This window comes from Arthrobacter sp. C152 (genome assembly GCF_054890965.1).
In genome coordinates this window covers 165,937-211,811 of the sequence record NZ_JBTZSU010000005.1, presented here as the reverse complement: position 1 = coordinate 211,811, position 45,875 = coordinate 165,937, and the positions used below count along the sequence as shown (strand labels likewise).

Below are 45,875 nucleotides of genomic sequence, written 5' to 3'. Positions count from 1 at the left end.
ACCCGTAGGCTGCCGTGTCTACTGACAAAACTGCCAACTCAACTGACAACGGACACCTAAAAGCCTTAACCAGCTTTCAACGAGTCGACTGAAGCGCCGATAATGGAGATTTCGTCAACCTAGGACGACGAGGTTCGGGGGAGCGTCATTCGCTCGTCCACGTCAGGCCGAGCATCTGGAAGGCGTCCTTGATGGCATCGCTGTCGTGATGAAGCTCCTCGGGCCTGGCGTGCGTTAGCTTCGGGCTGACGTGGGGGTCGCCTGGTCGTTCGAAGATTGCCCAGAGACGTAGGTCGTCGCCATGGCGGGACGCGAAGGTCACCCCGTCGAGGTCTGTTCTCTCGTAGATCCAGGCGGCGATGGCCTGGGTCAGTCGGCGTGGCCGGGCGTCTTTCAAGGCTGCGGCGTCCAGGTCCAAGAGTCCGAGGCTGAGAGCCACGCCGATGAAGTGCGGATGCAGGACAGCGATGGACCGGGAGTCCGTCACGGCGCAGTAAGCGCCGGTAAGCTCGGCTGACGTCGCTGCGCGGGCGTCAAGCCATGCCCGGGGCACCTGCCCGGATGCCAGGGTCGGGTGCAGCACCGCATCTTCGTCGTCCTCGACAATCTCGTCCAGTTCTATGGCCAGCCGGGCATCGCGTCGGAAGCCGGCGAGCACCTCGAGCAGGCACGCCCTGAGGCTTGAGCCGGCGTACACGGTCCGGAAGTTTCCGTGCAGGTCATCCCAGCGGCCGGGGAACCTGCCATCCGAGGCCCATTCCCAGCCGCTCCATGCCCACGGTTCGGGGCGGAACCCGATGCGCCATACAGTGCCGGCCGCCGGGATGATGGCCAGTTCGTTCTGCTCCATCCGTCAGCCGGCGGCCGCGAAGGCCCGGGCAGCGGCAAGGACGGCTTGTGCGGCCTCGTCGACATGACCTTCGCGAAGCAGCCTGGCCGGCGGGACATCATCCAGCTGCGGGTTCATGCCCTGGAACCAGGCCTGGACCACGGACCGGGAGTCGCGCTCGGCCAGCAGCGCGGCCACGTGGTAGGCATGCCGGAGCCGCGTCATCACCTCGGCCGACGGCTTCCGTTCACCGTCTGCCCACTGACGCACGGCCCGGGTTTCTTTCACCGAGCCGATGTAGGCGACAAGTTTCGCGCCCAGGATGTCCCGGAGATCGCGGACCAACTCGGCCTCGGGCAACCTGATCGAATCCTGATGCGCTTTCAGCCCTCCGCGGGCCCCTGCAACTGCGGTCATAACCCCATGCTGCCACGGATGACACATTGTTTCAATGGCTAAAACACAACAAGGATCACACCCGAAATCACAAAAGCCAGAACGCCATAATAGACGTACCGTAACGCTGGGGGAGGGGGCGCTGCTTCGAGCTCCCCAGGAAAGTAGGAGTGACGGCGGTACACCGTGACTGCGGTCAGTTAAGCCTGGCAGCGGAAATGGAGGCCCTCCGGAGCCATGATGACACTATGACTGATCCCCAGCGGAAGCTGTCCGCCGCAGAGCTCGCCGAAGCCGGGCTCGCCGGCTGGCATCTGACCGGCGAGGCCATCACCGCCACCTTCAGGACCCGGAACTTCTCCACCGGGCTGGAACTCGTGAACCGCATCGGTGCCTCCGCCGAGGAGGCCAACCACCACCCCGACCTCACGCTCACCTACCCCGAGGTAGGCGTCACGCTGTCGAGCCACGATGTCGGGGGGATCACCAGCCGCGACATAGACCTGGCCCGCATCATCAGCGGCCACGCCGCGGACCTTGGGATCGCCGCCGCGGAGTGAGTCCGCGCTGTCGGGCAGGGGCGAAGGATCGTCGAGGCGCTAAGCGACCTTAAAGGAATCGCGATCATCGGCCTTGGTGCTGAGAAAAGCAGGCCATATTCCCGCCTGCCACGGCGTTCCCGCAAGCGATAGGCACCGCCGCCGAATGGGCGAACGTAAGTGACGGCGCCAGCTGACGCGCTTCAGAGAGACGGTGCCTCCCCTTGACCTTCGAAGGACGTCAAACTACCTTGACGCCATGGATGCGGAGTCAGTGGAGCAGGCTCTCAACAGCGGTGATGTACACGAGCTGCTCAAAGTGTGGGAAGACTTCAACCGTGGCGAGGCATCGCCCGGCATTTCCTCCACCGACGGCGACCAGGCGCGGGAAGCTGCAGCGCATTTTCTGTCAGAGGTATCGGAAGTCGCCGCGCTTGAGGCGCTGCGGGCAAATGCCAAAGCGGTCGAGCTGCTCACAGCGAGGCGCTGGTACGTCATGAAATCTGCCCGGGAGGGCGGCGCCACGTGGGCGCAGATCGGTGAGGTTCTGGGGATCACGAGACAAGCAGCCCACGATTTTTACCGCCGCAAGATCGAAGAACAGGAAAAGTACTCGCCTGATCCCCACGACACGGCAGCCGCCCGCGCCGTTCTCGAAGAGTGACGCAACAGTCGTTACCGAACATTTCGGAGCCGAGTTGGGACCACCATCCCCTCCGTAGCACATAGAAACACTAAGCAATGTAGTAGGCCCGGCCCCGTAATCTTGATAGATGCCTCGTTTCGCATTGGACATCGAGTCCGTCCCGCGTCCCGCCCGCTCCCAGGAACTCCTGGACGCAGTGAACCACCGCGTGGTCATTGCCGACGGCGCGATGGGCACCATGCTGCAGGGCCGGGAACTGTCGCTCGAAACCGACTTCCAGAACCTGGAAGGCTGCAACGAGATCCTCAACGACACGCGCCCGGACGTCATCGCGGACATCCACGACGCCTACTTCGCCACCGGCATAGACGCCGTCGAAACCAACACCTTCGGCGCCAACTGGTCCAACCTCTCGGACTACGGCATCGATGACCGCATCGCGGAACTCGCGCTGAAGGGCGCGAGGATCGCCCGCGAACGCGCCGAAGCAGCAGAACAAGAGGACGGCCGCATGCGCTGGGTCCTCGGCTCCATGGGCCCCGGCACCAAGCTCCCCAGCCTCGGCCACACCAGCTACGACTACCTCAAGCAGACCTTCGCGCTGCAGGCCGAGGGCCTGATCGACGGCGGTGCGGACGCCTTCCTCATCGAAACCAGCCAGGACCTCCTGCAGACCAAGGCCGCCGTCAACGGCTGCAAGCAGGCCATCGTCTCCAAGGGCGTCCGCCTTCCGATCTTCGTCGAGGTGACGGTGGAGACCACCGGCACCATGCTCATGGGCTCCGAAATCGGTGCCGCGCTCACCGCCCTGGAACCGCTCGGCGTCGACGCCATCGGCCTGAACTGCGCAACCGGCCCGGACGAGATGAGCGAACACCTCCGCCACCTCTCCAAGCAGTCCTCCGTCGCCATCGCCTGCATGCCCAACGCAGGCCTTCCCATCCTCGGAGCCAACGGCGCGCACTACCCGCTCACGCCCGCCGAACTGGCCACCGCCCACGAACAGTTCGTCCGCGAATTCGGCCTGGGCCTGGTGGGCGGGTGTTGCGGTACGACGCCGGAGCACATGGCCGCCGTCGTCGAACGTCTTGCCCCCTTCCGCAACAAAGCCGTGCCCGCCACGGCAGGTAACGGCAAGACAGCACCCGCCCGCGTCCCCACCGAGCACGACCCGGGCATCGCATCCCTCTACCAGCACGTCTCCTTCGACCAGGACGCCTCCTACCTCGCCATCGGTGAGCGCACCAACGCCAACGGCTCCAAGGCGTTCCGGCAGGCGATGCTCGAAGAGCGCTGGGACGACTGCGTGGACATCGCCCGCGAGCAGATCCGGGTCGGCGCCCACCTCCTGGACGTCTGCATCGACTACGTGGGCCGCGACGGCGTGGCGGACATCAAGGAGATCGTCTCCCGGTTCGCGTCCGCCTCCACCCTCCCGCTCGTCATCGACTCCACCGAGCCTCCCGTGCTGCAGGCCGGCCTGGAACTCATCGGCGGCCGCCCCGTGGTCAACTCCGTCAACTACGAGGACGGCGACGGCCCGGACAGCCGCTTCGCCCGCATCATGCCGTTGGTGAAGGAACACGGCACCGCCGTCATCGCCCTCACCATCGATGAGCAGGGCCAGGCCCGCACCACCGAGGGCAAGGTGGCCATCGCCTCCCGCCTCGTCGACGCCCTGGTGGGCGAATGGGGCATGAAGGTCGAGGACATCATCGTCGACGCCCTGACCTTCCCCATCGCCACCGGCCAGGAGGAGACCCGCCGCGACGGCATCGAAACCATCGAGGCCATCCGCCAGATCACCGCGAGATACCCCGGCATCAACACCACGCTGGGCGTCTCCAACGTCTCCTTCGGCCTGAACCCGGCCGCGCGCATCGTCCTGAACTCCGTGTTCCTGCACGAGGCCTCGGAAGCCGGCCTGACCAGCGGCATCATCGACGCCGCCAAGATCGTCCCGCTCGCCTCCCTCCCGGAGGAACAGCGCAAAGTCGCCCTGGACCTCGTCTGGGACCGCCGCGAATACGACGCTGACGGCAACACCACCTACGACCCCCTGGCCGCCATGCTGGACATGTTCGCCGGCGTGGACACCGCGGCCCTCAAGGACCAGCGCGCCGCCGAACTCGCCGCGCTGCCCACGGGAGCGCGCCTGGAACGGCGCATCATCGACGGCGAGGGCAAGGGCCTGGAAGAGGACCTGGACCTGGCCCGCAGCGAGGGCATGACGCCGCTCGGCATCATCAACGACCACCTGCTCGAAGGAATGAAGGTCGTCGGCGAACGCTTCGGCGCCGGCGAAATGCAGCTGCCGTTCGTGCTCCAGTCCGCCGAGGTCATGAAGAACGCCGTCGCCCTGCTCGAACCGCACATGGAAAAGTCCGATTCCTCGGGCAAGGGCACCATGGTGATCGCCACCGTCCGCGGCGACGTGCACGACATCGGCAAGAACCTGGTGGACATCATCCTCACCAACAACGGCTACAAGGTCATCAACATCGGCATCAAGCAGGGAATCGCGGAGATCATCGCCGCGGCCGAGGAGCACAACGCGGACGTGATCGGCATGTCCGGGCTCCTGGTGAAGTCCACGGTGGTGATGAAGGAGAACCTCGCAGAACTGCAGTCCCGCGGCCTCGCGAAGAAGTGGCCGGTGATCCTCGGCGGCGCGGCCCTGACCCGCGCCTACGTCGAGCAGGACCTGGCGGAACAGTTTGACGGAACCGTCAGGTACGCCAAGGACGCCTTCGAAGGCCTCTCCCTCATGGAACCGCTGGTGCGCGTGGCCCGCGGCGAGTCCCCGGACGACGTCGGCCTGCCGCCTTTGAAGAAGCGCATTCACCGCGGCGGCGCGAAGTTCACCGTGACCGAGCCGGAAGCCATGCCCGGCCGGTCCGACGTTGCCGCCGACAACCCCGTCCCTGTGCCGCCGTTCTGGGGCACCCGCATCGTCCGCGGCGTCTCGCTCCACGACTACTCCGCGTTCCTCGACGAGCGCGCCACCTTCATGGGCCAGTGGGGCCTCAAGCCCGGCCGCGGCGAGGACGGCGCCTCCTACGAGGAGCTCGTGGAACGCGAGGGCCGGCCGCGCCTGCGCTACTGGCTGGACCGCATCCTGGGCGAGGGCATGCTAGATGCGTCCGTGGCCTACGGCTACTTCCCGGTGGTCTCCGAGGGCGAACAGGTGGTGGTGCTGCACCACGGCGAGGATACCGACGGCGTCCTCGGCGTCCCGGGCCTGCTCGCCCCGGACGGCGGCTCAGGCGGCCCGATCGGCACCGACCGCCTGCGCTTCGACTTCCCCCGCCAGCGCCGCGACCGGCACCTGTGCCTCGCCGACTTCGTAAAGTCCCGCGAATCCGGCCAGATCGACGTGCTGCCCGTGCAGCTGGTCACCGCCGGGTCCAAGATCGACCAGTTCACGGCCAAGATGTTCGAGGCCAACCAGTACCGCGACTACTACGAGCTCAACGGCCTGGTCATGCAGCTCACCGAGGCCCTCGCCGAGTTCTGGCACGCCCGGGTCCGCTCGGAGCTGGGCTTCGCCGCCGAGGAGCCCAAGGACAAAGCCGGGCTGTTCAAGCTCGACTACCGCGGCGCCCGCTTCTCGCTGGGCTACCCGGCGTGCCCCGACATGGAGGACCGCCGGAAGGTCGTGGAGCTGCTGAAGCCCGAGCGCATGGGCGTGGTGCTCAGCGATGAGCTGATGCTGCATCCGGAGCAGTCCACGGACGCGTTCGTGTTCCACCACCCGGAGGCCAAGTACTTCAAGGTGTGAGCCGGTGCCGGCCCCGGCTCAGGCTTCCCCTCCGCCCCAGCGTGCCAGCGCGACAATCGCCCCACGTAGGGCAAGCCCGCGATCGGTCAGGGCGTAGGCCCGGGTGTTGTGCCGGAGCGGCAGCCGGGACAGTACCCCGGCCGCTTCGAGCTCGCGCAGGCGGGTCGCGAGGATATTCGTTGGCACGCCGAGGTCGCGCTGCAGGTCGCCGTAACGCTGCGGCCCGTCAAGCAGGCGCTCCACGATGAGCAGGGACCATCGTGCGCCAACGATGTCGAGGGCGGCGGCGAGGCCGCTCACTCGCTGGGATCGGCGTCCGGCTTCATCCAAAACGGCGAGTAGTGGTAGCCGTCAGGGTCGTCGAACTGGCGCTGGTACATGAAGGGGTAGTCATCGGTATCACCAATGCGACCGCCGGCGGCCGCGGCGCGTTCGACGAGTTCATCGACCGCTTCGCGGCTGTTGAGGTCAAACGAGACGGTGACTTTTGAGGGTGTGCCGGGTCCGCCGACCAGCTCCTCGGCGCCGCCAACGCCCGCATACATCTCCCGGCTGCCGAGCATCACGTATTGCCCAGGTGCGATCGCGAAGCATGACACGTTGTGATCGGACATCCCCGGGTTGAGGGGCCAGCCCAGGGCCGTGTAGAAGGCAGTGGAGCGCTCGACGTTTTCGACCGGGCAGGTGATGAACAGGCTCATGCGACTCATACTTGCAAAATGCAAGTGCCAGGTCAAGACCCCCATGCCGCCCGGCAAACCCTAGGGCGTGAGCTGGTGCCGGGCCCCGGTGCCGGAGGGCTTTTGGGCCTGCACAGTGGGGCTGCCCGAACCGGGAACCCCGCCCGAAACAGGCTTGACCCGCCGCAATGCTGCCAGGATCGCCCGGCCCACCACGGTGACCCCGACGACCGTGGTGACCGCCCGCAGCGTGTCCCACCCCGCCGTCGAGGTCAGCAGCGAATACAGCAGGAAGCTGCCAAGGTTGGTGCCCGGCGGCGCGCCCGGCACGTACGAAATCCCGGTGCCCGCACCCACCGCGAACGGCCAGAACCACAGGTTGAGCAGCAACCCGAACACATACGACGCCACAATCCCGTACCCGCACAGCATCACCACCTCGGCCTTGCCGCGCACGCGCCGGGGGAGCAGGCCCGCCCCCGCGCCCACCCAAGCGCACGCGAAAATTTGGAACGGCGTCCACGGCCCGATGCCGCCCCACAGCGCACTGGACAACGCAATCGTGGCGGCGCCCAGCAGCAGCCCGAACCGCGGGCCGAACGCGCGGCCGGCCAGGACCAGCAGGATGAACACGGCCTCCACGCCGCCGACGCCGGTGCTCGCCACCCGTACCGCCGAACCCACCGCTGCCAGCACGCCCAGCAGTGCCACCGTGTGTGCGGAACGCACCGAGCCGTCCAGCGAAACCACGACGGCGACAGCCGCCACGGGTGCGATGGCCAGCGCCGCATACGGCAGCGCTGCGGCGGCATCCGAGGGGAGGGCCGCGGCCAGCAGGGGCCAGCAGAAGGCGCCGAGCGCCGCCAGGTTGGCAACCGCGAGGACGGCCAGTTCGACTGGCCGGGGCAGCCGGATCCGGCGGCCCGGTTTTCCGGAGGGAACGTCGGGCAGCCGGTCCAGGAACCGGGGCATGGCCAGCGGCTGCGTGGCTTCGTGGGACGGGGTGCCTGCTGGAGTTTCCTCCGGCTCAGCCACGGGTGCCACGCCGTTCCGCACCGGCAGGATCCGGGCGCCGATGCCGTGGGCGAAGGGGAGGTCGTGCGTGGCGATCATGACTGCCGTGCCGTCGCCAGCCGCGGCCCGCAGCGCACCGGCCACCGCCGCGCGGGCGGCGGGATCGAGCCCACGGGTGGGTTCGTCGATGAGGAGGACCTGGGGGCGGTCCAGGGTCTGCAGCGCAATCGCGAGGATCCGGCGCTCCCCGGCGGAAAGGTCGCGGGGGTGCTCGTGCCCGATCGGCATTCCGGCGTCCCCGCGCAGCCGGGCCAGGTGCGCCGCGGCGAAACCGTGGGCCACGGGTGCCGCATCCTTGCGGCGGGCCAGGCGGCGTTCGGCGGCGTGCAGTTCCGCCGCCACGGTGTCCCGGGTGAACAGATCGTCGGAGGCGTCCGGCACCAGGGCGACCCTTCCGCCGTCGGACGCCTTGGGGCCCGGGGCTGCCATGGCAACCGTGCCCTCGACGCCCTTGCCGCCGCCCAGGGCCAGGGCCACCAGCACGGACGATTTGCCGGCCCCGTTCGGTCCCACCAGGGCTGTCACTTCGCCGGGATCCAGGGACAGTGACGCGTCCCGCACCAGGGGTTTGCCATCGCGGTGCACCGAAAGATTTGCTGCCGTGAGCACGGGTGCCTGGGCCGGCTGGGGCGTTGAAGCGGGGCGGCCCGTGGCGGCGGGTGCGGAAGGGGCGGATGCAGAAGGGGCGGGCGCGGCACCCGGGACCAGGGCGCCGTCGTCGATGGCCCACCAGGAGTCGGCGATGGGGACCAGGGCCTCGGCCCGGTGCTCGGCCACGATGACGCAGACGCCTGCCTCGTGGGCAACGGCGCCCAGCACCGCGATGACGCGGCCGCGGGCTGCGGTGTCGAGGTCGGCCAGGGGTTCGTCCGCCAGGAGCAGCGCCGGCTGGTCCACGACGGCGGCCGCGATGGCCACGAGTGTTGCCTCGCCTGCCGAGAGGGTGCTGACGTTCCGGTCCAGCAGCGCGGACACCCCGATGCTCTCAGCGACTTCCAGCACCCGGGCCTTGGAGTCAACGGATGCCACGCCGCGCAGCTCCAGCGCGAGGCCGATCTCGTCCCGGACTTTGGTGGTGGCAAAGGCGGCCCGCGGATTCTGTAGGACCACGCCGACGCTGCGGGCGGTGTCGCGGGGCGGTGTGGCGGCCCGGTCCAGCCCGGCAACGCGGACCGTCCCGGCGACGTTGCCGCCGTCCACATGGGAGAGAAGCCCCGCGATGCCCCGGAGGATGGTGGACTTCCCGGAGCCGGTGGGGCCGGTCATCACGGACACGGTCCCGGGCCGCGGCTGGAAGTCAGCCACGCGGAGCTCAGTGCCGCCGATCCTGAACCGGGCGCCGCGCATCAGGAGCGGTGCCTGTGCCTGGCCAGCGCCGCCGTCGTCCGTCCCCTGCATGCCCCGGCTGCCGAAGCCGCGCAGCTCAAGCGCGGCGGCAACCCTCGCGGCGTGCTCCAGCGTCCGCTCAAGGACCGGAACCAGGGCGCGGGCGCCGAAGCGTTCGCCCCGCAACCGGAAGCACAGCCGGACGGAGGCCACGGCGTCGGAGAGCGCCGGGAGCGCCGCCCACGCCACCACCAGCATCCGGGCGATTCCCTGCAGGGGTCCGCTGCGGGCCAGGTAGGTGAAGCCGCGGGCCACGTCCACCCAGGCGTTGAGCAGGCCGAAAGCGAGGATGGTCGCCGCGATCGGCAGCGCGGACAGGACCGCTGCCCACAGGCCGGGCCCGGTGACCGGGCCGAGCAGGACGACATGGGCGTAGGGGGCCGGCAGCCGTACCGGGGGCATGGCGAGCAGGACGGGCGCGCCGATGCCTGCACCGTTAAAGAGGATGCGGTAGACGACCCGCGCCGCGACGAAGATGGCGGCGAGGGCCGCCCCAGCCCGTAACGGCGCGGGTCGAAAGGTCATGCCGCGGGCGCTGCCGGTTCGTTGTCCACCGTATACAGCAGTTCAAGGCTCTCGCCCGGGTTCAGCTTGAGGCTGTCCAAACCTTCTTGCGCGTAACCCCATGTGCCGCCGGCGGGCTTCACCCAGAGGGCCCAATACGAGACAGTGTTTTTGTCATCGCACGCTTCGCGGACAGTGCCGCCCTTGTGCTTGATGTCGAAGTCCGCAGCCGGCACACCGTTGACACGGCACGCGAAGCTCGTGGGGTACTTGGCGGTGCCCTCGATCTTCACGTTAGCGTCCCTCAGCACGGCCGATGCCAGGGTGGGTCCGTTCGCGTCCACGCAAGCGGAGGTGTCGGCTGCCGGCTGCTTCAACGAGGCCGAATCGACGATGACCTTAACGCCGGCGCAAGGCCCGGTCGAGGTGCTGGTCGCGGCAGCGCTGGACGAAGCCGCAGCGGTGGAGGCGGGGGCGGAGGAAGTTTGCTGGCTGGCGGCCGGCGTGGAGCAGGCGGCGAGGGCCAACAGGAGACCTGCGGCGGCGAAGGTGCTCGCGGCGGCGGTTCGAATCGTAGTCAATGTCACCTGTCAAGGGTAGGCCGTCGCTGTTCAGGAACCTGCCGCCGCCGCCTTGTATGACGCGCAGGTTTGCCTAACGCAAAGGAAGGCCGACGCCGGCACCCGGTTGGGTGCCGACGTCGGCCTGTCTTGAAAAGTGCTGCTGCAGCGGACCCTGCTGCAGCAGCAGCCCTATGGCACCTTCACGTCCACCAGGTCGCGATCCTCAGGTGCGTCGTTTGCTGTGGCAGCCCGGGATGCCGGATGGGCCGCCACGGCCGCGGCATGCTCGGCCAGCACGCCGGTCTGGTGGCGGATCTTCAGCCGGTAGAGCAGTGCACCGCCGATCACCACCGCACCCACGAACATCACCCCGCCCCACTGCAGGTACCACTCGAACGGGGGCACCGAGTTGTAGATCTCCGGCCGGGGCCAGACCAGGTTGATGGTCATGGCGGCACCCCACAGGACGGCGAGGATGTTCACCGGCAGCCCCCATTTGCCCATGCAGAACCCGGGCTCGGATCCATCGCCGATGATCGGCCACTTCCTGGCGAGCCGCTTGCGCAGCAGCGGAACCGTGACCAGGAGGTAGGACAGGTAGATCAGGACGATGCTGATGCTGGACAGGATGGTGAAGATCGCCGGCTGCATCACGTTGACCAGCAGCGGGATGACCGCCATGACGCCGATGACGATCGCCGCGACCGTGGGGGTCCGGCGGACCGGGTCCACCTTTCCCAGCTGCCGGCTGAACGGCAGGTTGTTGTCCCGGGCCATGGCGAACATCATCCGGATGGCTGCGGCGTGGACGGCCAGCGTGCAGACCACCACGGCCACCACGATGCAGGCCAGGAAGGCCTTCCCGAAAGGACCGCCCAGGACGGAGAGCACGATGTGCTGCAGCCCGCCGTCGGCAGACCCAACTGCCGGGTCTGCCAGGTCCGGTGCGGCCAGGATGCCGAAGAGCAGGATCAGCCCGCCCAGCACGAACGAGGCCGTGACGGCGCGGAGGATGGCCTTGGGCGCCGTGCGCTTGGGGTCCTTGGTCTCCTCGCCGAGGGAGCTGGCGGTGTCGAATCCGTACATGACATAGCCGGAGGCCATGGCGCCGATCAGGAAGACGCCGAAGAAGCCCAGGTCATTGCCCTCGCCGAAGCCGTTGGTTTCGAAGAAGACCTCGGGGCCGCGGACCACGTGCCAGCCCAGCGCGAGGATCAGCAGGACGGCGGCGATCAGCTCCACGAAGACGCCGATGCTGTTGATCCGGGTCATCAGCTTCACGCCGAAGGCGTTGATCAGGGTCGAGATGGTGATCATGATCGTGGCCAGCACCACGCCGTTCATGGCGAAGTCGTACGGGCCGGTGCCGTCACCGACGAACTGGAAGCCCTCCCAGAGCTGGGGGAGGGTGATCTGCAGGGCCAGCGCCACGGAGCCCAGCGCCATGATCGAGGAGAGCAGCAGCAGCCACCCTGCCAGCCAGGACGACGTCCCGGACGCGAGCCGCTTGGCCCAGTTGTAGACCGACCCGGCAACGGGGTAGCGGCCGGCCAGTTCGGCGAAGCACAGGGCCACCATCAGCTGGCCGACGAACACGATGGGCCAGGACCAGGCGTACGCCGGGCCGGCCATGGAAAAACCGAAGTAGAACAGTTGGAAAACACCGGTGAGGATGGAGATGTAGCTGACACCCGCGGCGAAGCTGGCAAATTTGCCGATGCTTCGGTCCAGTGTCTGGGTGTAGCCAAATTCGTCCATGCCGCTTGAATCAATACTCTTGCTCGGTTCCAATATGGACTCCTAAGTCAGAAAAGCACGATGGGACCGGCCGCCCTGGGGTGCGGCGGATTAACGTGTGGGGGCCGCCGCTGTTGGGGAATGCGGCCCCCGTGGTCCTGCCGCTCAGGCAAGGGATGCGGTGAGCTCCTTCTCTTCCAGGGCGTCAACGCCGGCACGGCCGGCGCGGATCAGATCGGCGCAGCGCTCGCCGATCATCATGACGGTGATGTTGGGGTTGACGGTGACGTGTTCGGGCATGACGGACGCGTCGGCGACCCGAAGGCCGGTGACGCCCTTGACCCGCAGCTCGGGGTCAAGCGGCGACATGCCGTCGTCGTCCGCTCCCATGCGCACGGTGCCCACGGGGTGGTAGACGGTGTTGTGGGTCTTGCGGATGTAGTCCTGCAGTTCCTCGTCCGTCTGCGCCCCGACGCCGGGCGAGAGTTCCCGCCCGGCCCACTCGGCCATGGCGGGCTGCGCGGCGATTTCGCGGGCCTTGCGGATGCCGGCCACCATGACGCGCATGTCGTGGCCTTCGGGGTCGGTGAAGTACCGCGGATCCACCATGGGCTTGTCGCGGAAGTCGCGGCTGCGCAGCCGCACGGTGCCCCGCGAGCGGGCGTGCGTCACGTTCGGGGTCAGGCTGAAGCCGTTCTCCGTGGTGGGGTAGCCGTGCCGCAGCGTATTCATGTCGAACGGGACGGAGCCGTAGTGCATCATCAGGTCCGGCCGGTCCAGGCCCTCCTCGGTAGGGGTGAAGATGCCGATTTCCCACCACTGCGTGGAGGTCTGCACCATGGGCTGCTTCGCCTCGAACTGCACCACGCCTTCCGGGTGGTCCTGCAGGTTTTCGCCCACACCGGGGGAGTCCACGAGCACGTCGATGCCGTGCGCTGCGAGGTGTTCGGCCGGTCCGATGCCGGAGAGCATGAGCAGCTTGGGGGTGTCGATGGCGCCGGTGGACACGATGACTTCCTGGTGCGCGGTGAGGCGGTGGGTGCGGCCGAACGCGCCGTCCACCACGTCGACGCCGGTGCAGCGCTTGTCCGCGTCGAACACCAGCTGGCGGGCGCGCAGGCCGGTCAGCAGGGTGAAGTTGGGGCGGTCGACGATCGGGTGGATGTAGGACACGGAACTGGAGGAGCGGGTGCCGTCCGCGCGCCGGTTGATCTGGAAGAAGTTGGCACCGTTGACCACGGTGGTGCCGGTGTTGAACTTCGCGCGCGGGATCCCTGCCTGCTCACAGGCGTCCAGGAGTGCGACGCCGGCAGGATCCGCCGGGGGCACGTTCATCAGGTGCACGGGGCCCGAGTCCCCGTGGTGCGGTGCGTCCGGGCCGGCGTCCTCGTTGGTTTCCAGCCGCTTGTACAGCGGCCAGGCAGCCTCGGCGTTCCAGCCGGTGGCGCCGTACTTGGACTCCCACTCGTCCAGGTCCTCGCGCGGTGCCCAGAAGGCGATGCAGGAGTTGTGGCTGGAGCAGCCGCCCATGACCTTGGCGCGGGCGTGCCGCATGAAGGAGTTGCCGTTCTCCTGCGGTTCCACCGGGTAGTCCCAGTCGTAGCCGGATTCCAGCAGTTCCATCCAGCGGTCCAGCTGCAGGATTTCGGGGAGGTTGCGGTCGTCCGGGCCCGCCTCGACGAGGGCCACGGTGACGTCCGGGTCCTCGCTCAGCCGTGCGGCCACTGCGGCGCCGGCGGACCCGCCGCCGATGACGACGTAGTCGAACCCGCGGTCGGTCACGTCCTCGATGGTGTCGTAGTGCATCTAGCTCTCCTTGCCGTGGTCAGCGAACCAGCCGGTTACCTGCGGGCTGGTGTTCTGGTAGATGTGCTTGGCTTCCTGGTACTCGGCCAGGCCCGTGGGCCCGAGCTCGCGGCCGACGCCGGACTGGCCGAAGCCGCCCCACTCGGCCTGGGGAAGATAGGGGTGGTAGTCGTTGATCCAGACGGTGCCGTGGCGGAGCCGGCCTGCCACGCGCTGCGCCTTGCCGGCGTCCTGGGTCCAGACCGCGCCGGCCAGGCCGTAGATGGTGTCGTTCGCGGTGGCCACGGCCTCGTCCTCGGTGCGGAACGTCTCAACGGTGACCACGGGGCCGAACGCCTCATCGGTGACCACGGACATTCCCCGTGTGACCTGGTCCAGGACGGTGGGCTGGTAGTAGAAGCCGGCGTCGTACTTTTCTCCCTGCGGTGCGGCGCCGCCGGTCCGCAGCCGCGCACCCTCCTGGATGCCGCGCTGGACGTACGCGTGGACCTTGTCCCGGTGCGCGGCGGAGATCAGCGGACCCGTTTCGGCGTCCTCGTCAAAGGGGCCGCCCAGGCGGATGTCCTTCGCGCGCCGGACCAGCTCGTCCACGAAGCGTTCGGCGATCGATTCCTCCACCACGAGCCGCGCCCCGGCGGAACAGACCTGGCCGGAGTGCACGAACGCGCCGTTGAGGGCGTTGTCGACGGCGGCGTCAAAGTCCGCGTCCGCGAACACCACGTTGGGGTTCTTGCCGCCGAGTTCCAGCGCCACCTTCTTGACGGTGCCGGCGGCGGCAGCGGCGATGCGCTTGCCGGTTTCCAGGCCGCCGGTAAAGGAGACGAGGTCGACGGCGGGGTGTTCCGAAAGCGGCGCGCCCGCCTGGGCCCCGGGCCCGGTGACGAGGTTGGCCACGCCGTCCGGCAGGCCGAGGTCCTGGAGCAGCTGCATGGCCAGGATGCTGGTGGACGGGGTGAGCTCGGAGGGCTTCAGGACGAAGGTGCAGCCGGCGGCCAGGGCCGGCGCAATCTTCCAGGCGGCCTGCAGGAGCGGATAGTTCCAGGGTGTGATGAGGCCGCAGACGCCGACGGGTTCGTAGACGATCCTGCTCACGACGCCGGCGTTCCCGGCGTCGACAATCCGGCCCGCCTGTTGCCCGGCGAGCCTGCCGAAGTACTCGAAGCAGGCGGCGATGTCGTCCATGTCGATGCGGCTCTCGACCATCCGCTTGCCGGTGTCCAGCGATTCTGCCCGGGCAAACTTCTCCCGGCGTTCGCGCAGTCCGGCCGCGACCTTCAGGAGGAAGGCTCCACGCTCGGGTGCCGGGACGTCCGACCAGACGCCGGAGTCGAAGGCGGCGCGGGCTGCGGCGATGGCGCGTTCGGCGTCCTCGCGGCCGGCCTCCGAGACCGTGGCGACCAGTTCGCCGTCGGCAGGGTTCCTGATTTCGCGGACGGCGCCCGACGTGGCGGCCTCCCACGAGCCGTTGATGAACAAGGTGGTTGCTGCTTCGGTTTCAGCGCTTCGGGTGACGTCCTGCGCTGGTGTGGCATAAGTCATACCGAGGACAGTAATGCACTTTGAACGAGTGTTCAATACTTTTCTTGAACACTTGTTCAATCGGTTTTATGGCGCTATCTTTGCCTTCTACCGGGTGCTGCCGGCCTTGTGGATTCCTGTTATTGCCCCGGCCCGGGCGCGAAGGCGATGTCCTCCGTGCGGGCGATGCTTCGCTCGATCGCCTTCTTATCCACCCCAAGAAGCGAGGTCAACCACATGCCGTTCTGAATCACCACGATGTCGGAGGCGCGCGCCCTGCATTGCTCCCACTGCAGGCCGGGCCGGGCTGCGGAGACCAGCGCCGCCAGCCCATCGATGTAACGGTCAAAGGCGGCTGCGTTGATCTCGGCGTATCCTTCGTCGGCCTGGGCCAGGGCCCATAGGTGCAGGCGCAGCGAGAGGTAGCGCGTGGTCAGCAGGTCCTCGCCGGCCACCCGCCGGAGGGCGCGGCGCAGCTGCTCGTCCGGCGTCAGGGAGGGGTCCGGCGCCACGAGCAAAAGGTCGTGTTCGTCCACGCGCCGCAGGGCGGCGCGGATCAGGCTGGTCTTGTCGTCGTAGTAGTAGTTGACGAGGCCAAGGGCGACGCCGGCTTCGCGTGCCACGGCGCGCATGCTCACCCCTGCAATACCGTGGCGGGACAGCAGGTCCAGGGCCGCTTCGAGGATGCGCGATTGCCTGTCGAGCTGTTCGCCGGAGTTCACGGTATTGGTCCCCATCTGGCCAGACTATTGCCAAATCCGGCCGGAGCGAATTTTCGGTCCTTGGGAGGCGGGGAGTCCGCCGGCTGGTGTTGGCTTGCTCACACAGCGGACAGCAACTGGTTGACCAATGCTAACCTTGTAGTGGCCTCGAGCAACTGTTGGGCTTCCCTCCCCGGATTTTCCCCGGCACGGTCCCCGCGGGCATCACGCTCCCGGACCTCGTCGCGGGCCACCCCATTGACGCGGCGCATCCCCCTGCGCACGCCACCCCATTTGTGAAGCTTGGAGAAAGATGGAAAGCGCAAGCCTTATTGCCCTTCTGCTTGTCAAGGGCAACGGCTCCGCCCGCAGTGCAGAGCCCAACGCTCCCCAAATCATCGCGAAGCGCGGACGCAGGGCAGCTGCCTGGGCTGCGGTCCGGAGCCGGACGGCGACCCTGCTGCACCGGCTGGCATGGGCTGTTGAGCCGGACCCGCGCTGACGCTTTCGAAAAATGACGCGCACATTCCCTGGCGCGGCGGGTATATGGCCCGCGCCAGGGAACATGCGCGTCGCGGGCGGCTATGCGCCTCGAAAACGGCAGGGCCGCTATTTCTTGGGCAGCCCCGGCGGGTTCAGTTCGGACTTCTGGACCGCCTCTGACGAGAGGCCCCAGCGGTCCAGGATCCTGCCGTAGGTGCCGTCCTCGATCAGGTGGTTCAGGGCGGCCTGCGCGGCGACGGCCAGGCCGTTGCCCTTCCTGGTGGTGAACGCGATCTCGGCCTTCAGGGGCCAGCCACCCTCCAGCGTGCCCACCTGCTTCGTCTTCCCGTCCTGCGCTGCCTTGTAGGCCGCAGCGGCGTTGGGCCCGAACGTCAGGTCCGCACGGCCCGACTGAAGGGCCAGGCTCGAGGCGGAATCGTCGTCGTAATACTGGAACTCCACCGGCGCCAACCCGTTCTTCTCGTTCTCCTCGTCCCACCGGACAAGGATGGCTTCCTGGTTGGTGCCGGAGCCCACGATGATCCGCTTGCCCGCCACATCCTTGGGTTCCTTGATCTCCCCGATGCCCGAATCGCTCTTGGCGTAGAAGCCCAGCAGGTCGTTGCGGTAGGTGGCGAAATCGAACTTCTCCTTCCGCGCCTCCGTGACGGTCACGTTGGACAGCACGGCCTCATACTTGGCCGACTCGATGCCCAGCGGCCAGTCCGCCCACGCCACGGGCAGGACTTCGACGTCCAGCCCCAGCGACTCACCCACGGCGTACGCGATGTCCACCTCACTGCCGATCAGCGTCTTGTTGTCCGTGGCAAACGTGCTGAGCGGCGCGGTGCCGCCCGTAGTCACTACGGTGAGCTTGCCGTCGGCCTTGATGGCCTCAGGCACCAGTGCCACCGCGGCGGCGTCTTCGGCAACCTTGACGCGATCCTGCTGCGGGGACAGGTTGAAGGTTTTGCCGGCGGCGTTCGTGGCGGCGGACGACGGCGGTGCTGTCGCCGCCGTTGCGCCGGGATCGGCGCAGGCCGCTAGCCCAAACAGGGCGGTTGCGGTAAGAGCGACGGCGGCAGCCGGCTTGAGTGCGAAGGCCATGGTTCCTCCTCGGAGGCAGGTAGGGATGCAACGGAATGTGCGCGTTGCAGCAACTATCCGACAGCCGCGGAAGGCGGACCAAAGGCCGCGAAACCGGGGGAGACGGGGAGTAACGGCGGTTAACCGGAGGACCGCGGCGGTCACATTCCGGCTGTGCCCAAGCCTCCTGGCGGCACGTGGCGTCTTAGGTGGCCGCCTTTCACGGACGCAGTAGAAAACGAGTACTCGCCGGCGAAAGACAGGTGGTCATTACGCGTGTTCTCCGCCCATGCCCCAACTTACGGTGAAGTACGTTGCGGCCCGGGTGGGCTGCAAGCCATGAGGGAGGCAAACATGAATCATTCGCCAGGTGGGACAACGACTGCTGGGGGGACGGGCCTGCTCAGGCGAACCAGCACCAAAACAGCGGCAGCGGTGGCTGCCGGAAGCCTGCTGCTGACAGGCGGCGGGGTGGCGTGGGCGGACGACATCTACAACAACTTGGACACCAGCATCGATTCGATAGCGGAGCTGATGCCGCTGAACGCCGGGGGTGCCAACGGCAGCACTACGCTGGCCGTTCGGGAACGAAACAGTGACGGCAAGAACGGCTGCAACCTGACCGGATCAACCACACTTACGCTGAATCTCAGCTCCAGCAACCCGGCCGTAGCGACCGTGTCGCCGTCGATAGTCGTTTTTACGTCCTGCAACGATCCGAAGACGCTGACTATCAGCCCGGTGGCGGCGGGATCCGCCACGGTTACCGCGACCCAAGTCAGCAACACGACCATCGGTACCTTCGACCTTGCGCCTGCCACCTTCACCGTGAACGTTGCAGCCCCCGCACCCTCGAACACTGCGCCCGTACTGAACGTCACAGGCGTGACGGCTGGAGCCTCGTACACGAAGGGGTCAGTCCCCGCGGCTCTCTGCAGCGTCACTGACACCGAGGACGGCCCCAGCACCTTCGCCGCGAAGCTGGGCGCCATATCCGGAACCGACGCGGCGGGCGGCGTCGGTTCGCAGACCGCTTCCTGCAGCTACACGGACAAGGGCGGACTGACCGCCTCCGGCTCGGTCACCTACGGCATTACCGACGGTTCGGCGCCGGAAATCTCCTACACGCTCTCGCCCGCCACGCCGGACGGTCTGAACGACTGGTACAAGAGCGCCGTGTCCCTGCACTGGATCGTCACCGAAGAGGATTCACCCAGCACTGTGGCACTGACCGGCTGCGAGGACCAGAACATCACGGAGGACCTCACAGCAACTGACTTCAGCTGCGCGGCCACCAGCTCCGGAGGAACCAGCGGAACCACCGTGAACCTGGGTAAGGACGCCACGGCCCCCACCGTCGCGTACACCACGGCCTCGGGCGACGTTGGCAGCAACGGCTGGTACACCTCCGACGTCGAGGCCACCTTCATCGGCGCCGACGCCACCTCCGGGCTGCTCGCCGCAACCCAGACGGCGGCCTCCTCCGGCGAGGGTGCCACCGTGAAGGTGGACAGCCCGGCCTTTACCGATATTGCCGGCAACACCACGGATGCGGGCGCCGCCTCGCACACCTTCAAGATCGACAAGACCGCGCCCGAAGTGAGCTACAGCGGAGTTTCCACCGAGCCGAACGCCAACGGCTGGTACAACACGGACGTCACGGCAAACTTCGCCGCGACCGACCTCACGTCCGGCCCGGCCACGCCAACGCAGCAGGTAACGTCGTCCGGTGAGGGTGCAGCTGTCGAGGTTGCGAGCCCCGCCTTCAGCGACAACGCCGGCAACACCACTGCCGCGGGAGCGGTGACCCGGACCTTCAAGGTCGACAAGACGGCCCCCACCGTTTCCTTCGATTCGGTCGTCGCGGACGGCTACTTCGGCGCCACCGCCGCACAGCCCACGTGCACCGCATCGGACAGCGGCGGTTCGGGCCTCGCAGGCAGCTGCGTGGTCACGGGCTACGGCACGGGCGTCGGCCGGCACACCCTGACGGCCAAGGCCACCGACCTTGCCGGCAACATCACCACGGTGGCCCAGTCCTATGAGGTGAAGGCCTGGACCCTGAAGGGCTTCTACCAGCCGGTCGACATGAACGGTGTCCTGAACACGGTCAAGAACGGCAGCACGGTCCCGGCGAAATTCGAGATCTTCGCCGGCGACACGGAGCTGACCGATCCGGCCCTGGCCAAGTTCACCATGAAGCCGATCACCTGTTCGCTCGCGGCCCTGCAGGATGCCATCGAGACCACCGCCACGGGCAACACCTCGCTGCGGTACGACGCCACTTCGGGCCAGTTCATCTACAACTGGAAGACGCCCACCGCGGCCGGCACCTGCTACACGCTGACCATGACGGCGAACGACGGATCCGCCATCAGCGCCAACTTCAAACTGAAGTAGGCACACGGGTCCACACGTGGCCCGACACAGCAAGGGGACCAGCCCAAAGCGGGCTGGTCCCCTCGCTGCTGCAGCGGGCTGGAAGTCAGCCCAGGGCCTTGAGGACTTCCTTGGCCACGTCCTCGCTGGACTGGGGGTTCTGGCCGCTGATGAGGTTGCCGTCGCGCACCACGTTGGAGGACCAGGCGGCGGCGTTCCCGACGACGGCGCCCTTCTCCTTCAGTGCGTCCTCCACCATCCAGGGCGTGTTCTCGCCGGTCCCGCCGCCCAGCTCCTCTTCGTTGCTGAAGACCGTAAGGCGGCGGCCCTTGAAACTGAACCCGCCGTCGTCGTCCGTTGCGCTCAGCAGCCCGGCGGGGCCGTGGCAGAACGGCGCAATGATCTTGCCGTCCTGGTTGGCTGCCACCAGGATGCGGCCAAGGTCGGCATCCTGGTAAAGGTCGGCCATGGGCCCGTGGCCGCCGGGCATCACCACGGCGTCGTAGCCGGCGATATCGACGTCGGCCAGGACCAGCGGGCGCGCCAGCTCGTCATCGATCCGCGCCAGGTAGTCCTTGAAGCCCTGCGCCCGTTCCTCGCCACCTGCCGACTCGGCCGCCAGGCTGACCTGGTCAACCGTGGGTTTCCGGCCGCCGGGTGTTGCGATGTGCACGGTGTTGCCGGCGCCGGTCAGGGTCTGGTGGGACACCACCAGTTCCTCCGCCCAGTAGCCGGTGGGGTGTTGGCTGCCGTCCTTCATGGTGAGGGAATCGGCGGCCGAAACGACCATCAAATGTTTGCCATGCTGTTGTCTCCTGTCGTTGCTGACGTGAGTGGCTTGAAGCCACTTGCTACTTGCCGGCCGCTTCCAGCCCGGCGTACGTGTCGTCGTCGAGCGTGATGCCCGCGGCGGCCATGTTCTCTTCGAGGTGCTGCACGGACCCGGTGCCCGGAATGGGCATCATCACCGGGGAGCGGCGCAGCAGCCAGGCCAGCGCCACCTGTGACGTCGTGGCACCCAGGCGCTTGGCCGCCTCATCCAGCGGGCCGCCGGGCTGGGCGAGCTCGCCCGCGGAGATCGGTGCCCATGGAATGAAGCCGATGCCGTTCTCCTCGGAGTAGCGCAGCACGTCCTCGGAGCTCCGGTCCGTCAGGTTGTAGCGGTTCTGGACCGTGGACACGGTGAAATGCCTGCCGGCCGCCTCGAGTTCCTCGACGCTCACCTGCGACAGGCCCAGCGCCCTGACCTTGCCCTCATCCTGGAGTTCGCGCAGCACGCCGAACTGCTCCTCGCGGTCCACCTTGGGGTCGATCCGGTGCAGCTGCAGCAGGTCCAGGGTGTCCACCTTCAGCTTGCGCAGGCTCAGTTCGGTCTGCTGGCGCAGGTATTCCGGCCGGCCTACGGGAACCCACCTGTTCGGCCCGGTCCGGGTGAAGCCCACCTTCGTGGCAATCTTCAGGCCGTCCTTGTACGGGTGCAGGGCCTCGGCGATGATTTCCTCGCTGATGTTGGGGCCGTAGGAGTCGGCGGTATCAATGAAGTCGACGCCGAGTTCGACGGCGCGGCGCAACACCTTGCGCGCAGCCTCGCGGTCGGCGGGCTCACCCCACACGCCGTCGCCGACGATGCGCATGGCACCAAAACCGAGCCGGTGCACGGTTCCGAGGTCCTTCAGGTCGATAGTTGCGGACAGTTCCAGCTGCTTCGTTGTCTCTGGGCTCATAGGGGCGGCAACATCCTCAGTACGCTGAGTATTCCGCAGATCACAGAAATAAGCCGGGCGCCGCCGTCGTTATGCACCACGTGCCCGCCCCCCTGTGCGGCCGGCACCCCTCGACGCAACGTTCCTGAAAGGCCGGCACCTGACGTGACTCTTCCCCTCTCCATCCTTGACCTGGCAACCATCGGCAAAGGCCAGACGGCGGCGGAGAGCTTCGCGGGCAGCGTCGCCATGGCGCAGAAGGCGGAAAAGCTGGGCTACCGGCGGGTCTGGTACGCCGAGCACCACAACATGTCCTCCATCGCGTCCTCGGCCACCAGCGTGCTGATCGCCCATGTGGCGGCGCAAACCGAAACCATCCGGCTGGGTGCCGGCGGCGTCATGCTGCCCAACCACTCGCCGCTGACCATCGCCGAGCAGTTCGGCACCCTGGAAACCCTCCACCCCGGCCGGATCGATTTGGGCCTGGGGCGCGCCCCCGGCAGCGACCAGAACACCATGCGTGCGCTCCGCCGCGACCCGATGTCCGCGGACAGCTTCCCGCAGGACGTCCTGGAGCTGCAGGGCTACCTCACCGGGCCCACCCGCATCCAGGGCGTCGAAGCCACCCCCGGCAAGGGCGCCAACGTTCCGCTCTACATCCTGGGCTCGTCACTCTTCGGTGCCCGGCTGGCCGCCCAGCTGGGCCTGCCCTACGCGTTCGCCTCGCACTTTGCCCCGGCGGCGCTGCAGGACGCCGTGGCCATCTACCGCCGGGAGTTCAAGCCGTCCGCCCAGCTGGACGCCCCGTACGTCATCGCCGGCGTCAATGTCATTGCCGCCGATTCCGCGTCGGAAGCCCAACAGATGATGCAGGCCACCAAGCGTGCCCGCGTCTCCCTGTTCTTCGGCGGCGGCCGCGAATTCACCGACGACGAGGCGGACATGGTCCTCGACTCGCCGCAGGGACAGCACGTCTCGCAGATGATGCGCTACTCCGCCGTGGGGACGCCCGGCGTCGTCATGGAATACCTGGCGGAGTTCGGCAAGCACGCCGACGCCGACGAACTCATCGTGGCGCACCAGAGCACCGGCACCGAGGGACGCCTGAGGTCCGTGGAACTGCTGGCCGAGGCTGCCGGCCTGGTGCAGGCCCGGGCCTGAGGCTGCGCCGCCGCAGCGCCCCGCGGCTTTTACACGGACGCAATCAAGGCGACGTTCGGGGGAAACCCCCGCGGCTGAAGATGGGTACTGCCGGTCAGGGATTGCTGGGATTCCTGGCCGGGCACCAACCGGTAGTCCGCAGGCGATCCAGCGGCTGAATTCCCGGCCTGGTCCTGCCTCGAAGGGGTACCTGGATGCCTACGCCGTTGAACCAAAGCGTGGCGGAATCCGCGCTGCTCACCCGCTCCCTCCCGCTGGACATGCTCCGCGCGTTCATCCAGTCCGATGCCGCTGGCAACGGGCTCACGCCGGCACTGCTCGCCGAACTCAAAGTGCTGGCCCGCGTTCCGTCCTTGCTGGTGGCCTGCAACTACGGCGGGACCCTGTGCGAGGCCGAGGGCATCTCCACCGAGATCCTGCCCCTGGGCAATGCGGCCATCGCCCTGCGCGCCCTCGCGGCGCTCCCCAACACCCATGCCGCGATCATTTCGGGGCGCTCGCTGCGCGACCTGGCGGCGGTGTCCCGGCTGCCCGTGGAGGTCCACCTCATCGGCTCGCACGGTGCGGAGCTGGACATGGGCTTCGCTCACGCCCAGAGCCTGGCCACCGAATCCGTCCTGCAAAAGGTCAACGCCGCCCTGAACGAGGCCGTCGGCTTCCAGGAGGGCATCTGGATCGAACGCAAACCGGTGGCTGTTTCCGTCCACACCCGGCCCGCACCGCCGGAGGTGGTGGCGTCGGTGACGGAAACCGCCCGGGAAATCGCCCGCCTGCATGGGCTCTTCTTCATCGTTGACGGCTCCGTGCTGGACCTCTCCGTGGTGGAACCGTCGAAGGCGGAGGCGCTGGAAAACCTCCGGTCCCGGCTCGGCGCCAGCGCCGCCATGTTCGCCGGGGACGCATACAGCGACGAACTGGCCATCGCCACCCTGCGCGGCCCGGACCTGGGGCTGCGGGTAGGGCCGGGGGAGACCTCCGCCGCACACCGGGTCCGCGACCCCGAAGCCTTCGCCCGCGTCCTCGCGCTCCTCTTCGAACTGCGCCGGGCGTGGCTGTTCGGGGAGGACGCCGTGGGCCTTGAACGGCACACGATGATCGGCAACGGGTCCTCCACCGCGCTGCTGACCCCGGACGCGAAGATCTGCTGGATGAGCCACCCGCTGCCCGATTCCGGGTCCCTGTTTGCCCATATCCTGGGCGGAGACGCCGCCGGCCACTTCTCCGTGGAACCGGTCAAGGCCTCACAGGTGCTGGGGCAGCGTTACGTGGACAGCACCATGATCGTCGAAACCCGGTGGGCGGACGTGACGGTCACCGATTATCTTGAGCCCGCGGCCGACGGCATCACCAGCCTGGTGCGGGTGGTGTCCGGCCACGGCGCTGCGAGGATCACGTTCGCTCCCCGGCCGGACTACGCCAATGCGCCGTTCAGCATGGAAGCCCGCGGCGATGAACTGCATGTGGTGGGAACGTCGGAGCCCATCATCCTGTTCGCGCCGGGCGTGACCTTCAGCGTCACCTCGGACGGCATCCATGCCACGGCCACGGCCTCCGTGAACCTCCAGGACGGCCCCGTGGTGCTGAACCTGCGCTGTGGCGATACCGAACCGCAGCCCGCGGATCCCGGTGGGGAGACGGAGCGGCGGGCCGGGGTGGCCCTGCATTCGCGCCAATGGGTCCAGGGCCTCACCCTGCCGTCGGTCAAGCCCTCCCTGGTGCGGCGCTCGGCCCTGGTGCTTCGCGCGCTGGTGCATGAGCCCACGGGCGCGGTCCTCGCAGCCCCCACCACATCCCTGCCTGAGGGGATCGGCGGGACAAGGAACTGGGACTACCGGTACTGCTGGCTGCGCGACGGGTCCATGACGGTCAACGCGCTGGTGGACCTGGGCTCCACCGCCGAGGCGGCGGGTTTCCTGGACTGGCTGGGCCGCATCCTCGAACATGCACCGGGCCCCGAATGGCTGCACCCCCTGTACTCGGTGACCGGCGCGCCGCTGTCCACGGAGGCCGTCGTCGACAGCCTGCCCGGGTACGCCGGTTCCCGCCCGGTAAGGATCGGCAACGCCGCCGACCACCAGGTCCAGCTGGACGTCTTCGGGCCCGTCGCCGAACTGATCCATGCCCTGAGTGAACGGGAGGGATCGCTCGGGGAAGCCCGTTGGGAGCTGATGGTGCAGATGGCATCGGCCGTCCTGGCCCGCTGGCATGAACCCGACCACGGCATCTGGGAGGCACGGCGCGCGGCCCGCCACCACGTCTATTCGAAGGTGATGTGCTGGGTCACCCTCGACCGGGCGCTGCGGACGGCGGCCCGGCACGGACGCGAACCGGACCCTGCCTGGGCCGCGACGGCGGAAACCATCCGCGACGAGGTGCTGCGCGAGGGCTGGGACGAATCGGCGGCCTCCTACACCGTGGCCTATGACAGCCCAGACCTTGATGCCGCGGTCCTGCACATCGGGCTGTCTGGTCTGCTGGATGTCACGGACCAGCGCTTCCTGGACACTGTCACCGCCGTGGAACGGGAACTGCGGGTGGGTCCCACCGTGTTCAGGTACAGGTACGACGACGGCCTGCCGGGCCTGGAGGGCGGGTTCCACATCTGCACCACGTGGCTGATTGAGGCCTACGTCGCCGTGGGCCGCATCGATGAGGCCTGGGACCTGTTCGACCAGCTGGTGAACCTTTTCGGTCCCACCGGCCTGCTCCCGGAGGAATACGACCCCGGCACCGAGACCCACCTCGGGAACCATCCGCAGGCCTACTCGCACCTGGGGTTCATCCGCTGTGCTCGGCTGCTGGACGCACACCAGGGCAAAAGATAGCCGGTGCCGGCCGCGGGCGGGTAGCTAGAGTGGAGGTACCAGGGACCAAACACCGAAACGAGACCGCTGATGACCGCCCGCGCCCAAGGCGTAGGGTTCCGCTCCGAGCGCGGGCCCATCCTCATTGCCCTCATGCTCTCCACCGGACTGGTGGCCATCGATTCCACCATCGTGGCCACGGCCGTACCCTCGATCGTCCATGACATCGGCGGCTTCTCGAACTTCCCCTGGCTCTTCTCCGCCTACCTGCTGGCCCAGGCCGTGTCCGTGCCCATCTACGGGAAACTCTCCGACATGGCCGGCCGCAAACCCATCATCCTGGTGGGGATCGGCCTGTTCCTGCTGGGCTCCGTGCTCTGCGGCGTGGCCTGGAGCATGCCCTCCCTGATCGCCTTCCGGGCTTTGCAGGGACTCGGCGCCGGGGCGGTCCTGCCGGTTTCCATCACCATCGCCGGGGACATCTACTCCCTGGAGGAGCGCGCCAAGGTCCAGGGCTACCTGGCCAGTGTGTGGGCCGTTTCCTCCGTGGTGGGCCCCAGCCTGGGCGGTGCCTTCGCGGCCCTGGGCATCTGGCGCGGCATCTTCCTGGTCAACGTTCCGCTCTGCCTGCTGGCCGGATGGATGCTGGTCCGCACGCTGCACGAGAACGTGGAACGGGCACGGCACACGGTGGACTACGCGGGCGCGGCCCTGCTGGCCGGGTCGTTGGGCCTGCTGATCCTCGGCGCACTGCAGGGCGGCCAGGCCTGGGCGTGGGATTCCCCCGTCAGCTATGGCATCTTCATCGTCGGCGCCGTGCTGCTGGCCGCGTTCCTGCTCGTCGAGCGGCGTGCCGCAGAGCCCATCCTGCCCTCCTGGGTGGTCTCCCGGCGCCTGCTCGCCACCACGGCGCTCGTGTCCTTCGGCGTCGGGTCGGTCATGATCGGGCTGACGTCCTATGTGCCCACGTTCCTTGAGGGCGCCCTGTCCTCCTCGCCCCTGGTCGCCGGTCTGGCGCTCGCCGCCCTGACCCTGGGCTGGCCGCTCAGCGCGTCGCAGGCAGGCAAGTTCTACCTGCGGATCGGATTCAAGGCCACCGCCCTGATCGGCGTCACCATCGCGGTTGCGGGGCTGCTGATCCTGTCGCTGACAGCGGGTGCACCCAACGTGGTGCTGATCGCGCTCAGCTGCTTCGTCGTCGGGCTCGGCCTGGGCCTGCTGGCCACCCCCACCCTGATTTCCGCCCAGTCCAGCGTGCCCTGGCACGAGCGCGGCGTGGTCACCAGCACCAACATGTTCGCCCGCAGCATCGGCAGCGCCCTGGGCGTTGCCGTGTTCGGCGCAGTCGCCAACTCGATCTACGGCGGCGCGGGCGGCAACGGGAACCCGTCGGCGGTTGTCGCCGCGTCGAGCGCCGTGTTCCTGGCCGCGCTGGTGGCCGGCCTGCTCACCGTCGTGGCCGTGGTGGCCATGCCCGCGGTGAAGGCCGGGACCACCGAACCGGCAGGGAACCCGGCCAGGGAGGAACCCGCCGCGGAGCAACCCGCTGCGGAGGACCCGGCCGCGGACCCGGCGGCCGGGGTCCCGAAACCGGGCAGCTCCCGCTAGCGGGAGGCCCGGAAAATCCCGGGCGCCGGCCTGGTCCCGGTAGCCAGGTCCGCCAGGATCCGGCCGATCACCGGCGTGAACTTGAAGCCGTGCCCGGAGAACCCCGCTCCGATGACAACGGGACCCACCCGGTCCAGGATGAAGTCCTCGTCCGGGGTGGTGGTGTAGGTGCAGCTGACCGCCTCGAACGACTCCGAATCCACGCCCGGCAGCCACTGCCGCGCGTACTCCTGCAGGGCGGCGAGCTGCGTTGGCTCCGGCAGGAAGTCACGGTGGTCCGGGTCCACCACGGGCCCCACGCCGTGCCAGCCGGCCTTGATGCCTTCCCCGGGGGTCTGCATGCCGTAAACGGGGGAGTACCAGCCCTGGTAGTCCGGCCCGGGGTAGTGGTTGAACCCGGGCCACACTGCGCCGGCGTCCTTGACGCGGAAATGGGCCGGCTGTTCCTGCGTCACCGTCAGCTTCGGGATACGGAGGGCACCTGCCCCCTTGGCGGAGCCACTGCTGCCCAGCAGCTTCTCCGTCCAGCCGCCGGCTGTCACCACGGCCTGCGCCGCGGTGACCACCTCGGTGCCCGCTGCGGACTCCAGCGTGAGCCGCACGCCGTCGTCGAACACTTCGAAGCCCGCCACCCTGGTGTGGTGCCTGATGTCGGCGCCCCGGGCAGCGGCCAGGCGCTGGAAGGCGGGCAATGCTGCTTCGGGGTTGAGCTGGCCGCCGTCGGGCATGTGCAGGACCTGCCGGTCGAAGCGGATGCCCCGCCAGCGCTCGCCGGCTTCGGCCGGGTCCAGGAATTCCGCGCGGATGCCGGCCGCGGCCAGCGCGGCGGCAACGTCGGCGAAGTGCGGGCTGGCGCCGTGGTTGACGATGCCCGTCCGCGCCAGCAGCTGCTCGCCGCTCTCCTGCTCCAGCTCCTCCCACAGCGCCAAACCTTCGGCCAGCATGGCCACGTACTCGGGCTGGTGGTACCCGGGATTGAAGTTCCGGGTGGCGCCGTGGGACGCGCCGATCGTGTGCCCGGGGCCGAACTGCTCCACGAGCGTCACGTCGCGGCCACGGCGGGACAGCGCCCACGCGGCGGCGGAGCCCATGGCTCCTCCGCCGATCACCACGGTGTCAAGAACAGTAGTCATCAGCCCTCCAAGCTGCAGTTGCGCCGGGCGTCATGCCAGCAGAAGCGCGACGCCGATCATCGCCGGCACTGCCACCACGGTGGTGATCAGCACGGTGTCCTTGGCGACGGTCAGGCCGGTCTGGTACCGGCTGGCCGCCACGAAAACGTTCTGGGCCGTGGGCAGCGCCGAGGTAACCACCACCGCGAACAGTGCGTGTCCGTCCATGCCCACGGCGAACCGGGCGAACACGTAGGCCAGGGCGGGCTGGACCACCAGCTTGAATCCGCTCGCCAGCAGCGTGTCCACCCGGCGGCCCGCCGAGGCCTGCAGCGGCCGGGTGCCGTTCAGGCTCATGCCGAAGGCGATCAGCATCGCGGGGATCGCGGCTCCGCCGATCAGGTGGATGGGTTCCATGACCAGCGCCGGGACCTGGAATCCGGTGCCGGCCACCAGCAGGCCGAGCCCCGATCCCACGATCATGGGGTTCCGCAGGATCATCAGGACAAAGCCAAGGGCAGTGGTGCGGTGCGAGCTGGTGCTGGAGTCCAGGATCATCAGGAACGTCGGCGTAAAGAAGGCCAGCTGGAAGATCAGCAGCGGTGCCACGTAACTCGCGTCGCCCAGGACATATACCGCGATGGGAATACCCAGATTGGCGGAGTTTGCCAGCGACGCGGACATGGCGGACATCAGGGATTCGGGCAGGTCCCGCTTCAGCCGGAATTTGGCCAGGACGAAAAAGATTGAGGCCGTGGCGATGGCGGCCACCGCCGTCACCAGCAGCGGTTCGGCAAACACTTCCTGCAGCCGGGCCTTGCTGAGGGTTTCGAACAGCAGGGCGGGACTGGCCACGAAGAAGGTGAGGCCGCTGAGCACCGGCCGGGCATGTTCGCCGAGGATTTTCCGCCGGCCGACGAACCACCCCACCAGGATGATGGTCCACACCACGAAGAAGCCGGCCAGCACTCCTAGCAAGGGATTCCTCCCCGGGCATGGCGGAAGTGTCTACCGGAGTTCACGCTCCGGGTTCAGAGTGCGGCGTTGTTCAGCGCGAAAGGGGGACGCATCATGCCGGGTGTGAAGCCTTCAGCGGGGTCGTTGCCCAGCTGGATGACCCGGTTGTTCTCGTCCACGTGGACCACCCTGGGCTCGTAGGCCTTGGCTTCCTCGGTGGTCATCTGCGCGTAGGTGATGAGGATGACGAGGTCGTTCTCGTGCATCAGGTGGGCGGCAGCGCCGTTGATGCCGATGACGCCGGAGCCGCGCTCACCGGCGATGGTGTACGTTTCCAGCCGTGCGCCGTTGGTGATGTCGACAATGGAAACCAGCTCGCCGGGCAGGATGTCAGCAGCTTCCAGCAGGTCCAGGTCAACGGTGACCGAACCTACATAGTGCAGGTCAGCGTGCGTGACGGTGGCCCGGTGGATTTTGGACTTGAACATTGTTCGATTCATAACGCCTTTAGTCTAGCGCCGGGACTCCTGGGCCGCAGTGACGCAGGAAACACACGGTGCGCGGGCCCAGCTGCGCGGCGAGGGGCGGCGTCACTGCGCAGGGACCGCCCCTGCGCAGTGAAGGGCGCTGCCGTTGCGCAGGGAGGACCGGGCGTACGACGGCGGGAGGTCACCCGGCGTCGTTCCCCGCCACTGCCGCGGCGGCGGCGGCGAGGGTTTCCCGCGCTGCCAGGATGGCCGGGCGCTGCGCGCTGGAGCGGCGCACCGACGTGAAGATGGTGCGGTGCGGCTTGCCGGGAAGCTCCAGCAGCTGCGCCGTGGTGCCCCGGCCGGTCCACACCAGGTCCGGCATCAGCGCCACCGCGTTGCCGGACTCGATGAGGCGGGCCTGGGCCTGCAGGTCAGCCGTTTCGAAGCGGACATCCGGTTCGAAGCCGGCGCTGCGGCAGGCCTGCTCCGCCCAGTGCCTCGATGCGGCACCCCTCGGTTCCATGACCCAGGCGAGCTCTGCTGTGTCCTCCAGCGAACGGATGGCGGCCCCGCCGTCGGACGCCGGGGGAACTGCCAGCCGGATGGCATCGGTGGTCAGCTTCACCTTGTCCAGCTCGGGGTAGCGGGGAGCCGCGTGCCCCGGGTACTGCTCCGCGATCACCAGGTCGAAGTCCCGGGCCCACGTCTCGTGCAGCGCGGTTTCCGGTTCGCGCTGGATCATTTCGATCCGGACCTCCGGGTAGGTGGTGGCCATGCGGGTCAGGGTGTCCGGCATCAGCGCCAGCGCCGCGGACTGGAAGACGGCGATCCTCACTGTCCCGGTCACGGTGGTCAGCGACGCCGCCAGGTCCGCTTCCGCCTGCTCCATGGTTTCCAGCAGCTGGGCCGTGTGCGCCACCAGCACCTCGGCCTGGGGTGTCAGCTGCACGCGGCGGCCTGTCTTCCGGAGCAGCTCCACGCCCACTTCCTTCTCCAGCAGGGCGAGCTGCTGGGAGACCGAGGACGGGCTGTACTGCAGGGCCTCCGCTACTTCAGCGAGGGTTCCGCGGATGCTGAGTTCGCGGAGCAAACGCAGCCGGCGCACGTCGAGCATGGCAGATTCCTAACTGAAACTAACGAATATAGGTTAGAAGTAGTCACTTTATCTAACGCAAGGGCCCGCGCATACTGTTGGGACCGAGTTACCCCCGTCACAGCCATTCGTTGGCGTGCCGCGGCGGGGTCGCACCCCAAAGCAGGAGTTCCTGATGAGCAGTAAAGATCTAAGCCAATCGATCATGCGGCGCAAGCCCATTGATGACATCGAGGAAGAGAACAAGCACAGCGGTCTATTCAAGTCCCTCGGGCTGTGGCAGCTCACCGCCATCGGCGTCGGCGGCATCATCGGCGTCGGCATCTTCTCCCTTGCGGGGCTGGTGGCGGCCGGCAGCGAAGGCAACCCGGGAGTGGGGCCCGCGGTACTGATTTCCTTCCTGATCGCAGGCCTCGCCTCCGCGGCGGCCGCCCTGTCCTATGCGGAATTCGCGGGCATGATCCCCCGGGCGGGCTCGGCCTACACCTATGGCTATGTGGCCCTCGGCGAGGTGATCGGCTGGTTCATCGGCTGGGACCTGCTGCTCGAATACATCGCCATCGTCGCCGTGGTGGCCATCGGCATCTCCGGGTACCTTGACGCTTTCCTGTCCGGGATCGGCATCCACATGCCGGCCTGGATGACCTCCACCGTGGACGAGGGCAAGGGCGGCATCATCAACATCCCCGCCATCCTGGTCTGCCTCCTGGTGACCTGGATCCTTTCCCGCGGCACCAAGGCGTTTGGCCGGTTCGAGCTCGTGGCCGTCGCCATCAAAGTGGTCCTGATCCTCTTCATCATCGGACTGGGTGTCTTCTATATCGACACCAACAACTACAACCCGTTCATGCCCAGCGGCTTCGGCCCCGTCGTGGCCGGTTCCGCCACCGTGTTCTTCGCCGTGTTCGGCTATGACGCCATGAGCACCGCGGCCGAGGAAGCCAAGGACGGCAAGAAGCACATGCCCAAGGCCATCGTGCTCTCGCTCATCATCGCCATGCTCCTCTACGTGGCCGCCACCCTGGTCCTGACCGGCATGCAGAACTACAAGGACATCGACCCCAAAGCCGGCTTCGCTTCCGCCTTCACGTCCGTGGGCCTGCCCGTCATCGCCACCATCATCTCCGTGTTCGCGGTCCTGTCCATCCTGACCGTGATGCTCACCTTCCTGCTCGGCGTCACCCGCGTCTGGTTCTCCATGAGCCGCGACGGCCTGCTCCCGGGCTGGTTTGCCAAGACCGACCGGCACGGCACCCCGCAGCGCGTCACCTGGATCGGCGGCATCGCCTCCGCCTTCCTCGCCGGCGTCTTCCCCATCAAGGCCGTTGCGGACCTGACCAACATCGGCATCCTTGCCGCGTTCGTCGTCGTCTGCCTGTCCGTGATCATCTTCCGCTACAAGCGGCCTGACGCGCCCCGCACCTTCCGCCTGCCCCTGATGCCGGTGATCCCTGCATTCGGCGTCCTGGCCTCCGCCTTCCTGATGCTGCAGCTGCACTGGGAGACCTGGCTGCGGTTCGTGGTGTGGCTGATCATCGGCCTGGTCATCTACTTCGGCTACGGCCGCAGGCACTCCCTGATGAACCCCGACAGCCCGCGCCACCAGGAACTCGCCGAGCTGCACCGCCCGCTCTCCTGACCCCTGCCCCGACGCCCGCTCACATTTGACGGCCTTTCCTGAAACGCCCGCTCACATCCGGCGGATTTTCCTGAAACGCCCGCTCATGTCCGGTGGCTTTTCCCGAAACGCCGGCTCACCTCCGGTCAGGACAGGAACCCTCCTGCGCATCACGTGCAGGAGGGTTCCTGTTCTGCTGCCAAAGGTGAGCGGGGGTTGGGGTTTTTGCTGCCAAAGGTGAGCGGGGGTTGGGGTTTTTGCTGCCAAAGGTGAGCACGCGTTGGAGTGACGAAAGCATTGGGTTTCCTAACCTGTATTGGTTGGAAAAGATCGCTTTATCTTATGTGACTGGAAGCCCATACTGGTGGAAAGACCTCCTCCCAACGCAAGGAAAGAAGCGGGAAAACCATGACCCACGTTGCAATGGAACCGGCCCTGGGCGCCGTGTCCCTACCGCAGACTGTCGACGTCGACGTCCCCCAGACGAAGGCCCTGGCAAGCGAGGCCGTCGCCCTGGTCCGCCGCTGGCTGACCGAGGCCGCCAAGGTCCCGGTGGACGCCTCGGCCCAGCAGCTGGCCGGAGTGTTGAAGGACCCCAACGGCCTGGACTTCACCGTCGGCTTCGTGGACGGCGTGGTCCGCCCCGAGGACCTGAACGTCGCCGCCCGCAACCTCGCCAAGCTCGCCCCCAAGGTCCCGGCCTTCCTGCCCTGGTACATGCGCAGCGCCGTGGCCCTCGGCGGCACCATGGCGCCGGTCCTGCCCCAGGTGGTCATTCCCGTGGCCCGCAAGGTGCTGCGCGAAATGGTGGGCCACCTGATCGTCGACGCCACCGACGCCAAGCTGGGCCCCGCCATCGCCAAGATCAAAAAAGACGGCATCAAGCTCAACGTCAACCTCCTGGGCGAAGCAGTCCTGGGAGAGCACGAAGCCTCCCGCCGCCTTGAGGGCACGCACACCCTCCTCGCCCGTCCCGACGTCGACTATGTTTCCATCAAGGTCTCCTCCACCGTGGCCCCGCACTCCGCCTGGGCCTTCGATGAAGCCGTGGAGCACGTCGTCGAAAAACTCACCCCGCTGTTCCGGCGTGCTGCCTCCTTCTCCAAGCCCAAGTTCATCAACCTGGACATGGAGGAATACAAGGACCTGGACATGACCATCGCGGTTTTCACCCGGATCCTGGACATGCCTGAGTTCAAGAACCTCGAGGCCGGCATCGTGCTCCAGGCCTACCTGCCGGACGCGCTGTCCGCCATGATCCGCCTGCAGGACTGGGCTGCGGAGCGCCGCGCCAACGGAGGCGCCGGGATCAAGGTCCGCGTGGTCAAGGGCGCCAACCTGCCCATGGAGCACGTGGAAGCCTCGCTGCACGACTGGCCGCTGGCAACCTGGGGCTCCAAGCAGGACTCCGACACCAGCTACAAGAGCGTTATCAATTACTCGCTGCACCCCGAGCGGATCAAGAACATCCGGATCGGCGTGGCCGGCCACAACCTGTTCGACATCGCCTTCGCCTGGCTGCTGGCCAAGCAGCGCGGCGTTGAATCCGGTATTGAATTCGAGATGCTGCTGGGCATGGCACAGGGCCAGGCCGAAGCCGTGAAGAAGGACGTCGGCTCCCTCCTGCTCTACACCCCGGTGGTGCACCCGTCCGAGTTCGACGTCGCCATCGCCTACCTGATCCGCCGGCTCGAAGAGGGTGCCAGCCAGGACAACTTCATGTCCGCCGTCTTTGAGCTCAGCGAGAACGAGGGCCTGTTCGAGCGGGAAAAGCAGCGTTTCCTCGCCTCGCTGGAGGCCCTGGACAACACCGTCCCGCTGCCCAACCGGCGCCAGAACCGGAGCCTGCCCCCGGCCCCGATGCCCCACCCGGGCTTCGACAACACCCCGGACACCGATCCGTCCCTGCCTGCCAACCGCGACTGGGGCCGCGCCATCTTGGACCGCGTCCCCGGTTCCACGCTGGGCAACGACTCCGTCGAGGCTGCCTTCATCAACGACGAGGCCACCCTTAACAAGGCCATCGAGACCGCCGTCGAGAAGGGCAAGGCATGGGGTGAACTCTCCGGCAACGAGCGGGCAGAGATCCTGCACCGTGCGGGCGACATCCTCGAGGCCCGCCGCGCGGACCTCCTCGAGGTGATGGCCAGCGAGACCGGCAAGACCATCGACCAGGGCGACCCCGAGGTCAGCGAGGCCGTGGACTTCGCCCACTACTACGCAGAGTCCGCCCGCAGGCTGGACACGGTCGACGGCGCCACGTTCGTCCCAGCCAAGCTCACCGTTGTCACGCCGCCGTGGAACTTCCCGGTCGCCATCCCGGCAGGGTCCACCCTCGCGGCACTCGCCGCCGGCTCCGCCGTCGTCATCAAGCCCGCCAAGCAGGCCGCCCGCAGCGGCGCCGTGATGGTCGAAGCCCTGTGGGAAGCCGGTGTGCCCAAGGATGTCCTCACCATGGTGCAGCTGGGTGAGCGGGAGCTGGGCCAGCAGCTGATCAGCCACCCGGCCGTGGGCCGCGTCATCCTCACCGGCGGCTACGAAACCGCCGAGCTGTTCCGTTCCTTCCGCAAGGACCTGCCGCTGCTGGCCGAAACCAGCGGCAAGAACGCCATCATCGTCACCCCCAGCGCCGACCTGGACCTCGCGGCAAAGGACGTGGCCTACTCCGCGTTCGGCCACGCCGGCCAGAAGTGCTCCGCCGCGTCCTTGGTGATCCTGGTGGGCTCCGTGGCCAAATCCAAGCGGTTCCACAACCAGCTGATCGACGCCGTCACCTCCCTGAAGGTGGGCTACCCCCAGGATCCCACCAGCCAGATGGGCCCCATCATCGAGCCCGCCAACGGCAAGCTCCTCAACGCCCTGACCACCCTGGGCCACGGCGAAAACTGGGCCGTCGAACCGAAGCAGCTCGATGACAGCGGCCGGCTCTGGAGCCCGGGCGTCCGCTACGGCGTCAAGCGCGGTTCCTACTTCCACCTGACCGAGTTCTTCGGCCCCGTCCTGGGCGTGATGACCGCGGAAACCCTGGAAGAGGCCATCGCCATCCAGAACCAGATCGAATACGGCCTCACCGCCGGACTGCACTCCCTCAACTCCGAGGAACTGGGCATCTGGCTCGATTCCATCCAGGCCGGCAACCTCTACGTCAACCGAGGCATCACCGGCGCCATCGTGCAGCGCCAGCCGTTCGGCGGCTGGAAGAAGTCGGCCGTCGGTGCCGGCACCAAGGCCGGCGGCCCCAACTACCTCGCCGGGCTGGGGGACTGGGTTCCCGCCACCAGCACCGCTACGGCCTCCGTGAGCGATCCGGGCGTCCGCCGCATCCTCAACGCTGCCGGCTCCGCCCTGCAGCCCGCCGAACTCGAGTCCGTCCAGCGGGCACTGGCATCCGACGCCGAGGCCTGGGCGGAGGAGTTTGGCACCGCCAAGGACGTCTCCGGCCTGAGCGCGGAACGCAACATCTTCAGGTACCGCAGCCTCCCCGTCACCATCCGCCTCTCGGAAGGTGCGCCGCTGGCGCACCTGGTGCGGACCGTGGCCGCCGGCGTGCTGGCCGGCTCGGCACTGACCGTCTCCTCCGCCGTCGAACTTCCTGCCCAGCTGCGCTCCGTGCTCACCGCGCAGGACATCGACGTGACGGTGGAGTCCGACGGCGGCTGGCTGGCTTCGGCGGGACGGCTCGCCGCGGCGGACAAGCTGTCCGGGGCCCGCATCCGGCTCATCGGCGGCGACGCGTCCGCGCTCGCCGAGGCCACCGGCGGACGGCCCGACCTCGCGGTTTACGCCCATGCCGTCACCGAGTCGGGCCGCGTGGAACTGCTGCCATTCCTTCACGAGCAGGCCGTCAGCATCACCGCCCACCGGTTCGGCACACCGAACCACCTCTCGGATGCGCTGATCTAGGCAGGCACAGAAAGACCGGCGGCTGGGCTTGTCGAAACCTGGGTTTCGACAAGCCCAGCCACCGGTTGTGTTTGTCCCCTATCCGAGGTACCAGCCCGGCGGCGACCACGTGACGGGGACGCTGTGGGCCGAGAATTCCTCACAGTGGGTGCAGGTGTAGGCGACTTCGCCCAGGGTGGCTACCGACCCGTCGCGGCGGTAGGTCGGCGGAATGTAGGTCTCGAGGTAGACGAATTCGTCGGTGCGGCACTTGTCGCAGGTTGGTTTTCCCACGTACCCGGAGTCCGTGGAGGCCCGTCCGGTGCCGAGATTGGCCTGGCGGGTTGCCGGCCTGGCTGCGGGAAGCGGGCGTGCGTGTGCAGAGCTGAGATGGGTGTTCCTGGCTGTCGTCATTGGCTGCCTGTCCCAGGCGCGGAAACCCCCAACTGAGGACGCGCCCGTTTGTAGAACCGGCCAGCTGCTTGACCCTTGGAAACCCAGCATAGGGGAAGCCGCACCCCCTATCAATGGACACGAACCCCCTAATCCGCCCAAATGCTGGATATTCCCTGGGTGCGGGGTTAAGTTTGGCGGTTAATTGTCCTTCCCACGATCGACTGCGTCAGCGCGTCGATGACCTCGGTGTTTGCCAGGGGGTTGCGGATGAGCGTGAAGTCCACGTCCCCCACGGCGGGAAGGTCGAACCGGCGGGTGATGATCTTCAGGTCCTCCGGCACCAGCGACGTCGGCATGACGGCAACACCGATGCCCGCGCGGACGGCGGCCAGCACCCCGCTGATCTGTCGCGTGGTGCAGGTGATCCGCCACGTCCGGCCATGGGCTTCGAGCGCGTCGATGGCCAGCTTCCGGCTGAGGCTGGGGGAGGGGTAGGCGATCAGCGGCACCGGGGTTCCGGGGTCAAGGGTAGTTTGTTCCAGGCCCACCCAGGAGAACGAATCGTGCTGGACCACCGTGCCGTCCTTGGCCCCGGCCACCCACTTGACGAAGACCAGGTCCAGCTGGCCGGCGTTGAGCTTCCGGTAGAGCTGGTCGCTTTGCCCCACCGTGAGTTCGAGGTTGATCTGGGGATAGATCTGCCGGAATTCCCGCAGGATCCGCGGCAGCCCGGTGATGGCAAGGTCGTCGGCCGTGCCGAACCGCAGGCGCCCGCGCATCGCCGACCCGGAGAAGTAGCGGGCGGCGGCATCATGGGCCGACAGGATGGTCCGCGCAAACCCCGCCATCGCGTCGCCGTTGTCCGTGAGCCGCACATCGCGGGTGTCCCTGCTGATGAGGGTGCGCTTGGCCGCGGCTTCGAGCTTGCGGATGTGCTGGCTGATGGTGGGCTGGGCGAGCCCCAGCCGCTCCGCGGCCTTGGTGAAGCTCAGGGTATCGGCGACGGCAAGGAAGGAACGCAGCTGGGCGGGTTCGAACACGTGGTCTCCGTTGTCTGCAGCACCTGGCGGCTGCATTGCGTTTTGCAATACGAGTTATAGGGACCATACCTCTCCATAATCCGCTGCCGCCACCATAGCGTTAAGGACATCCCAGACCGCCCGCAATTTTGAGGACATCCCTGTGGCACCCCCACCGCCTTCGTCGGCCTCCGTCTCCCAACCAGTCATCGACGCGGCGGGTTCAGCGCCGCCGGACCACCAGACCCAGCCGCTGCCGGTCGTGGCGGAGCGCCTTCCATGGCGGCACACGTTCATCTCCCTGAGGGTGCCCAACTTCCGGATCTTCGTCGTCGGCCACTTCATCGCCGTCGTTGCCCTCTGGATGCAGCGCATTGCCCAGGACTGGCTGGTGCTGCAGCTCTCGGGGTCCGTGACGGCCGTCGGCTTCACCGTGGCGCTGCAGTTCCTGCCGTCCCTGCTGCTCGGCCCCTGGGGCGGCATGATCGCCGACCGGTTCGCGAAGCGGAAGATCCTCATCCTCTGCCAGTCCGTGGCGGCCATCCTCGCCGCTGCCCTGGCCACGCTCGCCCTCACGGGTGCCATCGAGGTGTGGCATGTCTACGCGATTGCCCTGGTGCTGGGGCTGGTCACGGTCCTTGACCAGCCGGCCCGGCAGGTCTTCGTCAACGAACTTGTTGGGCCGGCCTTCCTGCGCAACGCCATCAGCGTCAACTCCACCACCTTCCAGCTGGGCGGCCTGATCGGTCCGGCGCTTGCCGGCCTGCTCCTGACGGCGGTGGGGGCGGGGTGGGCCTTTGGCGCCAATGCCGTGGCCTGCTGCTCCACCGTGACGATGCTGCTGATCCTGCGCAAGGACCAGCTCCACGTCAGCGCCCCGGCGCCCAAAAGCAAGGGAATGCTCCGCGAGGGGCTGCGCTACGCGCTCAGCAAGCCCACCATCTACTGGCCCTGGCTGATGGCCGGGTTTATTTCGGTGTTCGCGATGAGCCTGCCCGTGCTGCTTGCCGCCTTCGCGGACCACGTCTTCGACGCCGGCGCGGGCGGGTACGGCCTGCTCAACGCCCTGGTGGCCCTCGGGGCGCTGTCCGGCGCGGTGGCATCCACCCGCCGCCGCCAGCTCCGGCTGCGGTCCGTGGTGTTCTGCGCCGGAATGTACGGGCTCATGCTGTGCCTGGCGGTGCTGGCGCCGTCGATGGCGTCGTTTGGGGCGGTGATGGTGCTGTCCGGCTTCTGGTGCCTGATGTTCCTGACCGGATCCAACCAGCTGGTGCAGGTCAGCTCCAACATGGCGGTCCGCGGGCGCGTGATGAGCCTGTACATCATGGTGCTGATCGGCGGCCAGGCACTCGGAGGCCCCATGCTGGGCTGGATCGCCGAGCATGCCGATCCGCATGTAGCGCTGCTGGTCTCCGGCGGAGTGCCCGCGCTGGCTGCCGTGACGGTGGCCGCGATACTGGCACGGAAGGGCTCGCTGCAGCTGCGGGTGGATTGGCGGGACTGGCGGCATCCGCTGCGGATTGCCCGGCGGGCCGCTGCCTGAGGCGGTGCGCCGCTGTGCGGCAAGGCCAGGGTGGAGCGGCTGACGGGAATCGAACCCGCGTATCAAGCTTGGGAAGCTAGCGCTCTACCATTGAGCTACAGCCGCGCTGCCGCCGCTCGTGCGGGGCAGAACTTAGCTTAGCGCAGATCCGCCGGCTGCCCGCCCACGCCACGGCCGGCCGCTGCGTGTCCTGTCATCCGCGGCGTCATCCAGTAACTCTTCAATAACGTCGGCGGTGCCGGCTAGGTGGGGGCGATGGGCGCTGGCTAACCTGATCCCCGGGTAGCCGCCGCATTGGGGGAGACGGCTATTGCGGCCGCCGACGTCAACAACAGGAATTATCTTCATGGCAATCGCAGAGCACGAGGTCCTCATAGAGCGCGACGCCATGGCCGTCTACCAGTTCCTCCTTGACGCCACCAACCTTCCGCTGTGGCGCGACGATGTCCGCAGCGTGAAGCTCGCCCAGGGGCCGGCCGGTGCCGCGGGTGCCGTCTACCGGAAGATGGTGGCGGGACGCTCCGGGCTGAGCATCCCCGCGGAACTGGAGATCACCCATGCCCGCCCGGGCGCCGAAATCCGGTTCCACATCGTTTCCGGGCCCGCCACCCGCTGGGGTGGCTACTACCTCAGCACCGAGAACGCCGGCACCCGCGTCCGGTTCGCGCTGGAGGCCAAGCGCGAGGGGCGGTTCGGCTTCTTCGACCGGTTCAGTTTGGTGAGCGGGATGCTGCAGCGCCGTGTCAGCTCGGATGTTGCCCAGCTGGAGCGGCTCAAGGACGTGCTGGAACTCGAACCGGCCCTCTGACTCCTCCTACTGCGCCAGCCGCTGCCCGGTCCACGGGCCGGCAATGTTCGACGGCGACGCGAGGCTTCCGCCGGTGAGGTCCCAGTACTGCACAACATCGTTTGCCCGGCGCAGGGCCACGCCCGTGGAGTTCAGTCCCGTGACATTGCGCAGCGCCCGGATCCCGGTGACGTCCGTCCAGCCGGTTGCCACGGTGGGGCGTGTCTCGGCCCGGAGCGCCGTGGTGCCCCAGCCGCGGTACAGTTGCACGCTGCCGTCCGTCTTCAGCGCCAGGAGGTCCTGGAACCCGTCGGCGTCGTAGTCGACCATGGACAGCCGCGAGGCCGAAATGCCAGTGGCCACGGTGGCCCGCTCCGCGAGGTCGCCGGTGCCCTTGTTCGGGTAGAGGAACAGGTTTCCGTAGCCGTCCAGCGCCAGGATCTGGGGCATCCTGTTGTTCGCGCACCAGCCGCCCACGGCCAGCGTCAGCGTGTCCCATCCTCCGGTGCCGAGGGTGACGGGTGCCTGGAACCCCCCGGTGGCGACGCCCCGGTGCAGGGTCAGGTTGCCGTTGGTCCACTGGGTCAGGACGTCGTAGGTGCCGTCCCGGTCCCAGTCGGTGACGAAGACTTCCTTGGCGCCGGTGAAGCCCGACCCGATTACCTTGGCCGCGGCGTAGGAGCGGACTCCGGTGGACGCCCTGTCCAGCAGTTGCCCGGATGAGTTGACCGAGACGAGGTCTGCCGGGCCCGTGATGGCGGCAGCGGCGAGGTTCAGGGTTGGCGGCATGTGCTTGACGGGCGCATCGCACACGCTGGGGACCGGCGGCGGGAAGGCGTTGCCGGTGCCCGCCCCGGGGGAGTCGAGCGTGCCGGCCGGCAGCGTGGTGTAGCCGAAGAAGTTCACCACGCCCCAGATCTGGTACGTGGAATTGGTGTAGGAAATGCCGGCGCCCATCACGTTGAACCGGGGGTCCAGCAGCATGGCGTTGTGGCCCGGGGAGCCCTTCCACCATTCCACCAGCTGGGCGGCATCACGGTCGGTGCGGATGGCGATCACCTCGCCGGCACCCTTGTCCGGGTTCAGCGCGCGCGGGTCGAGCCAGAAATTCGCCCGGTGCTCGATCACTTCACGGGTGGCAATACTGTCCGACCACTCCTGCGACATCCCGGCCACGGTGGGGTGGTACTTCACCTTGTTCAGCCCGTTGGCCACCCGGTACTCGTTGATCCTGTTGAATACGGTGAGGATGGCAGCCGCGTTGCTGTCCGGCACCAGGGCTTCGGTCCTGGCAACGTCCTGCCCGGATTCCGGGGCGGCAAGCTGTGTGGTGGAGGGCGCAGCCAGTTCCCCGTCCGGTGCCCACAGCGGTGGAATGGACACTGTTTCGGGAGCCGGGGCCGTGGGTGCTGGTCCGGTGGGTGCTGCCGCGGTCGGCGCGGGCTCCTGCGTGGTGGCCTCAGCAGTCGCCGTGCCGGCAGCAGGATCGGTGGTTGCGGGACCAGCGGTTGCGGGGCTGGCCGGTGATGCGGCGCGGATGTCCGGGTCCACGGCCGGGGTGAGGGGCCCCAGGGCCGAACCCGCGCTGCCCGGGACCGCGCCGGCGTCGTTGACTATGGGCGCAGCCAGGGAGATGCCCTGCGTTCCCGCCGCCTGGCCAACGGGCGGCGCCAGCGGTGCGGAGGCGGACGTGGAGACCAGCGCCAACGCACAGAGCACGCCAATGAAAGAGGGTGCAACCAATCTATTCACAACATCCCCAGCTCTGTTACGCCATCCGGGAGACCATCCGGCGGCTATCACTGGCAACATTAGCCCCAGAGGGCTACAGCAACAACGAAAAAATCGGGCTGGGGATAACCGATACGGTAATTTGGGACGGTGCTGATCTCTGACCGCGACATTCGTGCCGAAATTGACTCCCAGCGGATCGTGCTGGAACCCTTCGAACCGGCGATGGTGCAGCCGTCGTCGGTGGATGTCCGGATCGATAAATTCTTCCGGTTGTTCGACAACCACAAGTACGCCCACATCGATCCCGCGCAGGAGCAGCCCGAGCTCACGCGCCTGGTGGAGGTGGAGCAGGACGAGGCGTTCATCCTGCATCCCGGCGAATTCGTGCTGGGCTCCACCTACGAAACTGTCACGCTGCCCGATGACATCGCCGCCCGCCTGGAGGGCAAGTCGTCCCTGGGCCGCCTTGGCCTGCTGACCCACTCCACCGCCGGGTTCATCGACCCTGGTTTCTCCGGCCACGTGACCCTTGAACTCTCCAATATGGCCACCCTGCCCATCAAGCTGTGGCCGGGCATGAAGATCGGCCAGCTGTGCTTCTTCAGGCTGAGCTCCGCCGCGGAGTTCCCGTACGGCAAGGGCGAATACGGCAACCGCTACCAGGGCCAGCGCGGACCTACTGCCAGCCGCAGCCACCTGAACTTCCACCGCACCAGCATCTAGCGCCGCACCGCCGCCAGCCGGCAGGGACCTACGCCTGGGCCGCGACCGCCGGCTTCCGGGCAAACGCCTTGGTCAGCGGCTCCACGTAGCGCGCGGCCAGCGGTCCCATCACGGCCATGATCAGCACATAGGTGGTGGCCAGTGCCGCGAGTTCGCGCGGGACCACGCCGGAGGCCACGGCCAGGCCCGCGATGACGATCGAAAATTCGCCGCGGGCCACGAGCGCGGCGCCGGCGCGGAAACGGCCCGGCCTGGCGATGCCGGCGCGCTTGGCCGCCCAGATGCCCGTGGCCATCTTGGTGGCGGCGGTGGCCACGGCCAGGACCAGCGCCCAGCCGAGCACCGGCGGGATGGTGGCGGGATCGGTGTTGAGCCCGAATGCCACGAAGAAGATGGCCGCGAACAGGTCCCGCAGCGGTTCGAGGACCCGGGTGGCGCTGTGCGCCGTGGACCCGGAAATGGCGATGCCCAGCATGAAGGCACCCACCGCGGCGGACACCTGCATGGCGGACGCCGCGCCCGCCACGAGCAGGGCGGCGCCCAGGACGTTGAGCAGGAAGACCTCTGAGTTCTCGCTGTGGACGGCCTTGGAGACGTGGTGCCCGTGCCGCAGCGCCACCATGAGGACCGCGCTCACCACGGCCAGCGCGATCCCGACGGTGGTCAGGCCGCCGAGGAAACTCACCCCGGCCAGGGTGGCCGTGAGGATGGGCAGGTAGATGGCCATGGCCAGGTCCTCGAAGACGAGGATGGACAGCACCACGGGCGTCTCGCGGTTGCCCAGCCGGCCAAGGTCCGTGATGACCTTCGCGGCGATGCCGGAGGAGGATATGTACGTGACCCCGCCCATCACCATGGCGCCGACGAAGCCCCAGTGCAGGAACAGGGCAAGCGCGGCGCCCGGGACGAAGTTGAGGACCAGGTCAAGGACGCCCGCCTGCCAGGAACCGCGGAGCCCCGTGAAGAGCTCCGCGGCCGTATATTCCAGGCCGAGCATAAGCAGGAGGAGGATGACCCCGATCTCGCCCGAAAGGTGTGCGAACTCGTGCATACCTTCGAGCTTGACGATGCCGCCGGCACCAAACGCGAGGCCGCCCAGCAGGTAGAGCGGGATGGGCGACATCCCGATCCGCCCGGCCAGCCTGGCCAGGAGGCCGAGGCAGAACACAACGGCCCCCAGTTCGATGAGGGTCAGGGCCAACGGGTCCATTGGACTTAGCCGTGGCGCAGGATATTGGCCGCCGAATCCAGGCCTTCCTGGGTACCCACCGCCACCAGCAGGTCACCCGGGTGGAGTACGACGTCGGGCCCCGGCGACGGCAGCACCTCACCTTCGCGCATGATCGCCACGATCGAGACGCCGCACCGGGTGCGGATGCAGGCCTTGCCCATGGGCTGGTTCTGGAACGGGGAATCCGCGGCGATGGAGAACTGGCGGGTGACGATGCCCGGGACGTCCTTGTGCTCTTCGGCCAGCTTCATGGCCAGGTGCTGGCCGCCCAGGAGGTTGCCGAGGGTGGCGGCTTCATCGCTGGTCAGCGGGACGGACGCCTGGCAGGTGTCGGGGTCGTCCCAGGTGGAAATGATGAGCTCCGTCTGGCCTTCCCAGCGTTCCACGACGCCGATGCGGCGGCCGGAGGCTGTCATGAAGTCCTTCCGCATGCCAAGGCCCGGGAGGTTGGTTTCTTCCACGTTCATGGTTCCAGCCTAGTCTGCCAGGCAACACCTGGCCGGGCTGTGCACCAAGGGCGAACGCCGGTGCCGGCGCCGCCGGGGACGCTGCCGTCAGGTAAGCGGAACCACCGCGATGGGGGCCTTGTCCGGGGACTTCACCGGCAGCAGGACAAGAAGTCCGGCCAGGAGCACCACCATGATCCCCAGGATGCCCCAGCGCTGGGCCTGTCCTGCCGGCACCAGCGGAGTGGCCACCGTGATGCAGAGGGTGAACAGGGCCGGGGCCAGGAAGCTGACCGCCCTGCCCGTGGTGGCGTAGAGCCCGAACAGTTCCCCCGACTCGCCATGCGGGGCGAGCCGTGCGAGGTAGGCGCGGGAGGAGGACTGGGCAGGGCCGACGAACAGGCAGAGGAACAGCCCGAACACCCAGAATGTGGTGCTGCCGGCCCAGTCCAGGCCGAAGACGGTGTACGTGCCGTTCCCCAGGAGCAGGATCGCCGTACCCGCGACCAAAAGCCCGGCCAGCGAGCCGGTGATGACGGTCTTGGGGCCCACCCTGTCGTCCAGGAAGCCGCCGATCACCGCCCCGACGGCCGCCACGACGTTCCCGAAGATGGCGAAGAAGATCACCTGGGACAGCGTAAAGCCGAACGTGCCGGCGGCGATGATGCCGCCAAAGGTGAAGACCGCCGCGAGTCCGTCCCGGAACACGGCGCTGGCGAGCAGGAAATAGATGGTGTGCGGGCTGGTGGCGTAGATCGCCCTGATCCGCCGGAACAGCAGGCCGTAACTGGCCAGGAACCCCAGGCGCGCGGCCTGCGGTGTGCGCGGCAGCTCGGGTACCGCGAAGAGGACGGGGAGGGCGAAGACGAAGAACCACAGGGCGGAGAAGACGGCAACCAGCCGGATGTTGAGGCTGTCCTGGGTGGATGATCCGAACCACTGGAACGCCGGCTGGACGAAAAGCTGCAGCACGGCCAGGAGCGCCACGATGCCGCCCAGATAGCCGGCGCCCCAGCCTAAACCGCTGACCTTTCCGATGTTCCGCGGCGTGGAGACCTGGGCGAGCATGGCGTTGTAGTTAACCCCGGCAAACTCGAAGAAGACGTTGCCCAGCGCGATCAGGCAGACGCCCAGGAGCAAAAATTCCGGCCGCGGGAAGACGAAGAAGCACAGGCCCGTAAGGATGGCGACGGCGGCGGAGTTGACTCCGAGCCACAGCTTGCGCCGGCCCCCGGCATCAGAGCGCTGGCCGGTGACCGGCGCCAGCAGCGCGATGGCAAAACCGGCGACCGCCAGGGCCGCCCCCAGGACGGCGGAGGCGCTGTCCTCGCCGCCGAAGGCGTTCGAGGTCAGGTACACGGTGAAGACGAACGTGGTCATCACGGCATTGAAGGCCGCCGAACCCCAGTCCCACGCGGCCCATGCCAGGACCCGTCCCTTGCTGGCGGAAGAGGTTCCGGCTTCGAGTTCCGAGGCGGGC

Annotated in this window: 36 protein-coding genes and 1 tRNA gene (1 of these 37 running past the window's edge); 13 read left to right on the top strand and 24 right to left on the bottom strand. The window is 67.8% G+C overall.

Features of this window, described 5'->3' with window-relative positions; genetic code table 11:
* Positions 1-145: 145 nt before the first annotated feature.
* Positions 146-850 carry an RES domain-containing protein gene (locus tag ACYSM9_RS05745; protein WP_461856046.1) on the bottom strand — a complete coding sequence of 235 codons (705 nt, stop codon included), beginning with the start codon at positions 848-850 and terminating at the stop codon, positions 146-148.
* Positions 851-853: 3 nt separating this feature from the next.
* Positions 854-1,246 (bottom strand): hypothetical protein, encoded by a 393-nt coding sequence (locus tag ACYSM9_RS05740; RefSeq protein ID WP_461856045.1) that lies wholly within the window; start codon positions 1,244-1,246, stop codon positions 854-856.
* Positions 1,247-1,473: 227 nt separating this feature from the next.
* Between ACYSM9_RS05740 and ACYSM9_RS05735 the strand changes: the two genes are divergently transcribed.
* The 3 genes from ACYSM9_RS05735 to metH all read left to right on the top strand — a co-directional run bounded on the left by ACYSM9_RS05735 (position 1,474) and on the right by metH (position 6,191).
* Positions 1,474-1,785, top strand: coding sequence for a 4a-hydroxytetrahydrobiopterin dehydratase (locus tag ACYSM9_RS05735; RefSeq protein ID WP_461856044.1), 312 nt, complete (start codon positions 1,474-1,476; stop codon positions 1,783-1,785).
* Positions 1,786-2,038: 253 nt separating this feature from the next.
* Entirely contained in the window at positions 2,039-2,428 is a 390-nt protein-coding gene (locus tag ACYSM9_RS05730) for a hypothetical protein (RefSeq protein ID WP_461856043.1), read from the top strand.
* A gap of 109 nt (positions 2,429-2,537) precedes the next feature.
* Entirely contained in the window at positions 2,538-6,191 is a 3,654-nt protein-coding gene (gene metH / locus ACYSM9_RS05725) for a methionine synthase (protein ID WP_461856042.1), read from the top strand.
* 18 nt (positions 6,192-6,209) lie between these two features.
* Here metH and ACYSM9_RS05720 read toward each other — a convergent pair whose 3' ends face one another.
* From ACYSM9_RS05720 to ACYSM9_RS05685, 8 genes are all read right to left on the bottom strand, one after another.
* Positions 6,210-6,491 carry a winged helix-turn-helix transcriptional regulator gene (locus ACYSM9_RS05720; protein WP_461856041.1) on the bottom strand — a complete coding sequence of 94 codons (282 nt, stop codon included), beginning with the start codon at positions 6,489-6,491 and terminating at the stop codon, positions 6,210-6,212.
* Entirely contained in the window at positions 6,488-6,892 is a 405-nt protein-coding gene (locus tag ACYSM9_RS05715) for a VOC family protein (protein ID WP_461856040.1), read from the bottom strand. The genes ACYSM9_RS05720 and ACYSM9_RS05715 overlap by 4 nt, the downstream gene beginning before the upstream one ends.
* Positions 6,893-6,952: 60 nt before the next feature.
* Entirely contained in the window at positions 6,953-9,856 is a 2,904-nt protein-coding gene (locus ACYSM9_RS05710) for an ATP-binding cassette domain-containing protein (RefSeq protein WP_461856039.1), read from the bottom strand.
* Complete coding sequence (locus ACYSM9_RS05705; RefSeq protein WP_461856038.1) at positions 9,853-10,416, bottom strand: hypothetical protein; 564 nt, start codon at positions 10,414-10,416, stop codon at positions 9,853-9,855. The genes ACYSM9_RS05710 and ACYSM9_RS05705 overlap by 4 nt, the downstream gene beginning before the upstream one ends.
* Before the next feature lie 171 nt (positions 10,417-10,587).
* On the bottom strand, positions 10,588-12,156 hold the full coding sequence (locus tag ACYSM9_RS05700; RefSeq protein ID WP_461856037.1) for an APC family permease: 1,569 nt from the start codon (positions 12,154-12,156) through the stop codon (positions 10,588-10,590).
* A 144-nt stretch (positions 12,157-12,300) separates the two neighbouring features.
* Entirely contained in the window at positions 12,301-13,941 is a 1,641-nt protein-coding gene (locus ACYSM9_RS05695; RefSeq protein ID WP_461856036.1) for a GMC family oxidoreductase, read from the bottom strand.
* The gene (locus ACYSM9_RS05690; RefSeq protein ID WP_461856035.1) at positions 13,942-15,480 is read right to left on the bottom strand and encodes an aldehyde dehydrogenase family protein; all 1,539 of its coding nucleotides are present in this window, start codon (positions 15,478-15,480) and stop codon (positions 13,942-13,944) included.
* Positions 15,481-15,599: 119 nt separating this feature from the next.
* Positions 15,600-16,196, bottom strand: a complete 597-nt coding sequence (locus ACYSM9_RS05685; RefSeq protein WP_461856034.1) for a TetR/AcrR family transcriptional regulator — start codon at positions 16,194-16,196, stop codon at positions 15,600-15,602.
* A gap of 277 nt (positions 16,197-16,473) precedes the next feature.
* Between ACYSM9_RS05685 and ACYSM9_RS05680 the strand changes: the two genes are divergently transcribed.
* Positions 16,474-16,662 (top strand): hypothetical protein, encoded by a 189-nt coding sequence (locus ACYSM9_RS05680; RefSeq protein WP_461856033.1) that lies wholly within the window; start codon positions 16,474-16,476, stop codon positions 16,660-16,662.
* A gap of 107 nt (positions 16,663-16,769) precedes the next feature.
* Here the strand turns inward: ACYSM9_RS05680 and ACYSM9_RS05675 are convergent, their stop codons facing one another.
* Positions 16,770-17,750: an ABC transporter substrate-binding protein gene (locus ACYSM9_RS05675; RefSeq protein WP_461856032.1), complete on the bottom strand. Its 981-nt coding sequence runs from the start codon at positions 17,748-17,750 to the stop codon at positions 16,770-16,772.
* 414 nt (positions 17,751-18,164) lie between these two features.
* On the opposite strand from ACYSM9_RS05675, the gene ACYSM9_RS05670 reads away from it, so the two are divergent.
* Complete coding sequence (locus ACYSM9_RS05670; RefSeq protein WP_461856031.1) at positions 18,165-20,129, top strand: PxKF domain-containing protein; 1,965 nt, start codon at positions 18,165-18,167, stop codon at positions 20,127-20,129.
* Between the two features lie 85 nt (positions 20,130-20,214).
* On the opposite strand, the gene ACYSM9_RS05665 is transcribed toward ACYSM9_RS05670, so the two are convergent.
* Positions 20,215-20,898 (bottom strand): type 1 glutamine amidotransferase domain-containing protein, encoded by a 684-nt coding sequence (locus ACYSM9_RS05665; protein ID WP_461856030.1) that lies wholly within the window; start codon positions 20,896-20,898, stop codon positions 20,215-20,217.
* A 61-nt stretch (positions 20,899-20,959) separates the two neighbouring features.
* Positions 20,960-21,832, bottom strand: coding sequence for an aldo/keto reductase (locus ACYSM9_RS05660; protein ID WP_461856029.1), 873 nt, complete (start codon positions 21,830-21,832; stop codon positions 20,960-20,962).
* Between the two features lie 144 nt (positions 21,833-21,976).
* Between ACYSM9_RS05660 and ACYSM9_RS05655 the strand changes: the two genes are divergently transcribed.
* The 3 genes from ACYSM9_RS05655 (at position 21,977) to ACYSM9_RS05645 (ending at position 27,384) form a co-directional block, all read left to right on the top strand.
* Positions 21,977-22,972 (top strand): LLM class flavin-dependent oxidoreductase, encoded by a 996-nt coding sequence (locus ACYSM9_RS05655; protein ID WP_461856028.1) that lies wholly within the window; start codon positions 21,977-21,979, stop codon positions 22,970-22,972.
* A 194-nt stretch (positions 22,973-23,166) separates the two neighbouring features.
* Positions 23,167-25,797, top strand: a complete 2,631-nt coding sequence (locus tag ACYSM9_RS05650) for a trehalase-like domain-containing protein (protein WP_461856027.1) — start codon at positions 23,167-23,169, stop codon at positions 25,795-25,797.
* Positions 25,798-25,866: 69 nt separating this feature from the next.
* Complete coding sequence (locus tag ACYSM9_RS05645; RefSeq protein WP_461856026.1) at positions 25,867-27,384, top strand: MFS transporter; 1,518 nt, start codon at positions 25,867-25,869, stop codon at positions 27,382-27,384.
* Here the strand turns inward: ACYSM9_RS05645 and ACYSM9_RS05640 are convergent.
* From ACYSM9_RS05640 to ACYSM9_RS05625, 4 genes are all read right to left on the bottom strand, one after another.
* A complete protein-coding gene (locus tag ACYSM9_RS05640) occupies positions 27,381-28,517 on the bottom strand; it encodes an FAD-dependent oxidoreductase (RefSeq protein ID WP_461856025.1) in 1,137 nt (378 codons plus the stop codon). The two genes, ACYSM9_RS05645 and ACYSM9_RS05640, sit on opposite strands and share 4 nt — an antisense overlap.
* Before the next feature lie 30 nt (positions 28,518-28,547).
* Positions 28,548-29,474, bottom strand: coding sequence for an AEC family transporter (locus ACYSM9_RS05635; protein ID WP_461856024.1), 927 nt, complete (start codon positions 29,472-29,474; stop codon positions 28,548-28,550).
* Positions 29,475-29,527: 53 nt separating this feature from the next.
* Positions 29,528-29,953 carry an aspartate 1-decarboxylase gene (panD, locus tag ACYSM9_RS05630; RefSeq protein ID WP_461856023.1) on the bottom strand — a complete coding sequence of 142 codons (426 nt, stop codon included), beginning with the start codon at positions 29,951-29,953 and terminating at the stop codon, positions 29,528-29,530.
* Positions 29,954-30,122: 169 nt separating this feature from the next.
* A complete protein-coding gene (locus tag ACYSM9_RS05625; RefSeq protein ID WP_461856022.1) occupies positions 30,123-31,037 on the bottom strand; it encodes a LysR family transcriptional regulator in 915 nt (304 codons plus the stop codon).
* Between the two features lie 154 nt (positions 31,038-31,191).
* On the opposite strand from ACYSM9_RS05625, the gene ACYSM9_RS05620 reads away from it, so the two are divergent.
* Positions 31,192-32,655: an amino acid permease gene (locus ACYSM9_RS05620; RefSeq protein ID WP_461856021.1), complete on the top strand. Its 1,464-nt coding sequence runs from the start codon at positions 31,192-31,194 to the stop codon at positions 32,653-32,655.
* A gap of 387 nt (positions 32,656-33,042) precedes the next feature.
* The gene (locus tag ACYSM9_RS05615) at positions 33,043-36,537 is read left to right on the top strand and encodes a proline dehydrogenase family protein (RefSeq protein ID WP_461856020.1); all 3,495 of its coding nucleotides are present in this window, start codon (positions 33,043-33,045) and stop codon (positions 36,535-36,537) included.
* Between the two features lie 78 nt (positions 36,538-36,615).
* On the opposite strand, the gene ACYSM9_RS05610 is transcribed toward ACYSM9_RS05615, so the two are convergent.
* Together ACYSM9_RS05610 and ACYSM9_RS05605 are read right to left on the bottom strand one after the other, a co-directional pair.
* Positions 36,616-36,930 carry a hypothetical protein gene (locus ACYSM9_RS05610; protein WP_461856019.1) on the bottom strand — a complete coding sequence of 105 codons (315 nt, stop codon included), beginning with the start codon at positions 36,928-36,930 and terminating at the stop codon, positions 36,616-36,618.
* 167 nt (positions 36,931-37,097) lie between these two features.
* A complete protein-coding gene (locus ACYSM9_RS05605) occupies positions 37,098-37,952 on the bottom strand; it encodes a LysR substrate-binding domain-containing protein (RefSeq protein WP_221387388.1) in 855 nt (284 codons plus the stop codon).
* Positions 37,953-38,094: 142 nt separating this feature from the next.
* Here ACYSM9_RS05605 and ACYSM9_RS05600 point away from each other — a divergent pair, with 142 nt between their 5' ends.
* Positions 38,095-39,474, top strand: coding sequence for an MFS transporter (locus ACYSM9_RS05600; protein WP_461856018.1), 1,380 nt, complete (start codon positions 38,095-38,097; stop codon positions 39,472-39,474).
* A gap of 31 nt (positions 39,475-39,505) precedes the next feature.
* Here the strand turns inward: ACYSM9_RS05600 and ACYSM9_RS05595 are convergent.
* Positions 39,506-39,579 (bottom strand) — tRNA-Gly (locus ACYSM9_RS05595).
* A gap of 241 nt (positions 39,580-39,820) precedes the next feature.
* Here ACYSM9_RS05595 and ACYSM9_RS05590 point away from each other — a divergent pair.
* Complete coding sequence (locus tag ACYSM9_RS05590) at positions 39,821-40,282, top strand: SRPBCC family protein (RefSeq protein ID WP_461856017.1); 462 nt, start codon at positions 39,821-39,823, stop codon at positions 40,280-40,282.
* Between the two features lie 6 nt (positions 40,283-40,288).
* Here ACYSM9_RS05590 and ACYSM9_RS05585 read toward each other — a convergent pair whose 3' ends face one another.
* Positions 40,289-42,013, bottom strand: coding sequence for a CAP domain-containing protein (locus ACYSM9_RS05585; RefSeq protein ID WP_461856016.1), 1,725 nt, complete (start codon positions 42,011-42,013; stop codon positions 40,289-40,291).
* 129 nt (positions 42,014-42,142) lie between these two features.
* Between ACYSM9_RS05585 and dcd the strand changes: the two genes are divergently transcribed.
* Entirely contained in the window at positions 42,143-42,718 is a 576-nt protein-coding gene (gene dcd / locus ACYSM9_RS05580; RefSeq protein ID WP_461856015.1) for a dCTP deaminase, read from the top strand.
* Between the two features lie 28 nt (positions 42,719-42,746).
* Here dcd and ACYSM9_RS05575 read toward each other — a convergent pair whose 3' ends face one another.
* From ACYSM9_RS05575 to ACYSM9_RS05565, 3 genes are all read right to left on the bottom strand, one after another.
* A complete protein-coding gene (locus tag ACYSM9_RS05575) occupies positions 42,747-43,928 on the bottom strand; it encodes a cation:proton antiporter (RefSeq protein ID WP_461856014.1) in 1,182 nt (393 codons plus the stop codon).
* 5 nt (positions 43,929-43,933) lie between these two features.
* A complete protein-coding gene (locus tag ACYSM9_RS05570; RefSeq protein WP_461856013.1) occupies positions 43,934-44,416 on the bottom strand; it encodes a cation:proton antiporter regulatory subunit in 483 nt (160 codons plus the stop codon).
* Positions 44,417-44,503: 87 nt separating this feature from the next.
* On the bottom strand, positions 44,504-45,875 hold the 3' portion of the coding sequence (locus ACYSM9_RS05565) for an MFS transporter (protein ID WP_461856012.1). It continues 32 nt past the right edge of the window; the window shows 1,372 of its 1,404 coding nt (coding positions 33-1,404); its start codon lies off the right edge, out of view; its stop codon occupies positions 44,504-44,506.

What these genes read in the sequence shown, in the direction of transcription:
- ACYSM9_RS05745 (WP_461856046.1), bottom strand. Translation starts at nt 850, where the DNA reads ATGGAGCAGAACGAACTGGCCATCATCCCGGCGGCCGGCACTGTATGG.
- ACYSM9_RS05740 (WP_461856045.1), bottom strand. Translation starts at nt 1,246, where the DNA reads ATGACCGCAGTTGCAGGGGCCCGCGGAGGGCTGAAAGCGCATCAGGAT.
- ACYSM9_RS05735 (WP_461856044.1), top strand. Translation starts at nt 1,474, where the DNA reads ATGACTGATCCCCAGCGGAAGCTGTCCGCCGCAGAGCTCGCCGAAGCC.
- metH (WP_461856042.1), top strand. Translation starts at nt 2,538, where the DNA reads ATGCCTCGTTTCGCATTGGACATCGAGTCCGTCCCGCGTCCCGCCCGC.
- ACYSM9_RS05715 (WP_461856040.1), bottom strand. Translation starts at nt 6,892, where the DNA reads ATGAGCCTGTTCATCACCTGCCCGGTCGAAAACGTCGAGCGCTCCACT.
- ACYSM9_RS05710 (WP_461856039.1), bottom strand. Translation starts at nt 9,856, where the DNA reads ATGACCTTTCGACCCGCGCCGTTACGGGCTGGGGCGGCCCTCGCCGCC.
- ACYSM9_RS05700 (WP_461856037.1), bottom strand. Translation starts at nt 12,156, where the DNA reads ATGGACGAATTTGGCTACACCCAGACACTGGACCGAAGCATCGGCAAA.
- ACYSM9_RS05695 (WP_461856036.1), bottom strand. Translation starts at nt 13,941, where the DNA reads ATGCACTACGACACCATCGAGGACGTGACCGACCGCGGGTTCGACTAC.
- ACYSM9_RS05690 (WP_461856035.1), bottom strand. Translation starts at nt 15,480, where the DNA reads ATGACTTATGCCACACCAGCGCAGGACGTCACCCGAAGCGCTGAAACC.
- ACYSM9_RS05685 (WP_461856034.1), bottom strand. Translation starts at nt 16,196, where the DNA reads ATGGGGACCAATACCGTGAACTCCGGCGAACAGCTCGACAGGCAATCG.
- ACYSM9_RS05680 (WP_461856033.1), top strand. Translation starts at nt 16,474, where the DNA reads ATGGAAAGCGCAAGCCTTATTGCCCTTCTGCTTGTCAAGGGCAACGGC.
- ACYSM9_RS05675 (WP_461856032.1), bottom strand. Translation starts at nt 17,750, where the DNA reads ATGGCCTTCGCACTCAAGCCGGCTGCCGCCGTCGCTCTTACCGCAACC.
- ACYSM9_RS05665 (WP_461856030.1), bottom strand. Translation starts at nt 20,898, where the DNA reads ATGGTCGTTTCGGCCGCCGATTCCCTCACCATGAAGGACGGCAGCCAA.
- ACYSM9_RS05660 (WP_461856029.1), bottom strand. Translation starts at nt 21,832, where the DNA reads ATGAGCCCAGAGACAACGAAGCAGCTGGAACTGTCCGCAACTATCGAC.
- ACYSM9_RS05650 (WP_461856027.1), top strand. Translation starts at nt 23,167, where the DNA reads ATGCCTACGCCGTTGAACCAAAGCGTGGCGGAATCCGCGCTGCTCACC.
- ACYSM9_RS05645 (WP_461856026.1), top strand. Translation starts at nt 25,867, where the DNA reads ATGACCGCCCGCGCCCAAGGCGTAGGGTTCCGCTCCGAGCGCGGGCCC.
- ACYSM9_RS05640 (WP_461856025.1), bottom strand. Translation starts at nt 28,517, where the DNA reads ATGACTACTGTTCTTGACACCGTGGTGATCGGCGGAGGAGCCATGGGC.
- panD (WP_461856023.1), bottom strand. Translation starts at nt 29,953, where the DNA reads ATGAATCGAACAATGTTCAAGTCCAAAATCCACCGGGCCACCGTCACG.
- ACYSM9_RS05625 (WP_461856022.1), bottom strand. Translation starts at nt 31,037, where the DNA reads ATGCTCGACGTGCGCCGGCTGCGTTTGCTCCGCGAACTCAGCATCCGC.
- ACYSM9_RS05620 (WP_461856021.1), top strand. Translation starts at nt 31,192, where the DNA reads ATGAGCAGTAAAGATCTAAGCCAATCGATCATGCGGCGCAAGCCCATT.
- ACYSM9_RS05615 (WP_461856020.1), top strand. Translation starts at nt 33,043, where the DNA reads ATGACCCACGTTGCAATGGAACCGGCCCTGGGCGCCGTGTCCCTACCG.
- ACYSM9_RS05610 (WP_461856019.1), bottom strand. Translation starts at nt 36,930, where the DNA reads ATGACGACAGCCAGGAACACCCATCTCAGCTCTGCACACGCACGCCCG.
- ACYSM9_RS05590 (WP_461856017.1), top strand. Translation starts at nt 39,821, where the DNA reads ATGGCAATCGCAGAGCACGAGGTCCTCATAGAGCGCGACGCCATGGCC.
- ACYSM9_RS05575 (WP_461856014.1), bottom strand. Translation starts at nt 43,928, where the DNA reads ATGGACCCGTTGGCCCTGACCCTCATCGAACTGGGGGCCGTTGTGTTC.
- ACYSM9_RS05570 (WP_461856013.1), bottom strand. Translation starts at nt 44,416, where the DNA reads ATGAACGTGGAAGAAACCAACCTCCCGGGCCTTGGCATGCGGAAGGAC.